Genomic DNA, 41769 nt, shown 5'->3' with positions numbered 1-41769 from the left:
CACGAGGTAATGGGGCACGAAATGAATGCGCTCTAGCGTCGCCATTCAACGCCCCTGGGACGCTTAACAATGTCCATAGATAGAACTCAATAGCTTATGCGTCCACACTATACAACTTACTCTTATCTATTGAGTAAACTTCCGCCCGCGGGACCATACTTTCAATGGTTTGCTGAACTCTTGAGCTGATGTCGCCGTACAAAGCGTAGTTGCTAGAAAATGCTACAACTCCGTTATCTCTCAAGAAGTCTTTGATCTTAAAGTAGGGGTCACCCATCCTAAGTCCTAGCGCTTTTGCTTCATCAGTGAGCGCAATTATGCAACCGTCATTATTTGACAACGTTACTATTGGAGTGTTTCTTAAGTCTGGTCGAAATAGTCTTTCGCATGAGCAGTAAAAACGGTTGCAATCAATAAGCGCGTAGGTAGGTTTGTCATGACGCATGATGGGTCAGGCTCCATGTTACAACTCCAAAAACCTCTATCTCCTCGGAACCTTCAATTGGTGGGTATTCTGGATTGTCAGAACTCAGAACCCACGATCCATTTTGAGATTTGTCCAGCCGCTTCACTACAGGCTGATTGCATATATAAGCAACCACGACATCGCCAATTTTTGGTGTCCTAGCTCTATCAATTATCAACCGGCTGCCAGAAACAATGCCGCACGGCAGCATCGACACACCCTCTGCCTCCCCAAGCCATACATGGGGTGCTCGCAGATCAACAAGCTCGTCAAGGGAAATAGGCGGCTCGTAGTGGTCCGCGGCAGGGCTCGGGAACCCACCGGAGAACCTGCCTGACAGAACACAAATCAGGCCAGGGACTTCGGAAGCTGTGAGTTGGCGCAGGCTAGTAATGATCACGGAATGAAATCACGATGCTGTATGGATGCACAGTATAGATCCCGGCCCCTTGTTTCAGTCAATTCCGACCAGGGGATTTCAGACAAGCGAGCGCCATGGCTGCGCCGCAGACTTGGCTTATAGACGCAGGGCCTTGCAGATCAATTGGGCTACGTGGGCTATGACGTTAGGTGAAATGACCCATCGTTCGAGTCACACGGAGTGAGCGGAGGTTTTCTGCCCGCTCCAGTCGGTGCAAGTTTATAAGGGAGCCTTGCACATTTGATAAAGGTCGTACTCAAAGTTTCGACCCGCAGTCATCGTTCCTGCCTTGGCTCCTACGGTGTACCTATAGCCGTTGTAGTCGACGGGACCACGCCAGTTCTTACCCGCACTTGCCCCGACACCGGTGGGCCCTACATCGTAAAGCAGCCAGGTATTGTTATTGGTGAGATACGTCCATCCCTTACGGCTGTACATATCGTTATTGTTCTTCTGCCCGACCCATTCGCAAGTCGCTGCTGCGGGAGGGGGCGGCGTCGCAGGCGCCTGCGTGCCGATTGCTGCCTGCTGCTGCGTTATGAGGATTGTTTGGTACGCTGGTACTGGCCCCCCAACGTTCACGATCTGACCGGTTACTAGGCTCTGCTGTCGATCCTGTCGATAAGCAATCTGATTTTGATAGCAATTTTGTGAATGCGTAAAAGCGCTGCCTGCTGGAACAGTGCTTGGATCCGGTGTCCAGCCCGAGCAGCTGTAAGGGCTGTCATAGTTGGCCCATCCCGTGTAGATGGGAGCTATCGCCGCCCAAGCATCTGTGAATGGGACATACAATGAACCTTGCCCCTCATTGGTTACGGTTGCCGCAGTGACTGTTGCACCGCCAATAACGTTCGATGAGCGCAGAGTTACGCTTGTCTGACCATTTACATCTGTCGCCGTTTGAGAAGCTCCGAGAGTGCCACTCGTTGTGCTCCACGCTAGGTTGGTACCTGCTCCTACGTTGCCGCCGAAATAGTCAGTGACAGTGGCAGTAATGGTGGTGACCTCTCCTGTAGCTGCAATAGAAGCTGGGTTGGCTACGAGTTCAACTTTCAGGCCCATTTCGCAAGAACGCCATCCATTGGTAGCGTTGTCACATACCACGGACTCCCAGCCTGACGGGCCAGACGTTGTCCGGATCGGAGCCCAGGTAGATGCTTGTGACCATGGCACAATTGCAGCAGCAAAAAGAGCCACGGCGGCAGTAATACTGCCTCTTAGGGAGCGCATCCTTTTTTGCAGCGAACGCCGAGATACCTTTGACCTATGTTCACTACGTTGGATTTGACGCAAAGTGGCTTGTAATTGACTGCCCAATAGGCAGCTTTCTATCGGTAACGGGTCGGTCATGATCAGCGCCACTGGGTAATTGAGGTACGGCTTTCGATGGAATACTGCTGTGCACGAATTGCCAAAGACGGAGGAGTTAAACTCCGCTGTTAGAACTGATGTCAGTGCGGAGCTTCGCTTTGATTGCACGCCTGGTCCGTTGAGGGACTAATCCACTCACTTGCAGACGAACATCTTTCCTGAAGAGTCGAATGCAATTGATCCCTTGGCAAAGTCGCCGCATCCCTGTCCAGCGCTGACATTGCCCGGGTTGTATGCAACCTGCTTGACCCATTTGCCACTGGTGCAATAGAGCGGTGTGCCGGCTGCAGATCTGCTCACTAGGCCATTCGGGGAGCACGCGGCGGATTCGGTGTTAGTGCCGGAGATGGCGAGGTCACCAACTGTCGTTCGACCCGATGAATTCATCGTCTGGGCCGATATCCCCCCACTAGCAGTCACAGAGACCGTATCGACGTTGTTGACCTCTGTGATGTTGTTGTTGCCCATCAACAATGTGGTTCGCATCCGGTTCAACTCAGCATTGGCTTGGGCTGTTCGAGAGAGCTTTTCGCTTAGTGCCGCTTCACTCCCTGGAACACCGACTGTGCTGCGGATGAGGTGAGTGCTTGATGAGACGACCGTTGTCCCGGGCAGATTATTAGCTACGACACCGTCCCAATCCGCGATGGTGTTCTGGTCAACGCTGAAGGTGTTGGCTGTGCATGAGGTCGTTATGGGAGAGTTGTACTTGTTTACGGTTGATACACCAGCGAGATAAGGGGGCGTGGTTCCTTTTAGTACCGTGATTGCGTTAGCGCAGAGACTTGCCCCTGGCCAGGAGCCTTTTTCCCCTCGATAGGTGCGAGCCGCATCAAGGATGGTCTGAGTCTCTTGCGCAGTCAGGTCCGCTCGCTTTTCGTTTATGTTTTCCATAAACGAAGGCACGGTAGCAGCAGCCATCATTGCCATAATCGCGATGCTAACGGCCAGTTCTAAAAGTGAAAAACCTGACTGACGGGTTGGGTACATGACAACCTCAAGCTGTTATAAATGACACTCCGGATCGAATCATTTCACAGCTGTTGAGGGATACAACCCAAAACCAAGGCGCAAAATTCAAGTGGCCGTCTGCCGCGAAAATAGTAAGCAGATCGCCTCATTTCGGTGCAAAAAATGATTTTTTCCGCGAGCTCCCAAGGTAGGCAAGCCGATAAAATGCCGTCGGTTTTTTATGGCCAGCAGGGCGAAAATTTTCATATAGGTCCGACTTGGTTCAGCCACCTTCACGAAGCCAGCAAAAAGCACTCAACCAAAAATCATCTTGCCAAGCTGTTTTCTGATGCCCTATGATTTCCGGGTCTCGAAATGGGCCGCTGGCGTGGCTTGGTACGTGTTACCTCGGGATAAAGAGCTTCATCAGCTGTGCAACGAGTTACTGATACACGTCACACCCTGAAGTCGGTTTTGCGCACACCACAGGTCAGCCAGCAACCATCGTTCATCGCGCATACCTTCACGTCTAGGCATTGGCCAGGCGTAACCTTCAAGGCGATTGTGATGACCCGTATCCCATTTCAGAAAACCGATATCCAAGAATTCAAAGGCATCGCGAAACGTCTGTTCCGCGGGCTTGATCTCATTGATCATAAGAACCCTGACCGCATGCGTGAGCTGGTTGCCAAGGTTTTCGGCTACAACGACTTTCATGAAGTGATTAAAGCTGCTGAAGACGTGATTCCTGCGCCGGCGGCCCCGATCACCCGGTTCGATATTCGGCTTGTCGCAGCGGATGGATTGGTAAAGGTCGCGAACATTCCCTTTGTTGAAGCATGGCTGCGCGCAGGCCGGGCTCGATTGTATGGGCTTAGTATCGACCAGTTCACTGTTGAAGCTTTGCGCTCTGCTAGGCTGAAGGCTCGCGGGGTTGCAGCAAGTTCGCACTTGGCGCAGGACATAGGTGTGTCGACGCCCAAGTGGCATGATGAGCAGCTGCGATTCTTCCGTAACGGGGCCCCGAGCTTTGAGCTGTGCGTTAAGCATAAAGTCGCAGCTTTCCACTGGGGCACGTTCACTGTGCTCTACGACGCCATTCTCTCTTCGCGCTTCAAAGAAGCGATCATCAATCCAAATGGCTTGTTTGATGCTGGCTCCGATGATGCCATCGACACCTACCTTCGCGAGACCCTCATTCCCCAATGCTGGATTCCACTCTCGCAACTCATCCAGGACGGGCTCACGGTCCCAGATCATGAGGCAGTCTGGCTGTATGTAGAATCTGGAGTGTGCATCGGTCGTGGTATCCGCCACAAAGCACACGGTAGCTTCTTGCCTCGGTTGTTTCTGACCGATATTGAAGTCGCAGAAGGTCTTGCCATGACCCTGACTGGTACATATGTACAGGGGGGGTCGTCGCAGGGGCATAACTCTTTGAGTGTGCCGAAAGGTAATGACCTTGTGTATCAGCTTAAGCCTGGCGCTCGTTCCCCGGGGGCTGTCACTGACCCGCTGAACCAACCTGCAGCCAATCCGCATGAGCTGGATCTTGTGCCAAATCTGTTCGCCGGTTCTCAAGAGATTCTGCGTGGAGGGGGGCGCGGAAACTTAACAATTTGGGGCTTGGATGGTAAGGCTATTCGCGTTAGCCACGCCGATCGTCAGTCTTTGCAGAACACCTATTACGAAGTTGAGCCATGGCTAGCCGAGTCCGATCTTTCTGACTTGTTCCCCGATTACGTTGCGCCACCGGCTATTGACCATCGTGAAAGGTTTGCATGGTCGAAGGATCTGGAGAACAAGGTTTTCCTGCCTCCCGTATCGATCGAACTCCAAGTTCGCGCTGAAAGCATCATCAACCGGAAGAATGAAAAAGCCGTTGCTCAGTTAACCGAGGCAGCAACATCGGGCGAACTACTCACAAGGGTGGAGGCAGCGACCACGTCTGTGGTACTTGAGCAGCTGGCTGGCGACCTGATCTATGAGCTATTTGATGGCAGTGATCAAACCGAGCGGGTTAAAGACGTGTCGCAAAAGATGGTGAGCTGGTTTCCCGAACTCGCCGGTTTTCACCCTGATGTGCTTTACGCCGTCGTTGCGGTTCACGCTCAAGGCGCCTTTGGTGATCATTTCCCCGCAACCCTTCGCCTCGTGGACATTTTCTGTGCGGTGGTGCTGCTGCAGGCAGGGTTTCAAGGGGGGGGGCGCTTCCGTTTCTTGAGGATGGTACCTTCTCAAATTGCCCTGGGGCAGTGGTACAACGGCGTGATCTTGCTGACTTCTATCCATGAGGTGGCTGTGCAGTATGAGGGTTATGTCGCCGCACTTAAGAATCAGCAGGCGCGTATCAATCGGATCTCCTCGTCCATTGAGCTTGAGAGCAGTCGCCGGAAGGAGGCCTTCGATCACAAGTATCTGTATGTCAGTGACGAAATGCCCCGCGCCAAGCCCGTAAACCTCATGCAGTTGATTAATACGATGGGGGATTGAGTCAAGCCTCGATCGCTAGACTGTCAAGGCGCCCCTAGTCAAAAGGGCTGGCGGCGTTATGTTGCAACAGGTCATCAACCAGCCTCGTTAGATCTTGCTCAAACCAAGTCAGCGAGGCACTGACCTGGGGCTCTTGCATGTACTCTCTCCTGGAACTTGCATTCCTGCTCATCCTCGCACCTTACATTCTGTTCGGTGTGGTACTTGGGGCCGTTGCCGGCCTCATCATCAACTTGTTTCAACCAGCCATCCTGATGGCTTCAGTTTGGTTTGCGGTGGTAGGCGCCTACCTATCAGCGCACCGCCCAGACCCAGGTCAGCGGTTTATACCTCTGCTGGGTATGGTTGCAGATTTTCAAATCCTTGGAGTTCCTTTACCCAGCATCATCCTCGTAATCGCAGGGATTCTCCTGATCGTGGCTCTCTTGTGCCGCCAGCGGACTAAGCCGTGAGTAACTCTGAACCTGTGCGGTTGAGCACTCAAAAGGCCACGACGAATTTGAGAGGGGGCATCTGGCTGGGCCTTGGCGAATCACAAGTTATGATGGCCATTAGACGCCAGAGACCGAGAGTCGACCAAATACCATGATCAACCTAGAGCCTCAGCCCCTTGTGATGGGCACTCTCTTGCAATTCAGCAGTGACCAGCCAAGTGCTGTGATCAATCCGTTTGCCAGTTTCTCCAAGGAGCCATACGAGCTGCTCAGCTTGATCGAGGCCGCTACTGGCTATGAGCTTGATCCGCTTCAGCGTATTCACGCAGCTGAAGCTGGCCTGCTGGTGGCTCAAAGAACGACTCCCAACGCTGCACTGATGATTGAGGAGTGGATTCAGCATGCCGATCTTGCTGACTTTGCTCGTGCAGCTCGCCGGGCCTTGATCCCTGCTTAACCTCATCAATTATGCCCTCGCATATTGCGGGGCCTAGATCTGGCGGAACTCATACGCCAGAACAGCCAAGTACAGGACGCGCCACCATGCCTATAAAGCAGATTGTCATTCACCATATCGACAAAAAACCCGACGGCAATCCCGCGGTCATCCTTTTTGCTGACCACGAACTGCCGGCAGAGTCTCAGACGACTGAAACCCTGATGGCAGATCTGAATGACGCCTACAACGCCAAGCAGGGAAAGGCCTGGGGCTTGTTTCATCCAGAATCAGGCGCTCACCCATTCAGTGGCTGGCTCAGCAAATATTTGAAGCAGGAAACTACTTTCCTCGAATTCTCGAATGTGTCGATCGAACATTTGACCAAGCTGATGGAAGAGTCAAATCTCTCCACCGGCGGGCACGTTCTCATTGCTCATTATGTGCAGGGCATGACCGACTACCTCAGCATTGCGCTGTTGCATCACAGCGAAGGCGTCACAGTTACTGACACACTGGATGTCACACCCTCGCGACACCTCGATGTTGGCCAGCTCCACCTGGCCGCACGCATCAACATCTCCGAGTGGCAAAACAACAAGCAGTCGAAGCAGTACATCTCGTTCATCAAGGGCAAGAACGGTAAGAGGATTTCGGAATATTTCCGCGATTTCATCGGCTGCATGGAGGGTGTCGACGGTCCGGGTGAAACACGGACTCTGCTAAAGGCATTCAGCGACTTTGTGGAGAGTGAAGACCTCCCTGAGGAATCGGCCCGCGAGAAGGTCAGTACCCTCGTTGAATACGCTGTCAACCAGACGAAGCAAGGCGCGGCAGTCAGCCTGGAAGAGCTGTCGTCGCTGATCGATGAGGATCGGCCGCAAGCCTTCTACGACCACATCCGTAACAAAGACTACGGTCTGTCGCCGGAGATCCCGGCCGACAAGCGCACCCTCAACCAATTCCGCAAATTCACTGGGCGAGCAGAAGGGCTTTCGATCAGTTTTGAAGCTCATCTTTTGGGTTCGAAGATCGAATATGACGAAACTGCCGGCACCCTGATGATCAAGAGCCTTCCAACCCAACTGACTGATGCCCTCAAGCGCAACCAGAAGGGCTGACATTCAACGACAGTGTGGGCGGTCCGGCTCAAGGCTTCGATCTTGAGTCTGGCAAGAGCCGGGGAGTAGGACGGACATTTGTTGAGGAGCTGTGTCCGTCTACCTCCGCTGGCGCTGCTCTCTTCAATCTGGAAGATTAAAGATGAATGTGTTTTACGTTTTTGCCTTGGGCCTGGCTTTGACTGGATGCTCCAGCTCCCCTGCGAACCCAAATGTTCCTGTGATTGAGAAGTCTCTAACCCAGCAGTGGTACAAGATCGATCACGGGATAGCCAGCAGGTGGGTACCGATCGACACTCCTCACCCGTTATCACGGGAGAGAGTGATCTACATGGACCTGGCCACCATGCAACCCCCGGTGGTGGCCATACCAAAGGCGGCATTTGTACATCCGGAACCTGATCCACATCGTACGCTATCTAGGCCCATCCCAAAGCAACCGCACACCCCCCGGCCGGTACCGGGATCGATACAAAAGCCTACTGAGCACATCGAACCAACTCCAGAAAAGGGTATGGCCAAAGCTGATCTTCGCAAGCCAAGCCTGCAGGAGCAGAAGTTGACCATGAAGTACGCGGAGGGAGACGCTAATGCGGCATTCGACCTGGCCCAGCTGCTCTTCAGCCAAGGTCGCAGCGAACCCGCGTATGTTGCCCTTGAGTACGCCGTGCGGCAGAAAAACCCGAAGGCTATTGCTCTCTTTTCAAGCCTAAGACCTGAAGCGGGCGGCCAGCTGTAGTCATCTCTAAAGCCCTCAAGTTTCTCCTGCGTCGTTACCTCACGCTTGATTCCATCAGTCCGTCCATGGTCCGCTAGGCCAACGTAATGTTGAGCACAAGCCAATGAATCAGCTTTTAGAGACTTCCGCTGCATACCTCAAATGCGCCAACAAGATCGTGGTCTTCACTGGCGCTGGGGCTTCTTCTGAAAGCGGCATTGCCACATTCCGTGATGCACTGACCGGACTGTGGGAGCCATTCGATGCTCAGCGCCTGGCCACAGCACAAGCCTTTAAGGCAGACCCGTCACTTGTTTGGGGTTGGTATGAATGGAGAAGGGCCCAGGCGCAAAGCGTGCTGCCCAATCCGGGTCATGCAGCGGTCGCCCAGCTGGGTCGTCTTGTTTCAAAAATCACCATCGTTACTCAAAACGTTGATTCTCTTCACGAGCGGGCCTCCTCAGAGAACGTGCTTCACCTGCATGGGAGTCTGAGCAGTCCGCGGTGCTTCGAGTGCGCAATCCCTATGGATGTCCCTGATGTTGATGGCTATAACCTTGGTTATGGAAGCCGTATTGAACCGCCGGTTTGCCCTGAGTGTGGAGGGTTGTGCCGGCCGGGGGTCGTTTGGTTTGGTGAATCGCTGCCCCTGGACGTATGGGAGGCAGCAGTTGCGGCTGTTGCTGAGTGCGATGTGCTTTTGTCGATCGGAACATCCGGAGCGGTCTATCCAGCGGCCGCGCTGCCAAAGCAGGCGCTAAGCTCCGGCGCCGTAGTGATTCACATCAACCCAGACCGGGTAGCTGTGTCCAGTGAGAATGAAATCTCGTTGGTAGGGAAGGGCGGGGTGATACTGCCGCAGTTGCTGGCCAGGGCATTCAACTGACCGGCAAACTTCACGATCATGCTGACGCTTCAGGGCTTTTAAGAGGAATGGCGTTGAATGGCACACTCTGGGAAGAGCCGAATCTAGCGTGTGCCGCGAGCTCCACTACCAGAATGTCGTTTGTCGTGATGTCAGCCTTGAATACGCGGCCTTTTTTGACAGGAGGACGATTCTGAAAGTCTCGGAACGTATCATTGCTTAAGATGTACTCAGTCTCACCACTTGCGAGTTCGATGATGCTCTCATCTGCTTTGTGTCCTGGTGCGATCTCGTGGATCTGAACTGAGTGATGGAAATGCTTTTCACCATCTGGCCAAAGTTTCGCCGAGTTCTTCAAAGTCCCCGGATCGAAGCAGATTATGATCTCGACGCCAGGCCACAGTTGCTGAAGGGTCGGAACCAGGTGAGTGAGTGCAACCACACCGATGAATTTGCGATTCGGGTTCCTGCCCCGATAGCAGAGGTTTGTGCCATCGATGACAAGGCGGGTAATGCCCCTGCTTTCACGCTTTTGCAACTCAGCAATTCGTGTCTCAACTTTTGCAAGATTGCGCTGCAGAGACTCCACCTGACCGGTTTTGATACGGACAGCTTTATCCGTGTCTTCGAGCCCAAACAGGTTGAAGCATTGTTGCTGTACGACCCGCCGGCTAATTGCGTCCGGTGCAGCTTTGAACCGAAGGTCAAATTCAGCCGCAGACGCCCGAGCCTCGATAGCCAAGGCCAACTCACCGGTTAGCTTTTTCATTTCACGCAGCGGATCCACCAGGTGCTCGTCAAACCGTCTGACATCCGCATCGAGTTTAGCGACGTCGGGTTCAAGGTCTGCGACTTGGCGGTTATAGGTGGCGATTTCGGCATCTGCCTCTAGCCAGTCCAAGGTTTTATGGAACTGGATCTGGTAGTAGATTTTCTCGACGGCGCCGATCTGAATTTTGAGCTCAGACTCGAGTTTGGCAATCTTAGCCTCACGCTCAGTGTCTACCTTCGGCTTCGACTCACATTTTGGATGGGGTATTGTGCCAAACAGGCGCAGCTTTATGATTTCACTTACAGATAGTGGCGCCCAGGTCGCAAGGTAGGGGCTACCCATACGAGTTGAGTTCAACTCTTTCTGAATTGTCCCCACTCGCGCTCGCGCTAGTTCAAGTGACGCCTTGGCCTCCACTTCGTTAAAACAGTGGAGCCACCCGAGGAGAGTGTGCTGCTCTTCGACATTCTTTTTGGCTACCAGTAGAGCCGCAGATGCGGCCTCAAATCGCTTGCGATAGGGGTTGAGTTCCATGGTTGCCTTAAGTCCTGTCTATTTCGGTTATTCGTGTACCGCCATCGAGGATCAGTCTTGCTCAAAGCACCCGGCGGGACAGGTCATAGAATCCAAGCCGTGCGAGCAAACTCCGTTATCCCAGTCTTCTGCTTGAGTCGCCCGGAGCTCCTCTTGGGTTTGATATCCATAGGTCTCACGCGCATAAGCGAAAGCGGGCTTGTCAGACTCCTGATCGGAAAACTCATCCAGCATCGAATCGCAGAACGTAGAGTGGACGACGGCCTCATAGGTTGTGCCGTGTTTACAGGCGGCGGAATAGAGGTCATCGACGCGTTGCTTGGTCTCTGAAGATGGGTTGATTTCGAGCATAGTCCTGGTGTCCTCGTCAGTGTGTATTACGGGACATTCTAACGTCCTTATCTGGCGCACATAGCCAACCGCTCACTCGGGATTTCAGTAACACGAATGCCCCGTTATTTCGGGTGGCCTAGCTGATTGATCTTGGACGTGCTGGTTTCTGCGCTGTGCTAGTGTAGGAAAAGGTACTACATTTTTCGCAATAGTCAGCCTCATGTCGTCAGAACAGAATTGCCTCCAAGCCGTTCGGAAATGTCTTTCGAGCGTAACCTGGAGTTCAACATGTCTTTTTTTGACTCGCTTTTTGATTTGGTTGGCAGCGCGGTTGGCACTGTAGGTGATCTAGCAGTATCTGCGGTCGACATCGTGGTCGAAAACCCTGGCAAAGCCGCATTGGTATGCCTTGGTACGCTGGCCACTGGTGGTACAGCGCTGGCTTTTGCAGGTCCACTCGCCGCAGCCGCCGGATCTGCAGGGTTGTTGGGCGCAACGGCATCAGGGACAGCGATTAGCTCACTCACAGGCGTTGCGTTGACAAACGCCTCACTGGCGGCTGTTGGAGGAGGGGCTCTCGCCGCAGGCGGTGGTGGAATGGCGGTAGGCGCCACTGTAGTGGCTTCGACCGGAGCAGTATTAGGTGCTGCGGCTGGCGCGGGTGTAGCGGTTGGTGTCTCAGAGGCAGACAAAAAAGGGTAGGGCACATGCCGCGCATGACCAAGGCACATAGGGCAGGTCTGGATTTTCTTGATTTGGTCTTCTTCAACGATTTGGTCGTTCACGTAGGCATGGATGCCGAAGAACGCTCGCAGCTCCGAAGGATTGTTGAGCGGGTCACGCAAATGGTCGAGTGCCGGCATTCGGGCCGAGAGGCTGAAGTCATAAAGCATTTGGTGTTTTTCATCCTTGAGGTGAGCCTGGCCAACACCACCGAGGAGTTGATGCAGGTAAATCCGAATGTACCTCCGCCACCAAATCTTTCCTCTGAGCAGATTGAAGCAGTCGACAACTTCTGGAATGACTACCAGATGGCCTACATGACTGTGGTTACGGAAAAAAGCACTGGGGTTTTGGCCAATCCTGCATTGGAGATAGCTGAGGTATTGATAGGGGAGTTCGCTGGCTACTCGCCTCTAGTCAGGCGAGATCTGCTCACACGATGCTTTGTCAGTGAGTTCAAAGACGCGCCATTAGGTGTTTACTGTTGGCTGATCGTTTCTGGAGTTTTGCCGGTAACCAAGAACAATCCGGATCGAATCACGGATGAATTCAGCGATTCCTTCATTACACGCATAGCCTTGCTCGCCGATTACCAGATGATTGTCCACGCCTTCAACATGATGATTAGCAAGGATGAGGGTAGCGCCGTATACCTCCGTATGCGGAATCTCAGCCTGACAGAAGAAACGGTCGATCGCCTTTTGGATATTCAAAGGCATTTCAATGAAGCACTCAACAAGAAAAGCCTGAGTGGCATCCCTCTGATCTGCTGGCGGGATCTTGAAGATCCATTGCAGGTTCAGGGGTTCTTCGCCGAATGGAGCAAGCGGAAGGTGCGTTTTCGGATGCACACCGGGACCCTGGGCAGCTGGTTGGGCATTTTGGGGGCGGGCATGGTTCATGAACAACTGATGGTCGAGTATGCCCATGCCGCTAGGAATCAATACCCCAACAACCCCGGAACGGTGAGGCTTTCGGATCTCAAGGTCCCTGCGGTCTTCAGTGCCTATGACAATCGGCACACTCTCACTGATTTCGTGCAATGCCGGCTCTCTGATTACGGCCTCAGAATCAATCCAGACACCCTATACCGCAGCCATTCGACAATGAGAAAAACGACGCTGCGGTTACTGGCGATGTACTGCGACATGACGCGCGCTTCGGGCATTGCAATGGCTGCCCCGTACGAGGACGTTAACTACGGCAATGCGTTCATACACTCAGACAAGCTAGGCTGACAGCCTCATTCATCATGACGCTCCACGTCCAACCGGTCAGCGGCCGTGTCACATCGCCCAGGTGGGCAGAACGCCAGGTGCCGTTATGTTAGTGCGGCCGTACCAATAGGAACGTCTCATGTCCACCGAACAGCCGAACAAGCCAATTGCACTGCTAGTTGCCGAGGTCAAAGCACAAGCCCTGAATGCACCTGCAACTGAACAATCAGCAGCGTTGGCCAGGATCAATGTCCTTGTCGCCAACCTAAAAACATATGGACCTTCGTCAGTGCCTGCCAGGCTGGATAACTGAACGTGGAGCATACAAATCATGACCAAGGACGTCACAACATTAACCTTCCACGGCGGGCTGAAAGGGAGAGGTTATCGACGATGCCCCGGCGAAACGTGTGTCCCCCCTTGTAAGCTGGCCCACCAGGAGTGGCTCTGACATCAGCCCACCTGTTTTTCCGCACGATTACAAAGAATAAAGGCTGTCACAACACCTCCTTTGACTGGGCAAACATAGGCTGTCCTGCTGCTTGACGGCAGTTAGCCGTCCGAGCAGAGCGGGGTGCCCTGGTTGTGACAACCTTTATTGTTTCGCCCTGCTGGCTGACCAGCCACTTTTCCGCACGACTAGAAAGAATAAAGGTTGTCACAACACCCCCTCTGACTAGGCCAAACCTACACTTGCCGGGTGGTTGAGGACAGTTAGTTGTCCGAACAGAGCGGGGTGCACACTGTTTGTGACAACCTTTATTGTTTAGTCCTGCCGGATGGCCAGCCACCTTACAAAAATCGAAAGATACAGAAAATGTAAGCAGTCCTGGCTGATGGCCAAGGCCGTTTCAATTCGCCTGGCGGGAGGCTCACAACGGGTCTGAACCGCCAGTGCACCTCCAAACGGGGAGCCCGCAGAATTCGGAAAAAATCGTACGCTAAGGTTTTCCGGGCATCCGTAAGGGCCGAAACTTCCCGTCTTCCAGTCTGCGGCTCTGCCGCCAGACGTAATCGCCGGTTAGGTTGATGTGCTCCCAGCCCAGCGGCGACAGGAATTGCAGCAGCTCGCCGTCCACCGGCTTGCCGGCCTCGACCAACCCCTGGGTGGCGCGTTCCAGGTACACCGTGTTCCACAGCACGATAGCCGCCGTCACCAGGTTGAGGCCGCTGGCCCGGTAGCGCTGCTGCTCGAAGCTCCGATCCCTGATTTCCCCAAGGCGGTTGAAGAACACCGCCCTGGCCAGCGAGTTGCGCGCCTCACCTTTGTTCAGGCCGGCATGCACGCGGCGGCGCAGTTCAACACTTTGCAGCCAGTCCAGGATGAACAGCGTGCGCTCGATCCGGCCCAGCTCGCGCAGGGCCACGGCCAGTCCGTTCTGGCGCGGGTAGCTGCCGAGCTTGCGCAGCATCAGCGAGGCGGTGACGGTGCCCTGCTTGATCGAGCTGGCCAGGCGCAGGATGTCGTCCCAGTGGGCACGCACGTGCTTGATGTTCAGGGTGCCGCCGATCAGCGGGCGCAACGTCGGGTAGGCTTGCACGCCCTGCGGCACGTACAGCTTGGTTTCGCCGAGGTCGCGGATGCGCGGCGCGAAGCGGAAGCCTAGCAGGTGCATCAGGGCAAAGACGTGATCGGTGAAGCCGGCCGTGTCGGTGTAGTGCTCCTCGATCCGCAGGTCGGACTCGTGGTACAGCAGGCCGTCGAGCACATAGGTGGAATCGCGGACGCCGACATTCACCACGCGGGTGCTGAACGGCGCGTACTGGTCGGAGATATGGGTATAGAACAGCCGTCCCGGCTCGCTACCGTACTTCGGGTTGACGTGCCCGGTGCTCTCGCCCCGGCCACCCGCGCGGAAGCGCTGGCCATCGGAGGATGAGGTCGTGCCGTCGCCCCAGTGGGCGGCAAAGGCGTGGCGATACTGGTGGTTGACCAGCTCGGCCAAGGCCGCCGAATAGGTTTCGTCGCGGATGTGCCAGGCTTGCAGCCAGGACAGCTTGGCGTAGGTCAGGCCGGGGCTCGACTCGGCCATCTTGGTCAGCCCGAGGTTGATCGCATCACCGAGGATTGCGGACAGCAGCAACGTCCTGTCTTTGGCCTCGGCCCCGTCCTTCAAGTGGGTGAAGTGGCGGCTGAAGCCCGTCCAGTCGTCCACGTCCATCAGCAGTTCGGTGATCTTGATGCGCGGCAGTAACTGGCTGGTTTGGTCGATCAGCGCCTGCGCCCGATCCGGCACCGCCGCATCCAGCGGGGTGATTTTCAGCCCTGACTCGGTGAGGATGGCATCGGGCAGCTCGTTGTCCTTGGCCAGGCGGGTGACGGTGGCCAACTGCTCGTCCAGCAGCTGCAAACGCTCTTCCAGGTACTGGTCGCTGTTCGGGTTGATCGCCAGGGGCAGGGCCTGCTCGCGCTTGAGTGCGGCGAACTTCTCGGCCGGCAGCAGGTAGTCGTCGAAGTCGCGGAACTGCCGCGAGCCCTTGACCCAGATGTCGCCGGAGCGCAGGGCGTTCTTCAGCTCGGACAGGGCGCAGATTTCGTAGAATTTCCGGTCGAGGCCTTCCGGGGTGATCACCAGCGGCTTCCAGCGCGGCTTGATGAAGGCCGTGGGTGCATCGGCCGGCACCTTGCGCAGGTTGTCGGCGTTCATCTCACGCAGGGTCTGCACGGCTGCCAGCACGCCTTGCGCGGCCGGCCCGTGCTGTTCCCCAACTTTTCGCTCGGCGAAGAGTATGAACATGCGCCGCCGGCGACGAATCGCCAAATCTCACCGTATCTCCCGAGCGGACGATTTCGCACCGGTCTGCCCGTCGAAGGGCTTGCGATCGAACGGGGCGACCTTTTCTATGCATGTCCGCGAGCCAGCGTCTTTTATGGCACGGCGCTCGACGCCGACCTTCGGACGCGCGGCGTAAGCACGCTTGTCATGGCCGGGATAAGCACCACCGGCGTTGTTCTTTCAAGCGTCGCCTGGGCTAGTGATGCGGACTACGACGTGCGTTTGGTCCAGGACTGCTGCTACGACCCGGATCGGGATGCCCACGAAGCTCTGTTGCGTTCCGGGTTCGGCGGACGTGTACAGGTCGTGTAATTTTCGGGCCTCGCATGATCGCGGCCATAGCCGCAGGTGGATTGGTGCGAGGCAGGGCCAGTCCAAGTCAGGGTGCGGTCATCGCGGCGCCTGCAACTCTCAAAAACCCATCGCCGTAGCGGAGGTCTTGTAATCGCATGTCATTACGCACGCCCGATTTATTGTTCACAGCGATAGCACCTGCCATTTGGGGCAGCACCTACATTGTCACCACCCAATACCTGCCGAACTTCTCACCGATGACGGTCGCGATGCTGCGGGCGTTGCCGGCGGGTTTATTGCTCGTGATGATCGTCCGACAGATTCCAACGGGAATCTGGTGGATGCGCATCTTCATCCTCGGCGCACTTAATATTTCGCTATTCTGGAGCTTGTTGTTTATTTCGGTCTACCGCCTGCCGGGCGGGGTCGCGGCGACGGTAGGCGCTGTGCAGCCGCTGATGGTCGTGTTCATCTCTGCCGCTCTGCTAGGTAGCCCGATACGATTGATGGCGGTCCTGGGGGCTATTTGCGGAACTGCGGGCGTGGCGCTGTTGGTGTTGACACCAAACGCAGCGCTAGATCCTGTCGGCGTCGCAGCGGGCCTGGCGGGGGCGGTTTCCATGGCGTTCGGAACCGTGCTGACCCGCAAGTGGCAACCTCCCGTGCCTCTGCTCACCTTTACCGCCTGGCAACTGGCGGCCGGAGGACTTCTGCTCGTTCCAGTAGCTTTAGTGTTTGATCCGCCAATCCCGATGCCTACAGGAACCAATGTTCTCGGCCTGGCGTGGCTCGGCCTGATCGGAGCGGGTTTAACCTACTTCCTTTGGTTCCGGGGGATCTCGCGACTCGAACCTACAGTTGTTTCCTTACTGGGCTTTCTCAGCCCGGGGACCGCCGTGTTGCTAGGATGGTTGTTCTTGGATCAGACGCTGAGTGCGCTTCAAATCATCGGCGTCCTGCTCGTGATCGGGAGTATCTGGCTGGGCCAACGTTCCAACCGCACTCCTAGGGCGCGTATAGCTTGCCGGAAGTCGCCTTGACCCGCATGGCATAGGCCTATCGTTTCCACGATCAGCGATCGGCTCGTTGCCCTGCGCCGCTCCAAAGCCCGCGACGCAGCGCCGGCAGGCAGAGCAAGTAGAGGGCAGCGCCTGCAATCCATGCCCACCCGTTCCACGTTGTTATAGAAGCCGCATAGATCGCCGTGAAGAGGAGGGGTCCGACGATCGAGGTCAGGCTGGTGAGCGCCGCCAGTGAGCCTTGCAGCTGCCCCTGACGTTCCTCATCCACCTGCCTGGACAACATTGCTTGCAGCGCCGGCATTCCGATGCCACCCGAAGCAAGCAGGACCATGATCGGGAACGCCATCCATCCCCGTGTCGCGAAGGCAAGCAGGATGTAGCCTGTGCCGTCGGCAATCATTCCGAGCATGAGTGCCCGCCTTTCGCCGAGCCGGGCGGCTACAGGGCCGGTGATCATTGCCTGGGCGAGTGAATGCAGAATGCCAAATGCGGCAAGCGAAATGCCGATCGTGGTCGCGTCCCAGTGAAAGCGATCCTCGCCGAAAATGACCCAAAGCGCGGCCGGCACCTGTCCGACAAGTTGCATGATGAAGAAGACCGCCATCAGGGCGGCGACGACGGTCATGCCCCGGGCCCACCGGAACGAAGCGAGCGGGTTGAGAGCCTCCCGGCGTAACGGCCGGCGTTCGCCTTTGTGCGACTCCGGCAAAAGGAAACAGCCCGTCAGGAAATTGAGGCCGTTCAAGGCTGCCGCGGCGAAGAACGGAGCGTGGGGGGAGAAACCGCCCATCAGCCCACCGAGCACAGGTCCCGCGACCATCCCGAACCCGAAACAGGCGCTCATGAAGCCGAAGTGCCGCGCGCGCTCATCGCCATCAGTGATATCGGCAATATAAGCGCCGGCTACCGCCCCAGTCGCCCCGGTGATGCCGGCCACGATCCGCCCGATATAGAGAACCCAAAGGAAAGGCGCCGTCGCCATGATGGCGTAGTCGACAGCAGCGCCGGCCAGCGAGACGAGCAAGACCGGCCGCCGCCCGAAACGATCCGACAGCGCGCCCAGCACAGGTGCGCAGGCAAATTGCATCAACGCATACAGCGCCAGCAGAATGCCATAGTGGGCGGTGACGTCGTTCGAGTGAACCAGATCGCGCAGGAGGCCCGGCAGCACCGGCATAATCAGGCCGATGCCGACAGCGTCGAGCGCGACAGTGCTCAGAATTACGATCAGGGGTCTGTTGGGTTTCACGTCTGGCCTCCGGACCAGCCTCCGCTGGTCCGATTGAACGCGCGGATTCTTTATCACTGATAAGTTGGTGGACATATTATGTTTATCAGTGATAAAGTGTCAAGCATGACAAAGTTGCAGCCGAATACAGTGATCCGTGCCGCCCTGGACCTGTTGAACGAGGTCGGCGTAGACGGTCTGACGACACGCAAACTGGCGGAACGGTTGGGGGTTCAGCAGCCGGCGCTTTACTGGCACTTCAGGAACAAGCGGGCGCTGCTCGACGCACTGGCCGAAGCCATGCTGGCGGAGAATCATACGCATTCGGTGCCGAGAGCCGACGACGACTGGCGCTCATTTCTGATCGGGAATGCCCGCAGCTTCAGGCAGGCGCTGCTCGCCTACCGCGATGGCGCGCGCATCCATGCCGGCACGCGACCGGGCGCACCGCAGATGGAAACGGCCGACGCGCAGCTTCGCTTCCTCTGCGAGGCGGGTTTTTCGGCCGGGGACGCCGTCAATGCGCTGATGACAATCAGCTACTTCACTGTTGGGGCCGTGCTTGAGGAGCAGGCCGGCGACAGCGATGCCGGCGAGCGCGGCGGCACCGTTGAACAGGCTCCGCTCTCGCCGCTGTTGCGGGCCGCGATAGACGCCTTCGACGAAGCCGGTCCGGACGCAGCGTTCGAGCAGGGACTCGCGGTGATTGTCGATGGATTGGCGAAAAGGAGGCTCGTTGTCAGGAACGTTGAAGGACCGAGAAAGGGTGACGATTGATCAGGACCGCTGCCGGAGCGCAACCCACTCACTACAGCAGAGCCATGTAGACAACATCCCCTCCCCCTTTCCACCGCGTCAGACGCCCGTAGCAGCCCGCTACGGGCTTTTTCATGCCCTGCCCTAGCGTCCAAGCCTCACGGCCGCGCTCGGCCTCTCTGGCGGCCTTCTGGCGCTCCTGCTGCGGCGTCCGCTCGTGGGCCGTGGCGCGGGTCCGCGCGCCGGCCTCGTGCGCCTGGCGCTCGCGGGCGAGGTCCAGGGCGGCCGTCTTCACGTTCTGCCTTGCGCAGATGAGATAGGGGAGCCCGCAGAATTCGGAAAAAATCGTACGCTAAGGTTTTCCGGGCATCCGTAAGGGCCGAAACTTCCCGTCTTCCAGTCTGCGGCTCTGCCGCCAGACGTAATCGCCGGTTAGGTTGATGTGCTCCCAGCCCAGCGGCGACAGGAATTGCAGCAGCTCGCCGTCCACCGGCTTGCCGGCCTCGACCAACCCCTGGGTGGCGCGTTCCAGGTACACCGTGTTCCACAGCACGATAGCCGCCGTCACCAGGTTGAGGCCGCTGGCCCGGTAGCGCTGCTGCTCGAAGCTCCGATCCCTGATTTCCCCAAGGCGGTTGAAGAACACCGCCCTGGCCAGCGAGTTGCGCGCCTCACCTTTGTTCAGGCCGGCATGCACGCGGCGGCGCAGTTCAACACTTTGCAGCCAGTCCAGGATGAACAGCGTGCGCTCGATCCGGCCCAGCTCGCGCAGGGCCACGGCCAGTCCGTTCTGGCGCGGGTAGCTGCCGAGCTTGCGCAGCATCAGCGAGGCGGTGACGGTGCCCTGCTTGATCGAGCTGGCCAGGCGCAGGATGTCGTCCCAGTGGGCACGCACGTGCTTGATGTTCAGGGTGCCGCCGATCAGCGGGCGCAACGTCGGGTAGGCTTGCACGCCCTGCGGCACGTACAGCTTGGTTTCGCCGAGGTCGCGGATGCGCGGCGCGAAGCGGAAGCCTAGCAGGTGCATCAGGGCAAAGACGTGATCGGTGAAGCCGGCCGTGTCGGTGTAGTGCTCCTCGATCCGCAGGTCGGACTCGTGGTACAGCAGGCCGTCGAGCACATAGGTGGAATCGCGGACGCCGACATTCACCACGCGGGTGCTGAACGGCGCGTACTGGTCGGAGATATGGGTATAGAACAGCCGTCCCGGCTCGCTACCGTACTTCGGGTTGACGTGCCCGGTTCTCTCGCCCCGGCCACCCGCGCGGAAGCGCTGGCCATCGGAGGATGAGGTCGTGCCGTCGCCCCAGTGGGCGGCAAAGGCGTGGCGATACTGGTGGTTGACCAGCTCGGCCAAGGCCGCCGAATAGGTTTCGTCGCGGATGTGCCAGGCTTGCAGCCAGGACAGCTTGGCGTAGGTCAGGCCGGGGCTCGACTCGGCCATCTTGGTCAGCCCGAGGTTGATCGCATCACCGAGGATTGCGGACAGCAGCAACGTCCTGTCTTTGGCCTCGGCCCCGTCCTTCAAGTGGGTGAAGTGGCGGCTGAAGCCCGTCCAGTCGTCCACGTCCATCAGCAGTTCGGTGATCTTGATGCGCGGCAGTAACTGGCTGGTTTGGTCGATCAGCGCCTGCGCCCGATCCGGCACCGCCGCATCCAGCGGGGTGATTTTCAGCCCTGACTCGGTGAGGATGGCATCGGGCAGCTCGTTGTCCTTGGCCAGGCGGGTGACGGTGGCCAACTGCTCGTCCAGCAGCTGCAAACGCTCTTCCAGGTACTGGTCGCTGTTCGGGTTGATCGCCAGGGGCAGGGCCTGCTCGCGCTTGAGTGCGGCGAACTTCTCGGCCGGCAGCAGGTAGTCGTCGAAGTCGCGGAACTGCCGCGAGCCCTTGACCCAGATGTCGCCGGAGCGCAGGGCGTTCTTCAGCTCGGACAGGGCGCAGATTTCGTAGAATTTCCGGTCGAGGCCTTCCGGGGTGATCACCAGCGGCTTCCAGCGCGGCTTGATGAAGGCCGTGGGTGCATCGGCCGGCACCTTGCGCAGGTTGTCGGCGTTCATCTCACGCAGGGTCTGCACGGCTGCCAGCACGCCTTGCGCGGCCGGCGCGGCGCGCAGTTCCAGCACCTCCAGCAAGGCCGGCGTGTAACGGCGCAGGGTGGCGAAGTTCTCGCCGACCAGGTGCAGGTGGTCGAAGCCTTCCGGCCGGGCCAGCAGCTCGGCCTCGCTGACGCTCTCGGTGAACTCGTCCCAGGGAATCACCGCCTCGATGGCGGCATAGGGGTCGCTGCCGCTTTCCTTCGCTTCCAGCAGCGCCTGGCCGATCCTGGAGTACAGGCGCACCTTGTCGTTGATCGCCTTGCCCTGCTTCTGGAACTGCTGCTGATGCTTGTGCTTCGCGCCGCTGAACAGCTTGACCAGGATGCGGTCATGCAGATCGACCAGCTCATCGATCACGGTCGCGGTGCTCTCCAGCACCACGGCGGCCAGGGTCGCGTAGCGGCGCTGCGGCTCGAACTTACCGAGGTCTTTGGGCGTCATCTGCCCACCCTCGCGGGCCAGCTTGAGCAGGCGGTTCTGGTGGATGTGCCGGCCCAGGCCTTCGGGCAAGTCCACCAACTGAAATGTCTTCAGCCGCTCGATGTGTTCCAGCATGTGCCGAGAGTTGGGTTTCAGCGGTGCCTGGCGCAGCCAGGTCAACCAGGTGATGCTGCTGCCGGCCTTGAGCTTCAACAGCTCGTCCAGCTTGGCCCGATGCGAGTCCGTGAGTGGTTCGACCAGGGCGCGGTAGACCCGCCGATTGGCTCGCGCAATGGCTTCCGAGCAGGCCCGGTCAATCACGCTCAGCGCCGGCAGGATGCGTCGTTTCTGCCGTAGGCTCTCCAGGGCCTGACCGGCCAGCAGCAAGCCTTTGTCGGTCTGCTGGGCCAGCTCGGTTAGCTCGCGCACCAGGGCGCGGAAGTCGGACAGGCCGAACGGGGCCAGTTGCAGGTAGGTGCGCAGTTCCTGGGCATGCTCGCGACGGGTCACGTCGCGCTCGCCGTACTTTGCCCAGCTCGCCGGCTCGGCCTGGACTTGCTTCGCCACCCACAGGATGACCGGCTCGGGCAGCTCGCTGTCGGTTCCCAGCGCGTAACCGGGGTAGCGCAGCAGGCAGAGCTGCACGGCGAAGCCGAGGCGGTTGGCGTCGCCGCGTCGCTGGCGGATCAGCGACAGGTCGGAGTCGTTGAAGGTGTAGTAGCGGATCAGGTCATCCTGGCTTTCCGGCAGCGCAAGCAGGGTGTCCCGCTCCGTGGCCGAGAGGATCAAGCGACGCGGCATGTGTCAGTCGTCCGTGCGGAGGTACTGGTAGAGGGTTTCCCGGCTGATGTTGAACTCGCGGGCAAGCTGCGCCTTGGGCTCGCCGGCCGTCGCTCGCTGCCGCAGGGTAGCAGCCTGCTCATCGGACAGGGCTTTCTTGCGGCCCCGGTACGCGCCACGCTGCTTGGCCAAGGCGATGCCCTCACGCTGCCGCTCGCGGATCAGGGCGCGCTCGAACTCAGCGAAGGCCCCCATCACCGACAGCATCAGGTTGGCCATCGGCGAGTCCTCGCCAGTGAACACCAGGCCCTCCTTCAGGAACTCGATGCGCACGCCGCGCTGAGTCAGCTTCTGTACCAAGCGACGCAGGTCATCGAGGTTGCGGGCCAGCCGATCCATGCTGTGCACCACCACTGTATCGCCTTCGCGGACGAAGCTCAGCAGCGCTTCGAGCTGGGGGCGCTGGGTGTCCTTGCCCGATGCCTTGTCGGTGAACACCTTGCTCACCTGGGTTTGTTCCAGCTGGCGTTCCGGGTTCTGGTCAAAGCTGCTGACCCGGACGTAGCCGATGCGGTGCCCCTGCACGATGTCTCCTTGGTTGAAGGCGGCTTAAGTGCACTTTCTGTTCCGTTGTGCCTCAAAGCCCATTTCTGTCAGGCTGAAATCTATAACCTTCGCGGGCATGTGTCAAAAAATGGGAAAGCAGACTCTATTCTGACGAAGCGGCGCGGCCCTGCCTGACATCAAGTTAGGGTATACCCCATTCGGACACCGACTACACAACCTAAGGGCTTGCAGGCTGTCAGCAGGGCTTATCGTACGATTTTTTCCGTTTTCTCTATGCCCCCCCAAACCGAATATCTCCATATAACCAATTTTCTCGGGTTTTATGCCAAAACCGACCTAAAACGAAACATCATAGCAGGGGGAGATCTGCTTCATCTGGCGCACCTCCTAACATCTCCAAAACCCTAATTCCCCCAGATTTGCTGGGCCTGAACCTACCCACCATTCTGATTAACCGCTTTTCCTTTCTTTCCTTTGCCTGGCTGTCGCCAGGCCCTTTTCTTTCTGCTTCTCCCCCAGCTTTTCCTGTGCGGGGTGCACCTGGGCCGGCCGGGTAGGACGCTTTTAAAGGAAGAGCGTTTCACAGGAGATGTAACAGGTAGTTCGAGGGGTGCCATAGGAAAATAGGGCCGCTTTGCTATGATGTTATTTATTTGGTGGTAACGCTTTGGGTGGCACTGTCGCCAGGTGTAGCCACGAAATAAAGTCTGTCGCAGAGCATTTGAATGCTGTCGCTGAAATCCGCCGCTTACCCTATAAATCAGAGCCTTAGGTGCGTTGAATGGCGCGATGCATTGGGTGCCTCAACACCGGTTTCCGACAGACTTTATTTAGTAGGTCACACGGCAAGGCGTGGTTCAGGGGGCCGAGAATGCTATGTACCCTGGGTTAAGGTTTGGGCTGAACTATTCGTCGTCGGGCTCTGTGTAGGCTTCTGCCAGAAGGGCCTGGGCGTGACCTTCCAGGAAGTCGAAAACCTCCTCTTGGATATACCCGTTGTATTGCTTGCGCCGACCCTTTGATACGACCCCGTTCTGGTCTAAGCACTGCATAATCAGCTTACTCAAGAGGTTGCCGCGCACGTCATAGTTGTCATTAACCACCTTGAGCAAGGTGTCGTATCGTTGCAAATACTCAGTTTCTTCCCTAAGTTCGACTTCCAATGCCCGCTTGGCCATTTCCAGCGTGAAGGCCACACACTCAGTCGCATCCCAGTAGCGATATAGGCTTGGGTCGCCGGTGAAGTTAAGCGACATGTTGTCGGCATCGATCCAACGAACGTCCCAGAATTGCCGTGCAGGTTTTGAGAAGCTCTGCAGAGCTTCTAGATAGCGTTGCTCCTCTCGTTTCATGGCCACGGAGACAGGAAGTAACAAGCCGTTCTCCAGCGCACCACTGCAGCACAATGCCTGGTGTATCAAGAAGCGCGACAGTCGCCCATTCCCATCCATGAAGGGGTGCAAGAAGACGAACCCGAATGAGGCAATGCCGGCGGCCACCAGCGGGTCAAGCTCCAAGGGTGCACGGTTTGCGAAGGCCATGAGTTCGAACATCAGCTCCCGGCAAAGATCTGGAGGGGGGGGGATATAGGTGACCCCCGCCGCTCCTCGAAAGGAGTTGGTCAGGTGGTTTTGTTCATGCCGGAAGGCCACCGCCCATTCGAGCGGTTGGGAAATCGCATTGTTTTGCAAAGAAACCAAGTAGTCTTCGGTAAGCGGCTGGCGGTCATGTGCCTGGCGCAGTAATTGAACAAAACGCTCTGACTTCTGCTGGCTTGGTGCTTCCTTTTCAATCGCAAATGAAGAATCTGTTTCGCTCAGGTACGCCCAGTTTATGGCGCGATCCATCATTTCCTTAGGCAAGGAGGCAATGAACTCTTTCGAACGGCCGAGAATGTCGTATTCAAGCAGGGCCTGAACCTCAGGCGTGCGTTCTACCGTCGCGCAATATTGGAGCGTCCCAAGACCATTGAAGTCCACGCGCCAGCGGTTGTTTCGCACCGATGGGCCCGTGATGTACCGCTCTGGATCAAACAGCAGGACGCCAGGGCCCCGAGGCTTGTCCGTGTAGTCCAGTAATAAGTCGGAATAGGCTTCCCAGAGGAAGCAGACTTTGCGCAGATAGCCGCTGCTGGGAGATTGGGTTATGGCCTCGACAAGGATTCGAGCTTCAATGCGAGGCAGAGCCTGCGCCAAAATAGAGAGGTTGACGCCCTCATGTTTGAGCGCAAAGATGATGTGGGCGAGAAAATCCCCAGCCTCCGGCGCAACCGCCTGCGGTACTGCAAGCGCGCCGTTGATCCGCTCAATGCGGGTGACGGGTTGAACGAGTGCTGGGTTCTTTACCCCGATAGCCTTCAGCCTCATCTCATTGATCAAATGGGCGTAACCCACCATATTTCCCATTATTCCCCCTGTCTTTGGCTAGATTTTTTTAACAGAGCCAGAATTTTCTTAAAATATGCCCAGATCACTCAGAAAATATTAACCGAAAATGGGCGCAGAACCACGTTTTTTAGGTCTTTCGCATATCGGCGCGACGGGAATCTGTGTAGTGGTCGTCGTGTGTTTACCTGTCGGCTGTATTACGGCAACGATTTAAGCATGGCAGCCTGACATCAGCGAAAAGAGGGCTGGTAACGTGTTTTGTTTCGCGTCCTGCCAGGCCCAAGTCTCGGTTGCTCGGCTAAGCAACTTTCACAGCGTTGATGTGCAGGACATAAGCGCCGGAGCGCAGTCCCATGATTGGAACCTCCGCAGCCGGAGTTTGCAGTCACACCCGGCGCAGCGTGGCGGCTCAATCCTCACTCAGTCACTGGCGCTGCCCCCGAATTGACTCAGTGGCCGATGCCAAGCTGACACTGCCCGATTCAGTGAGTCGGACATATGCTGACAGGGATAGTCCGGATGGCTCGCTTTGGGAGCGGTCGAGCGTCGAGTGGTTGGTCTGGCCTAAACCCGGACGTTGTGCCCTAGAAATTTCAGGGACTTGGCCATCCTGCTGTTGATTGGAGGCGCCTCGTGAGGCTTGACCATCCCGACAAGCTCCAATGAGCAGAACTTCCCAATTTTGGACAGTCTGTAGTTCTCAGACCACAGCAAGTCACAGATCCTGACGGCAAAGTCGTCCTTCCCATATAGGAGATGTGTAAGGCTTGCTTTCACCCGGGTGACGTCGCCGCCGTTGTCCTTCCAAAAGACCACAGGTAGCTGAGCCAAGCCCCCGCGGGTAAACCGTAGTAACTCCGAGAAGGCATGCACCTGCAGCAGTCCCTCTGTAAGCAGCTCCTGACTGCTTTGACCTATAGCCTCAGGTGATCCAAACACCTGGTGCAGAAGGTTTTGTGAACTTACGTAGCCGGACTCAATACGGGGATCCCTCGTATCTACCCACGCTTGAGAGATCGACGCCAATTTTGTAAGCCGCGCCGCCGGGTCCAGCTCCGGCGCTTCCTTCCAGGTTTCATCATCGAGAATCAGAGTAAGGCGACACCAGTTTAGGAACCTGTTGGTTTCAGCCGAAATATCCAAACTAGCGAGCTCAGGTCGACGATACCCACCACTCTCCAAGAATGAGGCAACCTCACGAAACGCGGGCATGTACTGGCTGTAAATGAGCTTTTGCATGTCAGCCAGGAATAGGCGCTGTGGTGATTTCTTTTCACTACCTACCAAAACGTTGGTAGGCGTGACGGGGGCCAGGCCCTTGTCGAACAGGGCGTCTGCAGAGGGCAACTTCTTTGCCGATTCCCAGATAATTCGAAACTTGCTGAGCTCTGCCGGCGTCAATATGGCTGCATCATCCCAAAGCTCGGCGAAATGCAGTAGCAGCGCAGCTATGCGAGCCTCGTCGTGGGGCTGATCCAGCGTGATCGTTGCTTCGCGGTTTTGGACCAGTCCTCCCTGAGTGAGATTCGCTGATCCAAGCATTGCCTGATTGTCATCTCCAATGAAAACCTTTGAGTGGAAGCCATCTGTGAAGTAATGCACCGTACAGTTGGGTTCGGCGACAACCTTCGCCAGTTCGCCTGGATGAGTTGCCGAGTTGAGGCCAACTAGAAGCTGTACGGTCGCACCGCGGCGCGCGGCCTTGATAATCTCATCAGATCGATTGAAATACGGCGCAGCGAGCCTTAGCACTGAAGCGGATTCAAGTAGGAGACTATAGGCCGAAAGGACGTAGTCCTTGGAAGGCCCATTGGTGTGGACGGGAAAGGTGGGCATGCCGAAAACCTAGCTGCTGTGAACAGCCAGTTTACATGGGCCGCTAGTTACCGCAGAAAAACGAAGTCAGGACCCTCCGTAAGCTGGAGGGGGTGCTATCCAGCAGGGCTAGGACTAAATTCAATAATTGATGGCTCGCATATCTGACTAGATCGAGTGAGAGGCGACATGAGCCTGAAAAGTGAAGACCCATGCGCCAATGGACATTTAGGTGGCCTGTCAGAGGGCCTTCGTTGAGATAGTGCTCTCAACACCCTTGGTGTTGGAGGCTTCGGGGTAACAGTCACGCATGGCCTGATTCATAGCTGCCGACGTGCTCTTAGTTCCCAGTGTCTGGGCCAATGCAGCACACATTGAGGCTTTGCCAGCTGGTGTCAGGTATTGGCTGAGCTGGATGCCCGGGGCAGTAATTTCAGAAAGCTCTTCCTTGGTAGCTGCAACAGCCTTTACTGTGGCTACCTTTGCAACAGGGGCCTCCTGGTGCAGCATCACCGTAGTGAGCGACTCGGCGCTGGAATACAGAGACATGGCCAAGGCAACAGGTTGAGCGAGAGCTCCGATCATCGATACTAACATTGGCATTCCTTTAGGCTGGGCACCAAGCCCGCATATTGATTGAGCCACAGTCCAGCAATGGCTATTTATGACGGTTCGCTTGAGGCCGGCGGTAACGAGTTCCCGCACGGAGAGACAAGCGCTTCAGGCGATGCTGAAGGTCTTAGAGGAGAATAACCGGGCAAATTTAGCCAGCAACCCGAAACACCCCAACCAAATTCGAGATTGAGGTTTGGGTTGCGGACAGCTGGGTTAGCTTGAGAATCTCGGGGAGCCGTAGGCCACAATCCGACAGCACGCGAGGTCCGATGATCATTGCATTCCAGCCATACCTAGAGCGCCGGCGTAATCAGAAATCAACGACACCATTGAGTTCGATTGATTCACAGAGTGCTGAGCCAAAATCCGATGTTGCACTAGTCGACTCGGATCAGTTCAGGACGCCATTTGATGATGCTCCAGAGTCGTATAGAGACGGGTTCAAGTCTCTTTGGGTACGGGTGCACAAAACCATTGGACCTAGGGATTGCTCACCGAACGAAACTGAACGGCGTTTAGGTATGGTTTCAAACCAAGCCCTTTACATGATGGAGGACTGGCCTGAGGGGCTGAAGTCCTTCATATGGAAAAAATACGGCGAAGGCTGCGTCCCATACTGCGACCTGATTGAACTGATCTTGATTATTGATAGCCTTGCTGCGTCGGTTACGCCAAGGCCACGCGATCCATTCTGAGGTGCCGTAGCAAAGCCCGTGCGACGCGGGTTGCAGCCAATTGATCTACACTGTGTGTACGACATTTCCTACGAATAATAGGTATATTGTTTGTAGGAGCCGAACCTTCAGCCTTGACCAATACCTAAGCCACAGCACGGCTGGTAATCACCTCACTGAAGAATTTTTAGTTTTGACGGAATACCACCAAAAACTGTGGATGTGTGGCCATTTGCCGTGCCCAATTCGCGGCGCGCACTGTTATGCCATCACTTTCGGTCGTATTATGTGTGCATTGACGTTCACAGGTGTCCATATGCAGGTGTCCATATGAACGATGGCCAGAAAAATTAGCGACCAGGACGGCCGCATGACGAACGAGCATTCCGATCGAGCTATACCCCAACACGATCGGTCGACAAATGAGCAGGATCGTTTTTTAGATTATTGTCAGCGCAACGAAATTCTAATCAAGGTCTACCTCGACTCAGGTCGAGCGTTGCAGGGGAAGATCGTGGATCACGACCGGAAGTGCATTCTCCTAGGCGCAACGCGCGTAGAGAAAATCCCTAAGATGATCCCGAAGTCCTACATTGCTCTCGTTCGCGCAGAAGAAATATTGCCACTTTTCCTTGAGTACAAAGGGAGAGGGAATCACATCACCCGTAAAAAAGCGCGCAAGAAAAAGAAAGCCGAGATGCTTGCAAGCGCACAGGTGGGCACTGCACCAATTCGCAAACCAAGACCTGCCCTTTGCGGGAAAGCCAGTCCAACACCAACAGTCCCGAAAAAGGCACCGGGCGCAGTGGAGGTGACGGTGAAGAAGACTATGAGGTCGAAGATGGTCGCCCCAAAAGATAAACCGTGGGGTTTGGGGAGCAATGGAACCAAAAACCAACGTAAGCTCTGAATCCCACCGTAAAGGGGCTTTCCGATCTCCAGCTCACCCGCCAGGCATTACTCTCTGATCAGTGCCTCGATGATCGGGCAGATCGTTCCGCCGTCTCCCGCATCACATTGCTGCACCAGTTCGCCTAACAGTTGCTGCATGACGACCAAGTCGGCCATCTTCTGCTCGATCAACGCGAGCTTGCGTGCAGCCCGTGCTCGCGTTTCGGCACAGGCGCACGACTCATCCAGCGTCAGCAGTCCACCGACTTCCGAGAGCGTGAAACCCAGCGCCTGAGCCCGCTTGATGAAACGCAGTCGCTTCACCATGTCCACCGGATAGCGCCGATGGCCACCCAAGGGTTTGGCTGGTTCATCCAGCAGCCCGCGTCGCTGGTAGTAGCGGATCGTCTCGACGTTCACCCCGGCGGCGTCTGCCAGCTTGCCAATGGTCAGCTCTGTGGCCATCACTTTCTCCTTGATTCCGTACTTTGGTACGGAGTTTAGAATAGCACCTAGGCAATCAGGCTCAGGAGATGGGAATGGGGATGCAACTCACCGGGAAAGGCTCGCTGGTCGCGAGTTCGCTGACCGCCATCGGTGCGTCGGTGTGCTGTGTCGGGCCACTGGTGCTGTTGGCACTCGGTGTCGGCGGTACGTGGGTGGGCGCTCTGACCATGATGGAGCCACTACGCCCCCTCTTCATCGGGTTGACTCTACTGTTCCTGGGATTGGCATTCCGCAAGCTCTACCTGGTGCCACAGGTTTGTACGCCAGGTACACCCTGCGCCGATCCGCGCACGCTCGTGCGACAGCGACTCGTGTTCTGGATCGTCAGCGTGCTGCTGCTCGGCCTATTGGCCGTGCCGTGGCTCGCCCCGCTGTTCTACTGAAGGAGATTAACCATGCGCAAACTGCTGATCGCCGTGCTTTTCGCCTTGCCCTTCGTGGCGCTGGCGGCTCCCCCGAAAACCGTCACGCTCGACGTGCAGAACATGACGTGCGGACTCTGTCCGATCACGGTCAAGAAGTCGCTGGAGAAGGTGTCCGGCGTGAGTGACGTCCAGGTCAATTTCGACCAGAAGACGGCGACCGTCACCTACGATCCCGATAAGGCCCAGCCCGAGGCACTGACTGAGGCGACCGCGAACGCGGGATACCCCTCCACAGTGCAGAAGTGAGGTCACGATGAGCGCCATTGTCCTTGAGTCCGTGCTGACTTGCCCGCGCTGCGGCTTCGCCAAGCCGGAAACCATGCCCACGGACGCCTGCCAGTTCTATTACGAGTGCAGCAACTGCAAGGCGCTGCTGCGCCCCAACCCAGGGGATTGCTGCGTTTTCTGTTCGTTCGGCTCGGTGAAGTGCCCGCCGATCCAGCAGCAGCTTGGGTGTTGCTCATAGCGTTTAGGGGGATCACAGGTCGTCGTCTGGATTACGCAGTGGCCGCAGCTCGCCGCGCGCAACTTCTTCCGGTACCGCAAAGGAATACCGCCCGAGCATGTTGATGTGCTCGTAGATCAGCGGCGATAGCCGGGCCAAATCCTCTTCCAGCACTGGATAGCCGTGCTGCTTGAGCCGTTCCACGGCCGCCGTCATGTAGAGGGTGTTCCACAGCACGATGATGTTCACCACCAGGCCCAGAGCACCGAGCTGGTCTTCCTGGCCTTCGCGGTAGCGCTGGCGGAGCTCGCCGCGTTTGCCGTGGAACACGGCGCGGGCCAGGCTGTGCCGGCCTTCGCCTCGGTTCAACTGGGTCAGGGTGGCGCGGCGCTTGGACTCGTCGTCGATATAGGTCAACGTGTGCAGAGTCTTTTCGATCCGCCCGAATTCGGCCAGCGCCTGGGCCAGCCGGGTGGGTCTATCTCCCGTTTGCAGCGTGCGCATGATGCCAGTCGCCGGCACCCGGCCGAGTTTGAGCGAGCCGGCCAGGCGCAGCAGGTCGTCCCAGTGCTCGGCGATCAGGTCGAGTTTGACCGACTGGCGGGCCAGCCCGTTGAGCTTGCCGTAGTCCGCGTCCGGGCGCGTGCGCCAGAAGCGGGTACCGCCGACATCGGCCAGCCGCGGACTGAAGTGGTAGCCAAGTAGGCGGAAGAGCCCGAACACCACATCGCTGTAGGCCCCGGTGTCGGTCATGATTTGCGTCGGCTGCAACTCGGTCTGCTGTTCCAGCACGACCGCCAGCAACACCAGGCTGTCGCGCAGCGTGCCGGGCACGGTGATGGCGTTGAGGCCGGAGAATTGGTCGGAAATCAGGTTGTACCAGGTGACACCCCGGCCGGTGCCGAAATACTTCGGATTGGGGCCGGCATGCACGGTGCGCACCGGTACGACGAAGCGCATGCCATCGGCGGAGGCGACCTCGCCGCCACCCCAGACTTGGGCCAGTTCCAGTTGGCTTTGCGCTCCGACCAGGATGGCGTTAGCCGCTGACAGGGTGTCGTCGCGGATATAATTCTGGCTGACCCAGGACAGCCGGTCACGGCGCAGCGCCGGGTTGTCGGTGCGGATCAAGGGCTCCAGGCCGGTGTTGCAGGCCCCGCCCAACAGCACCGCGCAGAGGCTGGTGACCAGGTTGTCGGCGCGTGCATTGCGTTCGGAGACATGGGTGAAGGCCTCGGAAAAGCCAGTGCGGGCGGCGATTTCCAAGAGGATTTCCGGCAGATCGACACGCGGCATCAGGTCAGACACGGCCGCCCGCAGTTGCAGCAACGAGCAGGGCTCGTCCAGCTTGTCCAGCGCCCCGAGCGACAGTTCGGTCTTGCCCTCGGTGTTCTCGCTCAGTTGAATCGCCGGGTTGTCGGGCAGGCGCGCGGCTACTGCCAGCCAGGTTGCATCCAGCTCGACGGACAAGGCGTCCAGGGTGGTTTTGGCGTCGATGGTCAGGCCCAGTGACCGGCAGATGATCGGTCGCGCCGCCAGCCATTCGGCACCGTCGAGCAGGCCAAGGCGCGGGTCGGCATAGCGCCAACTGGGCGAGACGAAGACATCGCGGCGGCGCAGGGCCGTGCGCAGCGCATCGAGCGTGCAGAACACATAGGCACCCATGTCGAGGGAGCCATCTTCGCGGGTGATGTGCTTCTGCCAAGCCTTGGCCACGATCTCCTGCGGCGCGTCATCCTCTGTCTTCCGGCGCGGCAGGTTCAGTTGCAGCCACTCCAGACTAGCCGCCACGCCCTTGCCGGCCGGGCTGAAGCCGAAGCGGATGTGCTTGAGCAGGTCGGGCAGGAAGCGGCGCACGCTGCGGTAGCGCGCTTCCAATGCAAGAAAATAGACGTCATCTACCGGGCGGATCAGCGCGTTGACCTCTTCCAGGGCCTTTTCCAGGGTGGTCCTCGGCAGGTCGTTGAACAGCCGGGCGCGCACGTTGTCATCGCTGATCGAGCTGTCCAGCACGACCTTGCACGCGGCGGCGAGCGTCGCGGCCGACCGATCCAGGTCTTTCAGGCTGCGCATGCGGGCTTTCTTGTCGGCCTTCTCCGCGTTGCTGAACAGGTCGCGCAGCAAGGCCTCCAGGACTTCCAGTGCGTCGTCGTGCGCAGTCGCCTCCAGGCAGAGTGCGAAGGCCACCAGTGTCGCCATCCGCCGCGACGCCGGCAGCCGATTAATCGCGGTGACCTTGGCCGTGTTGGCGAAGCGGGCCAGGGCGGCGATACGGCTGGGAGGGATGTGCGCCGCCGCCGGCAAGGTGATGCCGATGCCGCGCACGTCATCGAGCCGGCGCAGTGCCCGAATCAACGCGGGGCCACTGACCATGACCGGGCCGGAGCGCAATTGATCCAGCCGGGAGCTGCGGTTGCCTTCGGCCACCGTCAGCAAGTCTTGCAGTTGCAATCGCTGTTCCTCAGTCACGCTGCGGCCCAGCGTAAACCAGAGGCGTTCTTCGACCCGACTGCGCAACTGGGCGATAAAGCGCTCTAGTTGAGACACACCAGGCAGGAGGACTTTCTGTGTGAACAGCCACGAGGTGGCTCGCTCAAACAGCACTCCCGGCCGGTCGGTGCCCGTCCAGCAGAGGGCATACAGCCAGCGGCTCAAGCGAAAGCCGATGCCCGGATCGGTGAAATGACGATAGCCAAAGCGGTTCTGAATATCGGTGGCATGTATCCAGCGGCGATGATCGCTATAGCGCTGGAGGCAGTCGGGGTCTGGAATCGCCAGTTGTCGGCAAAGCACCTGCAGGACTTCCACCGGCACGGCGGCGGGCTTGTCCGGCAGAACGCCAACGAAGCGGACGGTGGTCAGCAGAACGGCATAACCCAGACGGTTATGGTTACCCCGCAGCACCTGGATGGCTTCACGGTCTTCATCGCTCAGGTGGAAGTAACGTTCCAGCTCTTCACGGCTGGGCGAATCAACATAGCGGCCAAAACCGTCGCGTTGCTCTTGAGTCAGAAAACCGACCGGCATTGATCACAGCACCTCGACGCAGAACACGGCGGGCGTGACGATCCGCGTGCGTTCGATGTGCCCGCGTTGCAGCAGGCCGGCGCGGCGATCACCGGTTACCAGGTAGTCCGCATCGCCCGCCAAGGCCATGGCCAGCAAAAACGAGTCATCCGGATCATCGGCTTCGACCTCGATGGTCAGGCGCTCCAGTACCACAGCCCGTTGCAGGTTATTGATCATGGCGCCCACCTTGGCGGGCTGTAGGATGGCCTGAAGCTTGGGATAGCGGCTGGCTCGACGAATTTCATCGAGTTGCATCCGCGAGGTCACCACCTCGAAACGCGCCGCCCGCCAGGCACGGTAGATCGCATCGGGCGCGCCATGTGGCGAGATCAGGGCGCTGAACAGGATGTTGGTATCCAACACGACCCGCATCAGCGCTTACGTGCCCAGTCGAGCGCTTCGTCAACCGCGTTGGTCAATTCTGCCTCACTCAGATGGGCGTTAGCGGCCTTGGCCTGCTCAGCGCTCAGCTCCAGGATGTGTGCCCGTACCGCTTCTTCGATGAAGCGCGACAGGTCGCCCTTACGGCCGCCGCCCTGGCTGGCCAGAAACATCCGAAGCGACTGGTCGGTGTCGGCCGAGACGGCGACATTCCAGCGAATGGTATTCATAGCGTTCTCCGCTAATAGGTGTTTGTGTGTTTATACGCCAATCACAAAGGGCGATGCAATGGTTCGACAAAACGAAGGTTTTGCCGAACTCTATCGAGGAATGGCTCTGTCATTTTCAGAAGACGACTGCACCAGTTGATTGGGCGTAATGGCTGTTGTGCAGCCAGCTCCTGACAGTTCAATATCAGAAGTGATCTGCACCAATCTCGACTATGCTCAATACTCGTGTGCACCAAAGCGAGGTGAGCATGGCGACGGACACCCCACGGATTCCAGAACAAGGCGTGGCCACTCTGCCTGATGAGGCTTGGGAGCGTGCGCGCCGTCGTGCGGAGATCATCAGTCCGTTGGCGCAGTCGGAGACGGTCGGGCACGAAGCGGCCGATATGGCGGCTCAGGCGCTGGGCTTGTCTCGGCGCCAGGTATACGTTCTGATCCGGCGTGCCCGGCAAGGCAGCGGCCTCGTGACGGATCTGGTGCCCGGCCAGTCCGGTGGAGGTAAAGGTAAGGGGCGCTTGCCGGAACCGGTCGAGCGCGTCATCCACGAGCTACTGCAAAAGCGGTTCCTGACCAAGCAGAAGCGCAGCCTAGCGGCCTTTCACCGCGAAGTCACTCAGGTGTGCAAGGCTCAAAAACTGCGAGTGCCGGCGCGCAATACCGTGGCCTTACGGATCGCTAGCCTTGACCCGCGCAAGGTCATCCGCCGGCGGGAAGGCCAGGATGCCGCTCGTGACCTACAAGGTGTGGGCGGCGAGCCTCCTGCCGTGACCGCGCCGCTGGAGCAGGTGCAGATAGACCATACGGTCATCGACCTGATCGTGGTCGATGACCGCGACCGGCAACCTATTGGCCGCCCGTACCTGACCCTCGCCATCGACGTGTTCACCCGCTGCGTGCTCGGCATGGTCGTCACGCTGGAAGCGCCGTCTGCCGTTTCGGTTGGCCTGTGCCTCGTGCATGTCGCCTGCGACAAGCGCCCTTGGCTGGAAGGACTGAACGTGGAAATGGATTGGCAGATGAGCGGCAAGCCCTTGCTGCTCTACCTAGACAACGCGGCCGAGTTCAAGAGCGAGGCCCTGCGCCGGGGTTGCGAGCAGCATGGCATCCGGCTGGACTATCGCCCGCTGGGACAGCCGCACTATGGCGGCATCGTGGAACGGATCATCGGCACGGCGATGCAGATGATTCACGACGAACTGCCGGGAACGACCTTCTCCAACCCTGACCAGCGCGGCGACTACGATTCCGAAAACAAGGCCGCCCTGACGCTGCGCGAGCTAGAGCGCTGGCTCACATTGGCGGTCGGCACCTACCACGGTTCGGTGCACAACGGCCTGCTCCAACCGCCGGCCGCGCGCTGGGCCGAGGCCGTGGCGCGTGTCGGCGTACCGGCCGTCGTCACACGCGCTACTTCGTTCCTGGTCGATTTTCTGCCGATCCTCCGGCGCACGCTGACCCGCACCGGCTTTGTCATCGACCACATCCACTACTACGCCGATGCGCTCAAGCCGTGGATTGCGCGGCGTGAACGCTGGCCGTCCTTTCTGATCCGGCGCGATCCGCGCGACATCAGCCGTATCTGGGTCCTGGAACCGGAGGGACAGCATTACCTGGAAATTCCCTACCGTACCTTGTCGCATCCGGCTGTCACCCTCTGGGAACAACGGCAGGCGCTGGCGAAACTGCGGCAGCAAGGGCGCGAACAGGTGGATGAGTCGGCGCTGTTCCGCATGATCGGCCAGATGCGTGAGATTGTGACCAGCGCGCAGAAGGCCACACGCAAGGCGCGGCGTGACGCGGATCGCCGCCAGCACCTCAAGACATCAGCTCGGCCGGACAAGCCCGTTCCGCCGGATACGGATATTGCCGACCCGCAGGCAGACAACTTGCCACCCGCCAAACCGTTCGACCAGATTGAGGAGTGGTAGCCGTGGACGAATATCCCATCATCGACCTGTCCCACCTGCTGCCGGCGGCCCAGGGCTTGGCCCGTCTTCCGGCGGACGAGCGCATCCAGCGCCTTCGCGCCGACCGCTGGATCGGCTATCCGCGCGCAGTCGAGGCGCTGAACCGGCTGGAAGCCCTTTATGCGTGGCCAAACAAGCAACGCATGCCCAACCTGCTGCTGGTTGGCCCGACCAACAATGGCAAGTCGATGATCGTCGAGAAGTTCCGCCGCACCCACCCGGCCAGCTCCGACGCCGACCAGGAGCACATCCCGGTGTTGGTCGTGCAGATGCCGTCCGAGCCGTCCGTGATCCGCTTCTACGTCGCGCTGCTCGCCGCGATGGGCGCGCCGCTGCGCCCACGCCCACGGTTGCCGGAAATGGAGCAACTGGCTCTGGCACTGCTGCGCAAGGTCGGCGTGCGCATGCTGGTGATCGACGAGCTGCACAACGTGCTGGCCGGCAACAGCGTCAACCGCCGGGAATTCCTCAACCTGCTGCGCTTCCTCGGCAACGAACTGCGCATCCCGTTGGTTGGGGTAGGCACGCGCGACGCCTACCTAGCCATCCGCTCCGATGACCAGTTGGAAAATCGCTTCGAGCCGATGATGCTGCCGGTATGGGAGGCCAACGACGATTGCTGCTCACTGCTGGCCAGCTTCGCCGCTTCGCTCCCGCTGCGCCGGCCTTCCCCAATTGCCACGCTGGACATGGCTCGCTACCTGCTCACACGCAGCGAGGGCACCATAGGGGAACTGGCGCACTTGCTGATGGCGGCGGCCATCGTCGCCGTGGAGAGCGGCGAGGAAGCGATCAACCATCGCACACTCAGCATGGCCTGTTGAGTTGCATCTAAAATTGACCCACTTAGGGTAAAGATTTGCGTCGAAATTTGACCCACGTATGACACTGTTTCCCGTCTGGATATGGCGGGAGAAATCAAGGAGTGATAAACGTGGCGATATTGAGCGCAATTCGACGCTGGCATTTTCGCGATGGTGCGTCGATTCGGGAAATAGCCCGACGAAGCGGCCTGTCCAGGAACACCGTTCGCAAGTATTTGCAAAGCAAGGTGGTTGAACCGCAGTACCCAGCGCGAGACAGCGTTGGCAAGTTAAGTCCTTTTGAGCCCAAGTTAAGGCAGTGGCTCTCCACCGAGCACAAAAAGACAAAGAAGCTGCGCAGAAACCTGCGCAGCATGTACCGGGATTTGGTCGCTTTGGGCTTTACCGGGTCTTATGACCGAGTGTGTGCCTTTGCCCGACAGTGGAAAGATTCCGAACAGTTCAAGGCGCAAACCTCGGGCAAGGGTTGTTTCATCCCCTTGCGCTTTGCTTGTGGCGAAGCCTTCCAATTCGATTGGAGTGAGGACTTTGCCCGCATAGCGGGCAAACAGGTCAAACTTCAGATTGCCCAGTTTAAGTTGGCCCACAGCCGGGCCTTTGTGCTTCGGGCTTACTACCAGCAAAAACATGAAATGCTGTTTGATGCCCACTGGCATGCCTTTCAAATCTTCGGTGGCATTCCCAAGCGCGGCATCTACGACAACATGAAGACCGCTGTGGATTCGGTGGGGCGTGGCAAAGAGCGCAGGGTCAATCAGCGGTTCACTGCCATGGTCAGCCACTACCTGTTTGATGCGCAGTTCTGTAATCCAGCATCGGGTTGGGAGAAAGGCCAGATTGAGAAGAACGTGCAGGATTCCCGCCAACGCCTGTGGCAAGGGGCACCAGACTTTCAAAGCCTTGCTGATTTGAATGTGTGGCTTGAGCATCGCTGCAAAGCGCTGTGGTCTGAGCTGCGCCACCCCGAATTGGACCAAACCGTGCAAGAGGCCTTTGCCGATGAACAAGGCGAGTTGATGGCGCTACCCAATGCCTTTGATGCATTCGTGGAGCAAACCAAGCGAGTCACTTCAACCTGCCTTGTTCACCACGAGGGCAATCGCTACAGCGTTCCTGCCAGTTACGCCAACAGGGCCATCAGCCTTCGGATTTATGCAGACAAGCTGGTGATGGCTGCCGAAGGCCAACACATTGCCGAGCATCCAAGATTGTTTGGCAGTGGCCACGCTCGGCGTGGCCACACACAATACGACTGGCACCATTACTTGTCTGTGCTTCAGAAGAAACCTGGGGCGTTGCGCAATGGTGCGCCATTTGCTGAATTGCCACCCGCGTTCAAGAAGCTTCAATCCATCTTGCTGCAACGCCCCGGCGGTGACCGTGACATGGTGGAAATTCTGGCCCTTGTATTGCACCACGATGAAGGTGCGGTACTCAGTGCTGTGGAATTGGCATTGGAGTGTGGCAAGCCATCGAAGGAGCATGTGCTTAATCTGTTGGGACGTTTGACCGAAGAACCTCCACCCAAACCGATTCCAATTCCCAAGGGGTTAAGGCTGACATTGGAACCACAGGCCAACGTGAACCGCTATGACAGTTTAAGGAGAGCCCATGATGCAGCATGAAGGCCATGTGAGAATCCTCAAATCCTTGAAACTCTTTGGCATGGCACACGCCATTGAGGAGTTGGGCAATCAGAATTCACCAGCATTTAATCAAGCCTTGCCCATGCTGGACAGCTTGATTAAAGCTGAAGTGGCAGAGCGTGAAGTACGTTCGGTGAACTATCAATTGCGGGTGGCCAAGTTCCCCGTGTATCGGGACTTGGTGGGCTTTGACTTCAGTCAAAGCCTGGTTAATGAGGCCACGGTCAAACAATTGCACCGGTGCGACTTCATGGAACAAGCCCAGAACGTGGTGCTGATTGGTGGGCCAGGCACAGGCAAGACTCACCTGGCCACAGCCATTGGTACACAAGCAGTGATGCACTTGAACCGACGGGTGCGTTTCTTCTCCACCGTGGATTTGGTCAATGCACTGGAGCAAGAGAAATCATCTGGGCGTCAGGGACAAATCGCAAACCGTCTGTTGTATGCCGATTTGGTGATTCTGGATGAGCTGGGATATTTGCCTTTTAGCCAAACCGGTGGGGCACTGCTGTTTCACCTGCTCTCAAAGCTGTACGAAAAAACCAGCGTGATACTGACCACCAACTTGAGCTTCTCGGAATGGAGCCGAGTGTTTGGCGATGAAAAGATGACAACAGCGTTGTTGGACCGACTAACCCACCACTGCCACATCCTGGAAACCGGCAATGAAAGTTACCGCTTCAAACACAGTTCAACTCAGAATAAGCAGGAGGAAAAACAGACCCGCAAACTGAAAATCGAGACATAATTCTGACAACAAGGGGTGGGTCAAAATTCAATGCAAATCCCGGGTCAAATTTGGGTGCAAATCAACAGATATCGACAACCTCTCGCGCAACCAAGACATCGCGGTCGGACTGCAAGTGATCTTGGGGTCGTTTGCGGGAGAGGGCGAAATCCTACGCTAAGGCTTTGGCCAACGATATTCTCCGGTAAGATTGATGTGTTCCCAGGGGATAGGAGAAGTCGCTTGATATCTAGTATGACGTCTGTCGCACCTGCTTGATCGCGGCCGCGATAGCTAGATCGCGTTGCTCCTCTTCTCCATCCGCGTTCCAAGCTGCGGAAAGGCACCCATAAGCGTACGCCTGGTCGAGCAGGCGACGCGGATCGACGTCCAGCGCACGAGAGAATGCGTCCGCCATCTGTGCAATGCGTCTAGGATCGAGACAAAGGTCGTCTCTGTCAGCCGGATCGTAGAACATATTGGCGGCGCCAAAGCCCACTTCACCGACCAGACCGACGGGATCTATCACCAGCCAGCCGCGACTGGAGAACATGATGTTTTCATGATGCAGATCGCCATGTAGCCCACGCAGTTCCGAGGCATTGCTCATCATTTGATCGGCTATAATCGCCGCGTGGACGTAGTCAGTTTGACAACCTGCGTTTTGATCATCGCGCGCCCGCTGAAACAAAGCTGCAAAGCGATCCCGGATCGGGAGAAGGGCAGAAGGCAGGGGTTCCTCAGATGCGGCATACAGCTTCGCCATTAGTTCCGCTGCAATTTCGGTCGCCTGGTAGTCGCCGTGCTCGGCAACGATGTGAGAGAGCATTCGCTCCCCGGCATATTCGAGCAACATCAGATTGTTCTCACGACCGAGCAACCGGACTGCTCCCCTCCCATTGCGCCATACCAGATAGTCGGCCCCGCGCAGTTCATCAGCAATGTCTTCTATAGGTTTCAATCCCTTGACGATTGCAGGAGTCCCGTCTGGCAATGAAACTTTCCAAACGAGGCTGGAAAAGGTGTCCGCAATGAGAACAGGTTGCGAAACGTGCCAATGAGCAGGAAAAACAGGCGGCATGAACATCAACCCCAAGTCAGAGGGTCCAATCGCAGATAGAAGGCAAGGCGTTCGCGGTCGGGGGCTTCGATCCCCAATACATTGAATAGGACAGCGAAGGCGCGCTCTGCTTCATCTGGCGCTGCCCAGTTCTCTTCGGCGTTAGCAATCATGAGTGCCAAATCGGCATAGCGATCTGCTGTTCCGAGCCGCCCAAGGTCGATCAGACCCGTGCATTGAAGAGTTTTAGGGTCCACCATGAAGTTCGGCATGCAGGGATCACCATGGCAAACAACCATATCGGTGCGCTCTTGGTCGAGCCGCACCGGTAGCTCTCGTTCGACACGAGCCAAAAGATCGAGCTGCGGCGTACTCTTGTCCTCGTCCGGTAAGAAGTCGGGATTGACGGCATTGCGGGACACCACATCAACGGCGCGTCCGAACATTCGCGACAGCCTGCGCTCAAACGGACATTGATCAACCGATAGGCTGTGAACAGCGCCAAGTTGCTGCCCCATTGACGGCCACGCTTTGAGCAAATCCGCTCCAGACAGATCAGCCGCCGGTACTCCCGGAATTGCCGTTATCACCAAGCATGCACCCTCCTGTTCCTCCTGCCAGTTGATCACCTCGGGGCAAGCCACACCTCGACCTTTGAGCCAAATGAGGCGGTCACGCTCTCCAGCGAGCTCACCGCGGCGGGAAGCAGGTGCGATTTTCGCGAAGGCATGCCCGTCACCACGTCGAAAAACAAAATCACCAGATTCTCCGCCTCTGACAGGCAACCAGTCAGAATGCGATTCACCAAAAAAAATATTAGTTCGATTCAATGGAGGTTCCTTCAGTTTTCTGATGAAGCGCGGAGGTGGCTCAACCTGCGAAAAGAAACGAGTTGCTACGTAAGTCCGAGAACATGCTTTCCATGGTCTCTGAGCTCGCCTTTGGGACCGACATATCGGTAGAGAGTGACGCGCTCGATGCCGAGTTCCTTGCAGAGATCGGAAACTGAAGTATCGCGCTGGGCCATGGCGGCTTGCGCGAGACGCACCTGAGCTTTGGTGAGCGCGAATTTTCGTCCGCCCTTGCGACCGCGCGCTCTCGCGGAGGCGAGACCCGCCATGGTGCGCTCTCGGATCAGATCCCGCTCGAACTCGGCCAAGGTGGCGAAGATTCCGAACACGGCACTGTTGCAAAGTTAGCGATGAGGCAGCCTTTTGTCTTATTCAAAGGCCTTACGTTTCAAAAACTCTGCTTACCAGGCGCATTTCGCCCAGGGGATCACCATAATAAAATGCTGAGGCCTGGC

At 57.6% G+C, this 41769-nt stretch carries 38 protein-coding genes and 3 pseudogenes; 20 read left to right on the top strand and 21 right to left on the bottom strand.

The genetic code is table 11. The annotated features are described in order from the left end of the window. Positions 1-118: 118 nt before the first annotated feature. The 4 genes and pseudogenes from HBO10_RS30680 to HBO10_RS30665 form a co-directional block, all read right to left on the bottom strand. A pseudogene (locus HBO10_RS30680) lies at positions 119-445 on the bottom strand (DNA polymerase V subunit UmuC); the annotation flags it as partial. Next, on the bottom strand, positions 435-866 hold the full coding sequence (locus HBO10_RS30675; RefSeq protein ID WP_078468043.1) for a S24 family peptidase: 432 nt from the start codon (positions 864-866) through the stop codon (positions 435-437). The pseudogene HBO10_RS30680 and the gene HBO10_RS30675, both read right to left, overlap by 11 nt. Before the next feature lie 240 nt (positions 867-1106). Next, the gene (locus tag HBO10_RS30670) at positions 1107-1949 is read right to left on the bottom strand and encodes an Ig-like domain-containing protein (protein WP_169904220.1); all 843 of its coding nucleotides are present in this window, start codon (positions 1947-1949) and stop codon (positions 1107-1109) included. A 444-nt stretch (positions 1950-2393) separates the two neighbouring features. Further along, positions 2394-3248 (bottom strand): type II secretion system protein, encoded by an 855-nt coding sequence (locus tag HBO10_RS30665; protein ID WP_078468045.1) that lies wholly within the window; start codon positions 3246-3248, stop codon positions 2394-2396. A gap of 528 nt (positions 3249-3776) precedes the next feature. On the opposite strand from HBO10_RS30665, the gene HBO10_RS30660 reads away from it, so the two are divergent. From HBO10_RS30660 to HBO10_RS30635, 6 genes are all read left to right on the top strand, one after another. Beyond that, positions 3777-5702 (top strand): hypothetical protein, encoded by a 1926-nt coding sequence (locus HBO10_RS30660; RefSeq protein WP_078468046.1) that lies wholly within the window; start codon positions 3777-3779, stop codon positions 5700-5702. 137 nt (positions 5703-5839) lie between these two features. Beyond that, positions 5840-6154, top strand: coding sequence for a hypothetical protein (locus tag HBO10_RS30655; RefSeq protein ID WP_078468047.1), 315 nt, complete (start codon positions 5840-5842; stop codon positions 6152-6154). Between the two features lie 133 nt (positions 6155-6287). Then, positions 6288-6593 carry a hypothetical protein gene (locus tag HBO10_RS30650; protein ID WP_078468048.1) on the top strand — a complete coding sequence of 102 codons (306 nt, stop codon included), beginning with the start codon at positions 6288-6290 and terminating at the stop codon, positions 6591-6593. Between the two features lie 86 nt (positions 6594-6679). Beyond that, positions 6680-7693 (top strand): nucleoid-associated protein YejK, encoded by a 1014-nt coding sequence (yejK, locus tag HBO10_RS30645; RefSeq protein ID WP_078468049.1) that lies wholly within the window; start codon positions 6680-6682, stop codon positions 7691-7693. Between the two features lie 514 nt (positions 7694-8207). Next, on the top strand, positions 8208-8432 hold the full coding sequence (locus tag HBO10_RS30640) for a hypothetical protein (protein WP_169904219.1): 225 nt from the start codon (positions 8208-8210) through the stop codon (positions 8430-8432). A 103-nt stretch (positions 8433-8535) separates the two neighbouring features. Then, positions 8536-9297, top strand: coding sequence for an NAD-dependent deacylase (locus tag HBO10_RS30635; protein ID WP_169904218.1), 762 nt, complete (start codon positions 8536-8538; stop codon positions 9295-9297). Positions 9298-9313: 16 nt separating this feature from the next. On the opposite strand, the gene HBO10_RS30630 is transcribed toward HBO10_RS30635, so the two are convergent. Both HBO10_RS30630 and HBO10_RS30625 read right to left on the bottom strand, forming a co-directional pair. Next, positions 9314-10582, bottom strand: a complete 1269-nt coding sequence (locus tag HBO10_RS30630) for a hypothetical protein (protein WP_078465727.1) — start codon at positions 10580-10582, stop codon at positions 9314-9316. 51 nt (positions 10583-10633) lie between these two features. Beyond that, positions 10634-10933: a hypothetical protein gene (locus HBO10_RS30625; RefSeq protein WP_078465728.1), complete on the bottom strand. Its 300-nt coding sequence runs from the start codon at positions 10931-10933 to the stop codon at positions 10634-10636. Between the two features lie 689 nt (positions 10934-11622). Here HBO10_RS30625 and HBO10_RS30620 point away from each other — a divergent pair. Together HBO10_RS30620 and HBO10_RS30615 are read left to right on the top strand one after the other, a co-directional pair. After that, positions 11623-12876, top strand: coding sequence for a hypothetical protein (locus HBO10_RS30620; protein ID WP_078465730.1), 1254 nt, complete (start codon positions 11623-11625; stop codon positions 12874-12876). A 118-nt stretch (positions 12877-12994) separates the two neighbouring features. After that, entirely contained in the window at positions 12995-13168 is a 174-nt protein-coding gene (locus HBO10_RS30615) for a hypothetical protein (protein WP_161952138.1), read from the top strand. A 628-nt stretch (positions 13169-13796) separates the two neighbouring features. On the opposite strand, the pseudogene HBO10_RS30610 reads toward HBO10_RS30615, so the two are convergent. After that, positions 13797-15548 (bottom strand): annotated as a pseudogene (locus HBO10_RS30610) (Tn3-like element TnAs1 family transposase); the annotation flags it as partial. 3 nt (positions 15549-15551) lie between these two features. Here HBO10_RS30610 and HBO10_RS30605 point away from each other — a divergent pair. Beyond that, on the top strand, positions 15552-15944 hold the full coding sequence (locus HBO10_RS30605; RefSeq protein ID WP_001351729.1) for an isochorismatase family cysteine hydrolase: 393 nt from the start codon (positions 15552-15554) through the stop codon (positions 15942-15944). Between the two features lie 137 nt (positions 15945-16081). Continuing rightward, entirely contained in the window at positions 16082-16966 is an 885-nt protein-coding gene (locus HBO10_RS30600; protein WP_000058717.1) for an EamA family transporter, read from the top strand. Between the two features lie 31 nt (positions 16967-16997). Here the strand turns inward: HBO10_RS30600 and tet(A) are convergent, their stop codons facing one another. Next, entirely contained in the window at positions 16998-18197 is a 1200-nt protein-coding gene (gene tet(A), locus HBO10_RS30595; protein WP_000804064.1) for a tetracycline efflux MFS transporter Tet(A), read from the bottom strand. 105 nt (positions 18198-18302) lie between these two features. Between tet(A) and tetR(A) the strand changes: the two genes are divergently transcribed. Further along, entirely contained in the window at positions 18303-18953 is a 651-nt protein-coding gene (tetR(A), locus tag HBO10_RS30590) for a tetracycline resistance transcriptional repressor TetR(A) (protein ID WP_000164043.1), read from the top strand. Positions 18954-18984: 31 nt separating this feature from the next. On the opposite strand, the gene HBO10_RS30585 is transcribed toward tetR(A), so the two are convergent. The 6 genes from HBO10_RS30585 to HBO10_RS30555 all read right to left on the bottom strand — a co-directional run bounded on the left by HBO10_RS30585 (position 18985) and on the right by HBO10_RS30555 (position 27596). Continuing rightward, positions 18985-19227, bottom strand: a complete 243-nt coding sequence (locus tag HBO10_RS30585) for a transposase (protein WP_000844627.1) — start codon at positions 19225-19227, stop codon at positions 18985-18987. Between the two features lie 57 nt (positions 19228-19284). Further along, positions 19285-22251: a Tn3-like element TnAs1 family transposase gene (locus HBO10_RS30580; RefSeq protein WP_169904217.1), complete on the bottom strand. Its 2967-nt coding sequence runs from the start codon at positions 22249-22251 to the stop codon at positions 19285-19287. Positions 22252-22254: 3 nt separating this feature from the next. Continuing rightward, positions 22255-22815 (bottom strand): recombinase family protein, encoded by a 561-nt coding sequence (locus HBO10_RS30575; protein WP_001161490.1) that lies wholly within the window; start codon positions 22813-22815, stop codon positions 22255-22257. An 887-nt stretch (positions 22816-23702) separates the two neighbouring features. Then, on the bottom strand, positions 23703-25202 hold the full coding sequence (locus HBO10_RS30565) for a Fic family protein (protein ID WP_078465731.1): 1500 nt from the start codon (positions 25200-25202) through the stop codon (positions 23703-23705). Between the two features lie 546 nt (positions 25203-25748). Then, complete coding sequence (locus tag HBO10_RS30560; protein ID WP_078465732.1) at positions 25749-27020, bottom strand: phospholipase D family protein; 1272 nt, start codon at positions 27018-27020, stop codon at positions 25749-25751. Positions 27021-27239: 219 nt separating this feature from the next. Then, positions 27240-27596 carry a hypothetical protein gene (locus tag HBO10_RS30555; RefSeq protein WP_078465733.1) on the bottom strand — a complete coding sequence of 119 codons (357 nt, stop codon included), beginning with the start codon at positions 27594-27596 and terminating at the stop codon, positions 27240-27242. A 287-nt stretch (positions 27597-27883) separates the two neighbouring features. Between HBO10_RS30555 and HBO10_RS30550 the strand changes: the two genes are divergently transcribed. Beyond that, a complete protein-coding gene (locus HBO10_RS30550; RefSeq protein ID WP_153045938.1) occupies positions 27884-28309 on the top strand; it encodes a hypothetical protein in 426 nt (141 codons plus the stop codon). Between the two features lie 349 nt (positions 28310-28658). Next, on the top strand, positions 28659-29198 hold the full coding sequence (locus HBO10_RS30545) for an RNA chaperone Hfq (protein WP_169904216.1): 540 nt from the start codon (positions 28659-28661) through the stop codon (positions 29196-29198). Positions 29199-29245: 47 nt separating this feature from the next. Here the strand turns inward: HBO10_RS30545 and merR are convergent, their stop codons facing one another. After that, positions 29246-29644: an Hg(II)-responsive transcriptional regulator gene (gene merR / locus HBO10_RS30540; protein WP_003089120.1), complete on the bottom strand. Its 399-nt coding sequence runs from the start codon at positions 29642-29644 to the stop codon at positions 29246-29248. A gap of 74 nt (positions 29645-29718) precedes the next feature. Between merR and HBO10_RS30535 the strand changes: the two genes are divergently transcribed. Genes HBO10_RS30535 through HBO10_RS30525 form a run of 3 tightly spaced genes read left to right on the top strand, consistent with a single transcriptional unit; the run spans position 29719 to position 30577 of the window. Beyond that, positions 29719-30069, top strand: a complete 351-nt coding sequence (locus HBO10_RS30535; RefSeq protein ID WP_003089115.1) for a mercuric transporter MerT family protein — start codon at positions 29719-29721, stop codon at positions 30067-30069. A gap of 12 nt (positions 30070-30081) precedes the next feature. Further along, the gene (gene merP, locus HBO10_RS30530; protein ID WP_003150552.1) at positions 30082-30357 is read left to right on the top strand and encodes a mercury resistance system periplasmic binding protein MerP; all 276 of its coding nucleotides are present in this window, start codon (positions 30082-30084) and stop codon (positions 30355-30357) included. 7 nt (positions 30358-30364) lie between these two features. Next, a complete protein-coding gene (locus tag HBO10_RS30525) occupies positions 30365-30577 on the top strand; it encodes a GDCCVxC domain-containing (seleno)protein (RefSeq protein ID WP_003089113.1) in 213 nt (70 codons plus the stop codon). 12 nt (positions 30578-30589) lie between these two features. Here HBO10_RS30525 and HBO10_RS30520 read toward each other — a convergent pair whose 3' ends face one another. From HBO10_RS30520 to HBO10_RS30510, 3 genes are read right to left on the bottom strand one after another with little or no spacing between them, the layout of a single operon-like run. Continuing rightward, positions 30590-33583 (bottom strand): Tn3 family transposase, encoded by a 2994-nt coding sequence (locus HBO10_RS30520; protein ID WP_169904215.1) that lies wholly within the window; start codon positions 33581-33583, stop codon positions 30590-30592. A 3-nt stretch (positions 33584-33586) separates the two neighbouring features. Then, entirely contained in the window at positions 33587-33997 is a 411-nt protein-coding gene (locus HBO10_RS30515) for a putative toxin-antitoxin system toxin component, PIN family (RefSeq protein ID WP_003150546.1), read from the bottom strand. Then, positions 33997-34236: a ribbon-helix-helix domain-containing protein gene (locus tag HBO10_RS30510; protein WP_003089107.1), complete on the bottom strand. Its 240-nt coding sequence runs from the start codon at positions 34234-34236 to the stop codon at positions 33997-33999. The genes HBO10_RS30515 and HBO10_RS30510 overlap by 1 nt, the downstream gene beginning before the upstream one ends. Positions 34237-34484: 248 nt before the next feature. On the opposite strand from HBO10_RS30510, the gene HBO10_RS30500 reads away from it, so the two are divergent. The 4 genes from HBO10_RS30500 to istB all read left to right on the top strand — a co-directional run bounded on the left by HBO10_RS30500 (position 34485) and on the right by istB (position 39424). After that, positions 34485-36164, top strand: a complete 1680-nt coding sequence (locus tag HBO10_RS30500) for a Mu transposase C-terminal domain-containing protein (RefSeq protein WP_000179844.1) — start codon at positions 34485-34487, stop codon at positions 36162-36164. A gap of 2 nt (positions 36165-36166) precedes the next feature. Then, positions 36167-37027: a TniB family NTP-binding protein gene (locus HBO10_RS30495; RefSeq protein WP_000344784.1), complete on the top strand. Its 861-nt coding sequence runs from the start codon at positions 36167-36169 to the stop codon at positions 37025-37027. A 101-nt stretch (positions 37028-37128) separates the two neighbouring features. Beyond that, a complete protein-coding gene (gene istA, locus HBO10_RS30490) occupies positions 37129-38652 on the top strand; it encodes an IS21-like element IS1326 family transposase (protein ID WP_001324342.1) in 1524 nt (507 codons plus the stop codon). Continuing rightward, positions 38639-39424: an IS21-like element IS1326 family helper ATPase IstB gene (istB, locus tag HBO10_RS30485; RefSeq protein ID WP_000983249.1), complete on the top strand. Its 786-nt coding sequence runs from the start codon at positions 38639-38641 to the stop codon at positions 39422-39424. Before istA ends, istB begins: the two co-directional genes overlap by 14 nt. A 229-nt stretch (positions 39425-39653) precedes the next feature. Here istB and HBO10_RS30480 read toward each other — a convergent pair whose 3' ends face one another. The 3 genes and pseudogenes from HBO10_RS30480 to HBO10_RS30470 form a co-directional block, all read right to left on the bottom strand. Next, on the bottom strand, positions 39654-40490 hold the full coding sequence (locus HBO10_RS30480) for an aminoglycoside O-phosphotransferase APH(6)-Id (protein WP_000480968.1): 837 nt from the start codon (positions 40488-40490) through the stop codon (positions 39654-39656). After that, on the bottom strand, positions 40490-41293 hold the full coding sequence (gene aph(3'')-Ib / locus HBO10_RS30475; RefSeq protein ID WP_001082319.1) for an aminoglycoside O-phosphotransferase APH(3'')-Ib: 804 nt from the start codon (positions 41291-41293) through the stop codon (positions 40490-40492). Before aph(3'')-Ib ends, HBO10_RS30480 begins: the two co-directional genes overlap by 1 nt. Positions 41294-41358: 65 nt before the next feature. Beyond that, a pseudogene (locus tag HBO10_RS30470) lies at positions 41359-41643 on the bottom strand (recombinase family protein); the annotation flags it as partial. Positions 41644-41769 lie beyond the last annotated feature (126 nt).

Source organism: Pseudomonas sp. WS 5503, assembly GCF_012985385.1.
Lineage (GTDB): Bacteria > Pseudomonadota > Gammaproteobacteria > Pseudomonadales > Pseudomonadaceae > Aquipseudomonas > Aquipseudomonas paracarnis.
The sequence above is the reverse complement of the archived record's forward strand: the minus strand, read 5'-3'. Positions and strand labels throughout refer to the sequence as shown.

Excerpts from the sequence above, each read along its gene's own strand:
- HBO10_RS30525 (WP_003089113.1), top strand. The coding sequence starts at position 30,365 with ATGAGCGCCATTGTCCTTGAGTCCGTGCTGACTTGCCCGCGCTGCGGC.
- HBO10_RS30565 (WP_078465731.1), bottom strand. The coding sequence starts at position 25,202 with ATGGGAAATATGGTGGGTTACGCCCATTTGATCAATGAGATGAGGCTG.
- HBO10_RS30515 (WP_003150546.1), bottom strand. The coding sequence starts at position 33,997 with ATGCGGGTCGTGTTGGATACCAACATCCTGTTCAGCGCCCTGATCTCG.
- merR (WP_003089120.1), bottom strand. The coding sequence starts at position 29,644 with ATGGCCACAGAGCTGACCATTGGCAAGCTGGCAGACGCCGCCGGGGTG.
- HBO10_RS30535 (WP_003089115.1), top strand. The coding sequence starts at position 29,719 with ATGGGGATGCAACTCACCGGGAAAGGCTCGCTGGTCGCGAGTTCGCTG.
- HBO10_RS30510 (WP_003089107.1), bottom strand. The coding sequence starts at position 34,236 with ATGAATACCATTCGCTGGAATGTCGCCGTCTCGGCCGACACCGACCAG.
- HBO10_RS30560 (WP_078465732.1), bottom strand. The coding sequence starts at position 27,020 with ATGCCCACCTTTCCCGTCCACACCAATGGGCCTTCCAAGGACTACGTC.
- HBO10_RS30670 (WP_169904220.1), bottom strand. The coding sequence starts at position 1,949 with ATGGGCCTGAAAGTTGAACTCGTAGCCAACCCAGCTTCTATTGCAGCT.
- HBO10_RS30615 (WP_161952138.1), top strand. The coding sequence starts at position 12,995 with ATGTCCACCGAACAGCCGAACAAGCCAATTGCACTGCTAGTTGCCGAG.
- HBO10_RS30555 (WP_078465733.1), bottom strand. The coding sequence starts at position 27,596 with ATGTTAGTATCGATGATCGGAGCTCTCGCTCAACCTGTTGCCTTGGCC.
- HBO10_RS30650 (WP_078468048.1), top strand. The coding sequence starts at position 6,288 with ATGATCAACCTAGAGCCTCAGCCCCTTGTGATGGGCACTCTCTTGCAA.
- HBO10_RS30550 (WP_153045938.1), top strand. The coding sequence starts at position 27,884 with ATGATCATTGCATTCCAGCCATACCTAGAGCGCCGGCGTAATCAGAAA.
- HBO10_RS30520 (WP_169904215.1), bottom strand. The coding sequence starts at position 33,583 with ATGCCGGTCGGTTTTCTGACTCAAGAGCAACGCGACGGTTTTGGCCGC.
- merP (WP_003150552.1), top strand. The coding sequence starts at position 30,082 with ATGCGCAAACTGCTGATCGCCGTGCTTTTCGCCTTGCCCTTCGTGGCG.
- HBO10_RS30620 (WP_078465730.1), top strand. The coding sequence starts at position 11,623 with ATGCCGCGCATGACCAAGGCACATAGGGCAGGTCTGGATTTTCTTGAT.
- HBO10_RS30630 (WP_078465727.1), bottom strand. The coding sequence starts at position 10,582 with ATGGAACTCAACCCCTATCGCAAGCGATTTGAGGCCGCATCTGCGGCT.
- HBO10_RS30640 (WP_169904219.1), top strand. The coding sequence starts at position 8,208 with ATGGCCAAAGCTGATCTTCGCAAGCCAAGCCTGCAGGAGCAGAAGTTG.
- HBO10_RS30655 (WP_078468047.1), top strand. The coding sequence starts at position 5,840 with ATGTACTCTCTCCTGGAACTTGCATTCCTGCTCATCCTCGCACCTTAC.
- HBO10_RS30545 (WP_169904216.1), top strand. The coding sequence starts at position 28,659 with ATGACGAACGAGCATTCCGATCGAGCTATACCCCAACACGATCGGTCG.
- HBO10_RS30580 (WP_169904217.1), bottom strand. The coding sequence starts at position 22,251 with ATGCCGCGTCGCTTGATCCTCTCGGCCACGGAGCGGGACACCCTGCTT.
- HBO10_RS30635 (WP_169904218.1), top strand. The coding sequence starts at position 8,536 with ATGAATCAGCTTTTAGAGACTTCCGCTGCATACCTCAAATGCGCCAAC.
- yejK (WP_078468049.1), top strand. The coding sequence starts at position 6,680 with ATGCCTATAAAGCAGATTGTCATTCACCATATCGACAAAAAACCCGAC.
- HBO10_RS30660 (WP_078468046.1), top strand. The coding sequence starts at position 3,777 with ATGACCCGTATCCCATTTCAGAAAACCGATATCCAAGAATTCAAAGGC.
- HBO10_RS30480 (WP_000480968.1), bottom strand. The coding sequence starts at position 40,490 with ATGTTCATGCCGCCTGTTTTTCCTGCTCATTGGCACGTTTCGCAACCT.
- HBO10_RS30625 (WP_078465728.1), bottom strand. The coding sequence starts at position 10,933 with ATGCTCGAAATCAACCCATCTTCAGAGACCAAGCAACGCGTCGATGAC.
- HBO10_RS30500 (WP_000179844.1), top strand. The coding sequence starts at position 34,485 with ATGGCGACGGACACCCCACGGATTCCAGAACAAGGCGTGGCCACTCTG.
- istB (WP_000983249.1), top strand. The coding sequence starts at position 38,639 with ATGATGCAGCATGAAGGCCATGTGAGAATCCTCAAATCCTTGAAACTC.
- HBO10_RS30600 (WP_000058717.1), top strand. The coding sequence starts at position 16,082 with ATGTCATTACGCACGCCCGATTTATTGTTCACAGCGATAGCACCTGCC.
- HBO10_RS30665 (WP_078468045.1), bottom strand. The coding sequence starts at position 3,248 with ATGTACCCAACCCGTCAGTCAGGTTTTTCACTTTTAGAACTGGCCGTT.